Raw genomic sequence first — 50,176 nt, 5'->3', positions numbered from 1 at the left:
TGTCTCCACGGTTTTCCACCCCCTTGCACGCGTCGGCTGAGTTCCGGTATACCGTCGGCCGACGGCGGTGGACAGGGTCGTTCGGCCTGGTCAAGGCGGCCGGGCACGCGGGGAGAACAGGGTTGACGACAAACTCCTGTTCGCAGGTCAGGGCCGGTGGGTGCGTGCCAGCATCGAATCGCCATTGCGCTCGAGACCGGGGAGTGAAAATGCGAATGAAGCTGCTGGCCGCCGTCGTGGCTGCCGCGATTCTGTCCATTGCCGGAGCGACTCCCGCGGCCGCCGCGGATAAGTTCGGATGTAAGTATCCGCGGGTCTGTCTCTATCTGAAGAAAGCCGATTGGGGTGCACGCAAGCCCACCGCCGCCTACCAGATCAAGACGCAGGATTTCCAGACGCTCGGTCCGCGGGCCCGGCATGCGTACGCCGTCTACAACTCGCGGCGTGATGACGCTGTGCTGCTTCTGCTGCCGGGACGGGGACGGGACGGCGGGGACAATCAGATCTGTGTGGGGCCGCGAAAGTCGAAGGTTCTGGGAGCGACGTCGAAGATTCGGGGTGTTCTGATCGTCGACGAGGCGCGCTGCGATCGGGTGCGGTGATCAGCCGGCGACCGGGGCCACGGTGGTCGCGGCCGGAATCGGTGGTCAGACCCTTGGGGCACGGTAGCGGCCGGTGAAGGTTGAGCGGTCGACGACGCTGGTGAACGTCAAGCCTGCGGGGTGGCCGTCCTCGACCAGCCAGGTCAGGTCATAGCAGGCTCGATAGGCCGGGGGCCAGAACGAGCAGAAGTGGCCGTCGTCGAGGTACCACTCGCCGTGGGTCGGGCGGCCGCCCTCGACGTACGTGGTGGTGCCGTCGGGGTTGAAGGTCTGGGTGGCGCCGTCGGTGTAGACGAACTCGCCGGCCGTCAAGGCGGCACCTACCTGTTCGGCGCCCACCGGTTCGCCGTCCTGGGGAGCGTTCATGGTGGAAGCATCGCGTGCCCGCGGGGGCGGTCGCGCCCGCGGAAACGCGGGTCTTCCGGTCAGGCCGGGTCTATGCGCAGGGTTGCGTCGCGGGCAGCGGGGTTGCCGACCAGGGTTCCGGCGGCTCCGTATTTCGCCCGGTAGGCGTCGTCGATGGGGGCCGACGGGCCGGTGTGGGGGCGCAGCACGACCTCGGGATGCCGGCGATGCCGAGTCCGATCGTGGTTTTGATACGCATGTGCTTTCCTTCCGTCGAGGTCGGTAGGTGCGTTCAGCGCAGCGTCTCGCACCGATGGAGTGAGGGCGGCCTTATCCGGCGGGGTCGGTGGGGACGGTGCGGATTGCTTCAGCCATGACCTGGGACGTGACGGCGCGTAGGTGTTCGAGGTCCACCCCGTCCGGGGCCGCGCCCGTGGCCAGGGCCACCACGGCGTCGCCGTCGTAGCTGGTGTGGGCGGGGTGCAGGGCCCGGGCGAAGCCGGTGTGGGCGCTCTGGGCGAGCAGGTGGCAGCCGGTCTTGTCGAGTTTCGCGTCGGTGAGGACGACGGCGATGGTCGTGTTGGCCGTCGGGAAGGGGGGTGCCGCCGGAACAGCGGCCGAGGACGGGGCGAAGCGCGGCCGGCCGTCGGCGCCGATCACGTCGCCCCAGGCGTTCACCGCCGCCAGGGCGATCACCGAAGCGTCCCCGGCCCGCCCGAAGGCCACGCCGAGACCGCCGGGATCGAGCCGCCCCCGCCACTTGCCCGTCGTCGCGCCCGTCCCGGCCCCGGCCCGCCCGGTGGCGACTCCCGCCGCGACCGTGCCCCCGGCCCGGCCCCCGAGGACCTTGTCGCCCAGCGCGGCCGAGACGGCCGCCTCGCCGCCCGCGGCGAAGTCGACCGGCGGATCCGCCGCCACCGACGCGTCGAACAGGGACATCCCGACCACGATCGGCACCGGACCGAACGGCGTGGGCAGCCCGATTCCCCGGGAGCGCAGCAGCCGCATCACGCCGTCGCCGGCTGCCAGCCCGAAGGCCGAGCCGCCGGAGAGCACGACCGCGTCCACCCGCTGCACCATCCGTCCCGGCGAGAGCAGTTCGAACTCCCGCGTGGCGGGCGCTCCACCCCGCACCTCCCCGGAGCCCACGGTCCCCGGCGGCGGCAATATCACCGTCACTCCGGTCCCCGCGGTGGTCCAGTGGCCCAGGGAAGCGCCGAGCAGATTCATGCCGTCCATCAAACCCTGAACGTGGACACCAGGCTCGTCAGCTCGGCCGACATGCGGGCCAGGTCGCTGGTCGCCTGCTGGGACTGCTGCACGCCCTCGGTCGTCAGGCGGGCTGCCTCGGCCACCCCGCTGATGTTGCGGGCGATCTCGCTGCTGCCGGTGGACGCCTCGGACACGCTGCGGTTCATCTCGGCCGTCGTCGCCGTCTGCTCCTCGACGGCCGAGGCGATCGTCGTCTGGTAGTCGCTGATCCGGGCGATGACGCGGGTGATCTCCTCGATCGCGTCGACCGCGCCGCCGGTGTCGGTCTGGATCGCCTGTACGCGTTTCGAGATGTCCTCGGTGGCTCGCGCCGTCTCCTGGGCCAGGTCTTTCACCTCGGCCGCGACGACCGCGAAGCCCTTGCCCGACTCGCCGGCGCGGGCCGCCTCGATCGTCGCGTTCAGGGCCAGCAGGTTCGTCTGCTCGGCGATCGCGGTGATCGTGCGGATGACGTCGCCGATCTCGGACGACGACTCGCCGAGCTGGTTCATCGTGGTCGACGTGCGCGCGGCCAGCCCGACCGCCTCGCCCGCCACCTGCGCGGCCTCGCTCGCGTTCTGTGAGATCTCACGGATCGAGGCGCCCATCTGCTCGCTGCCGGCCGACACCGTGTCGACGCTGCGCGAGATCTCCTCGGCGGCCGACGACACCGCCTGCGCCTGCACCGACGTCTGTTCGGCCGACGCCGCGATCTGCTGGGCCACGCCGCTCATCTGTTCGGAGGCGCTGGCCAGCGAGCCCGCGGAGTTGTCGATCGTCGACACGGTCTGGCGCAGCCGGCCCATCGCCTCGTCCAGCGCGCGGCCCATCACGCCGGGCTCGTCGTGCGATTGCAGGCCGGTGCTGCGGGTGAGGTCGCCGGCCGCGAGGCTCTCGCAGACGTCGCGCACCCGGTGGAGCGAGCGCACGATGCCGCGGGCGATGATGAGGCCCAGCCCTAGCGCCCCGGCCCCGCCGACCACGAGCAGCGACAGCGTCTGTACGCGGCTGCGGGCGTAGCCGCTCTCGGCGGCGGCCGAGGAGGCGGCGGCGGAGCGCGACTCGGCGGTGGCCAGGTCCTCGATGCTCTTCGTCAGCGAGGTCAGCACGGGGTTGATCTCGTTGTCGCGTACGGCCTGCCACGCCGCGAAGTCGTGCCGCTTGCCGTTGACGAGTTGCTTGGTGGTGGCGAGCTCGACGTATTCGGCCCAGGACTTCTCGAGGGCGGCCAGTGTCGCGGGCGGCGCGGCCGGGACGCCTTCCTGGTAGGCGGCGACGGCTTCGTCGAACGCGCGGACGTCCTGCTCGAAACGGGCGGTGTACTTGGCCGACGACGCCGGGTCCTGCGAGATGAGCTGGTTGGCGAGGTCTACGCGGGCGACCCCCAGCGCGGCCTCGATCGCGCCGACCTCGGCCACGTGCTTCACGTTGTCGGTGTAGATGCTGCGGGCCGCGCCGGCCGAGTCGCTCAGCGCCATCAGGGCGAGCGTCCCCACGATCACGGCCATGACCACACCCACCGCCGATGCGATCACGATCTTGACCTGGACGCTCAGGTTGACGAACACGCCGCCTCGTCGCATGCGACCACCGTAGAGCTCGCCTCGACCGAAGTGAGGGGTTTTCGACGCAATCACCTCGCGAAAGATCGATGAGGGTTGACATGCCGGACACACCCGAGCAATGTTCGTCACATCGATTTAGCACTCCCGTCCCACCGGCCACCGCTGTCCCAAGGGGAGCCGTATGAGTGATGCCTTTGTCGCCTTGACCGCGGACGGGGTCACCGTGCTGATCGATGCCGTCGGGCCCGGTCTGCCGGTCATCGCCTACTGGGGACCGGCGCTGCCCGGCCTCGACGAGCCCGCCGCCCGCACGTTGCTGCTGCTCGGCGAGGGCGTCACCGGCTCCAACGCGCAGGACCTCCCACCCCGGGTCGCGATCGTCCCCGAGCACCGTACCGGCTGGACCGGGCGTCCCGGGCTGCGCGGCTCGGCGGCCGGCACCGGCTGGTCACCGGCCCTCCAGATCAACAGCCTTCGGGCGTACGGGGATGAGGTGCGAGGTTTTGCGTCGGGCGGCCCCGGACAGGTGGTGGTCGAGGCGGGCGACGAGTCGGGCCGGCTCGCGCTGCTCGTCGAGATCGAGCTGCTGCCCGGCGGCCTGCTGCGCGCTCGCGCCACGGTCACCAACGAGCACGATCAGCCGTACGGGGTGGAGGATCTGGTCCTGTCCTTCCCGGTGCCCGCCGAGGCCGCCGAGCTGCTCGATTTCGCCGGACGGCACAACCTGGAGCGCGTTGCGCAACGCGCGCCCCTGAACACCGGCCTGCACCTGCGCGAGAACCGTCGTGGCCGCACCGGGGCCGACAGCGCCTACGTGCTGCACGCCGGCGAGCCCGGGTTCGGGTTCGCGCGCGGCCGGGTGTGGGCCGTGCACACGGCGTTCAGCGGCAACCACACCCACTACGCCGAGCGGGTCTGGTCGGGGGAGCAGCGTCTCGGCGGCGGGGAGCTGCTGCTGGCCGGTGAGGTGCGGCTCGCGCGCGGTGAGTCGTACGCCTCGCCCTGGATCTATGGCTCGCACGGCGACGGGCTCGACGAGGTGGCCCGGCGGTTCCACCGGCACCTGCGCTCGCGGGACCGGGCCGTCGGCAGCGAACGGCCGGTGTCGCTGAACGTGTGGGAGGCCGTCTACTTCGACCACGACCTCGACCGCCTGGTCGCCCTGGCCGAGCTGGCGGCCGGGGCGGGGGCCGAGCGTTACGTGCTGGACGACGGCTGGTTCGGTTCACGCCGCGACGACACCTCAGGTCTGGGCGACTGGGTGGTCTCGCCCGACGTGTGGCCCGACGGGCTGCATCCGCTGATCGACCGGGTGAAGCAGCTTGGGATGCAGTTCGGGCTGTGGTTCGAGCCCGAGATGGTCAACCCCGACTCCGAGCTGGCCCGCGAACATCCGGAGTGGGTCATGACGGCCCGTGCGGACTGGCCGGTCGAGTCACGCCGTCAGCAGGTGCTCAACCTCGGCATCCCGGCCGCCTACGACCACGTGAAGTCGCAGATGCTGGCGATCCTCGAGGAATACGCGATCGACTACATCAAGTGGGACCACAACCGCGACCTGATCGACGCGGGCACCCAGCCGGGTGGCGAACCGGGCGTGCACGAGCAGACCCTGGCGTTCTATCGGCTGCTCGACGAGCTCCGGGCGGCCCATCCGCGGCTGGAGATCGAGTCGTGCTCGTCGGGTGGCGGGCGCGTCGACCTGGAAGTGCTGGAACGCACCGACCGGGTGTGGGTCAGCGACAACATCGACCCGCACGACCGCCAGCACATGCTGCGCTGGACCGGTCAGCTCGTGCCGCCCGAACTGCTCGGCTCGCACATCGCCTCGGGCCGCAGCCACGTCACCGGTCGCCGCCACGACCTCGATTTCCGGGCCGGGACGGCGATCTTCGGGCACCTGGGCATCGAGTGGGATCTCACGTCGGCCGCGCCGGAGGAGATCGACGCGCTGGGGGAGTGGATCGCCTTCTTCAAGCAGAACCGGGGGCTGCTGCTCGCCGGGGATCTGGTGCGCATGGACGGGTACGGCGACGACGTGCTCGTGCACGGCGTGGTGGCGCCCGACCGGTCGGCCGCCCTGATCGCGATGGTGACGATGGCCAGCCCCTACCCCGACCCGCCGGCCCGGCTGCGCTTCCGCGGACTCGACCCGGACCGCCCCTACCGGCTGCGCCCCCTGCGTCCCACCGGAATCGCCCCGCCGTGGTGGGGGAGCGAGGCCGTCCTGTCCGGGGCGGCGCTCGAACACGCGGGGGTGGCGGTTCCCCGCGTGCGCCCCGATCAAGTGGTGCTCTACCGGGCCGACGCCTGAGGAGACACGATGGCCGTTGTTTCAGTGCCGAAGAAGAAACGCAAGGACGACACCCGGCTCGCGATCCTGTTCATCGCGCCCGCGCTCGCCGGGTTCCTGGTCTTCATGATCTGGCCGACGCTGCGCGGCATCTATCTGAGCTTCACGAGCTTCAACCTGCTCACCCCGCCCGAGTTCAACGGCCTCGACAACTACATCCGCATGGTCCAGGACCCGGTCTTCTGGAACTCGATGGTGGTCACTGTCTACTACGTGATCATCAATATCGCCCTGCAGACCGCGTTCGCGCTGGCCATCGCGGTGATGATGCAGCGGCTCACCAAGCGCACCTGGCTGCGCGGCGTCGTGCTCACGCCGTACCTGGTGTCCAATGTGGTCGCGGCGCTGATCTTTCTGTGGATCCTGGACTACCAGCTCGGCCTCGGCAACAGGGTGCTCGAACTGATCGGGATGGACCGGATCGCCTTCCTGGCCGACAGCGCGTGGGTCATCCCGACCATCGCTGTCATCAATGTCTGGCGGCACGTCGGCTACACGGCCCTGCTCATCTTCGCCGGTCTCCAGACCATTCCCGAGACCATGTACGAGGCGGGGCGCATGGACGGTGCGTCGGAGCTGACGATGTTCCGGCGCATCACCCTGCCGCTGCTGCGCCCGATCCTCGCATTGGTCCTCATCATCACCGTGGTCGGATCGTTCCAGGTGTTCGACACGGTCGCCGTCACCACCCGCGGCGGGCCGGTCGACTCGTCCCGCGTGCTGCAGTACTACATCTACGACATGGCGTTCGGCCGGTTCCAGTTCGGCTACGCCTCGGCCATGTCGGTCGCGCTGCTGCTGGTCCTCATCGTGATCACGTTCCTGCAGTACCGGCTCACCCGCGCCGAACAGTCCGACCTGGCCTGAGGAGGACGATCATGGCTACCACCGCTCTCCCGGTCTCGACCCCTCCCTTGGCCGAGCCGCCACCACCGGAGAAAACGGGCTTCCCGTACGGCCGTACGCTGGCCTGGATCTTCATGGTGCTGGTGATCCTGGCGTCGCTGTTCCCGTTCTACTGGATGCTGCGCACGGCCTTGTCCAGCAACAACGCCCTGTACGCGGGCTCCGACAGCCTGCTGCCCGTGCAGCCTTCGTGGGGTGGCTTCGAGCGCGTCTTCGGCCTGCAGAGCGGGCAGGAGGCGATCGACGCGGGCGGTGCCGGACAGCCGATCAACTTCTGGCACTACCTGGCCAACTCGGTCATCGTCTCCACGCTGATCACGGCCGGGCAGGTGTTCTTCAGCGCGATGGCCGCCTATGCGTTCGCGCGTCTGCAATGGCGGCACCGCGAGAAGGTGTTCCTGTTCTTCCTGGCCGGACTGATGATTCCCGCCATCTTCACGCTGCTGCCGAACTTCGTGCTCATCAAGGAACTCGGACTGGTCGACACCCTGCTCGGCATCTCATTGCCGACGATGCTGATGACGCCGTTCGCGGTCTTCTTCCTGCGGCAGTTCTTCCTCGGCATCTCGCGCGAGGTCGAGGAGGCGGCCCACGTCGACGGGGCGTCCAAGGTACGGGTGTTCTTCCGGCTGATCATTCCGATGTCGACCGCACCGCTGGCCACGCTCGGGATCCTGACCTACATCACCTCGTGGAACGACTATTTCTGGCCGCTGATGGTCAGCTACACCGACCGGTCGCGGGTGCTGACCGTGGCGCTCGGCGTCTTCAAGTCGCAGACCCCGCAGACCGGGCCCGACTGGTCGGGACTCATGGCGGCGACGCTGGTCGCGGCGCTGCCGATGCTGCTCCTGTTCCTTTTCTTCGCCAAACGCATCGTCAACTCCATCGGCTTTAGTGGGATCAAATGAGGAAGCGTCTCGCGGCTCTGATGTCGGCCCTGCTGGTCGCCGGTTGCGGCTGGGGCGGGACCGACGCCCCCACCGAATCGGGCGGGGGAACCATCGAATACTGGCTGTGGGACTCGGCCCAGCAGCCCGGCTACCAGAAATGCGCCGACCTGTTCGCGACCGAGAATCCCGGGCTGAGGGTCGACATCTCCCAGTACGGATGGGACGTCTACTGGTCGAAGCTGACCGCCGGGTTCATCGCCGACACCGCGCCCGACGTGTTCACCGACCACCTCAACAAATTCGCCCAGTTCGTCGACCTCGAGGTGCTGCGCCCGCTCGACGACCTCGCCCCGACCGCCGACATCAACGACGGTGACTACCAGGAAGGGCTGGCCGAGCTCTGGAAGGGGCAGGACGGCAAGCGGTACGGGGCCCCGAAGGACTGGGACACCGTCGCGATGTTCTACAACCCGGCGTCCATGCAGGCGGCCGGGATCGACCCCGCGTCGCTGAACACGCTCACCTGGAACCCGGCCGACGGGGGCACGTTCGAGAAGACCATCGCGCACCTGACCATCGACGCCAACGGTGTGCGCGGCGACGAGCCCGGCTTCGACAAGACCAAAGTCAAGCAGTACGGGCTGGGCGTCGACGGCTCCGGCGGGGCCGGCTGGGGGCAGACACAGTGGTCGGCGTTCACCGGCAGCGCGGGCTGGTCGGTGACCGACCGCAACCCGTGGGGATCGCGCTTCAACCTCGACCAGCCGGCCTTCCAGTCCACGCTGAACTGGTACTTCGGGCTGGTGCGCAAGGGCTACATGCCGAGCTTCGCCGAGATCGGGGGCAACAACCCGGTCGGGCCGGACAAGCAGATCCAGTCCGGGCTGGCGGCGATCGCGCTCGACGGCTCGTGGAAGATCTCGACCTTCGCGAACCTGACCGACGCGGCCGGCCAGAAGCTCGAGATGGGCATCGCGCCGACCCCGATCGGGCCCAGCGGCAAGCGGGCGTCGATGTTCAACGGCCTCGCCGACTCGATCACGTCGCTGTCCGAGCAGCCTGACAACGCCGCGAAGTGGGTGAAGTTCATGAGCGGCGAGCAGTGCCAGAACATCATCGGCGAGAGCGGGGTGGTCTTCCCGGCGCGACCGGCCGGGACGGAGAAGGCGATCGCGTTCAACCGCGACGAACGCAAACTGGACGTGTCCGCCTTCACCGACCAGGTCAAGGACAAGACGACGTTCCTGTTCCCGGTGACCACCAACGCGGCCGACATCACCGCGCTGATGATCCCCCGGATGGACGCCGTCTACATCGGCGACGAGCCGGTCTCGTCGCTCAACGACCTGAACGACCAGCTCAACGGTTTGTTCAAGGTCGCCGGCTGACGTCTACCCACGCAGTGGCTCCAGGGCCGCGCCGACCTTGGCGAGCTCGTCGAGGACCGCGGTGGCGGCCCTGTCCATGGCCTCGGTCGCCTCGAGCCGGCCGTCCTTGACCAGGCTGTGCACGAACGGGATGTTCACCGATTCGGGCATCATCCACAGGCGCAGGGCGTACGCGGTGCCCTGCAGGCCCATCGCCGAACGCGTGCCCGCCGAGACGCCGCCGTAGCTGACCACGCTGGCCGGCTTGTAGGCCCACTCGGCGTGCAGGTAGTCGAGGGCGTTCTTGAAGGCGGCCCCGAGCCCGTAGTTGTACTCCGGGATCACGAACACGATCGCGTCGGCCGCGGCGACCTTCTCGCTCCAGCGCTTCGTGTGGTCGTTCTGGTAGTTCCCCAGGCGGGGGTGGTGCGGCTCGTCGAGCAGCGGCAGGTTCTCCTCGGCCAGGTCGGCCACGGTCACCTGGAACCCGCCGTGCGCCTTCGCGGCGTCGACGAACCAGTCGGCCACCTTGGGCCCGACACGCCCCGGCCGCGTACTTCCGACGACGACCAGCAGATTGAGCTCGCTCACAGAGCAGCCCTTCCTCCCGTACGAATTATTTGCGCTCGCAACAATACTGCCGGCAAGATTTATATTCCCCACCCAGTCGGAAGCATCACATTCCTATCTATCGTCCGCTCGGTCGAGTTGAGTGACTTGTTCTATTAGTTCGTTTAAGGTAGTGATCGTTCTCGCGTAGCAGCCCCGACCGACTCCCCTTCGCCGAGCCCGCTGTTCAACCCTCGCCGCTCGGTGCTGGCTCTGACCCGGGACGAGAGCATCGACCTGTGGGACTCGCTGACCGGGGTGCGTCTCACGACCCTCACCGGTCATGGCAGGACCGTTGAGACGGCGGCGTTCAGCCCCGACGGCGGCACTCTCGCAACCAGCAGCACCGACGGGACCGTACGGCTGTGGAAGGTGCCACTGCCGGGCGGGGGCCGGTGAATCGGAGGGCTCGGGCAGAATCGACCCATGTATGTGATCAGGGAACGGTTCTTCTCGATCGGGGACGACTTCGACGTGCTCGACGAGCACGGGAACAAGGTCTACCACGTCGACGGCAAGGTGCTCAGCGTCCGCGACAAGGTGGTCATCGAGGACCCGTCCGGCGACGAGGTGGCGACGTTGCACCGGCACCTGGTCGCGCTGCGCCCGACGTACGAGATCCGCATCGGCGGCGAGAAGGCGGCCGAGGTGCGCAAGAAGTTGTTCACGCCGTTCCGGGAGCGTTTCACGATCGACGTCCCCGGCCCCGACGACCTGGAGATGAAGGGCGACCTGCTCGACCACGAGTACGTCATCGAGCGCGACGGCGTCGAGGTGGCGTCGGTCTCGAAGCGCTGGCTGACGATCCGGGACACGTACGCCGTGCAGGTCGCTCCCGGCATCGAGCCGCTGCTCATCATCGGCAGCGTGCTCGCCCTCGACCTGGCGCTCGAGCGCTCCGCCGACCGTGACAAGGGCGACTCCGACAGTTGACCCTCGGCGAACTCTGCCTGCTGCTCGGCGGCGGGTTGACGGCCGGCGCCGTCAACGCGATCGCCGGCGGCGGCTCCCTCATCACGTTCCCGCTGCTGGTCACCCTGGGCCTGCCCGGGGTGGCGGCCAACGTCAGCAACGCGCTCTCGGTCGCCCCCGGCTACGTCGCGAGCGCCGTGGCCAGCCGCCCCGACCTGGCCGGGCAGGGCCGCCGCATCGTTTCGATCATCCCGACGATCGTGGTGGGTGCTCTGTGCGGCAGTGGCTTGCTGCTCTTCACCCCGCGCTCGGTCTTCGACTTCGTCGTCCCGTTCCTGTTGCTGCTGGCCGCGGTGATGATGGCCTTCCAGAACCGCCTGCGCGCTCTGGCCGGCCGTTCCCATCCGCGCAGGTCGAGCCGGCAGGTCCAGGTGGTCGTGTTCCTGTGCGGCCTCTACGGCGGCTACTTCAACGCCGCCATGGGTCTGCTGCTCATCGCCGCGTTGGCCCTGGTGCTGGATGAGCACCTGCGCCGCATCGCCGCCCTGAAGAATGTGTTCTCCGCGGTGGTGGGCATGACCACGGTGCTGACCTACAGCGTCTTCGGCCCGGTCAACTGGGCCGCGGTCGCCGTCCTGGCCCCGGCCACGGTGGTCGGCGGCTACGTCGGCGCCAAGACGGCCCGCCGCATCCCGCCCGAAGCTCTCCGTTGGACCATCGTGGTATTCGCCGTGACGGTAGCCATAGTCCTGCTGGTGACATGACCAATGCGGACGGGCATGACATCTGGCGGAAAGCCATCAGATACAGCCCCGACGGCCATTTACGGAGCTGCCGTCCGCAATCCGACAGCAACGGCGGCCGGACCACCCGGACGCCCGGCGGCCTGGCAACTCTGACTCCTGATCGGAGGCCAGCAATAGTGATCGTCGGAGACTAGGATGGGTTCACGAAGCTCCAGCGAGCCAGACGGTCGCCTATGCGAGTGAACTTGAATGGGCCTTTCAGGGACTTTGGGGTGGCATGCCCGCTTCACAACTAGCGCCGATGCGGGACCGGTTGGCACAGTCTCGTGTTCGTTACTTCCTTCCGCCGACCATGTTGTACAGCGTCGCGGCCGACGAGTCGATGGGTCGCATGGGGTACGGCCAACTGGTTGACCGGCTGGCCGGCTTCCAGCGCCACACGTGGTTCGTGGAGGGGGCTGCGGGAAGCGGGAAAAGCACGCTGATCAAAGAGCTCGCGCTGTCGCTTCTCGACCGCGGCGCACCCTGCGTTCTCGTCGACAACAGATCGCTGCGGTTCCACAGCATCCAAGAGATCGATGCGCGCGAGTTCGCCAAGAGGTGCCGCCCGGCCGAGGTGGACCAGCCGCTGTGGAAGTCGAGAACCAAGCACGGGCAGATAGTTTTTCTGGTGGACGCGGTCAATGAGATCGAACGCGAGTTCTCAGGAACGACGAAATGGGACTTCGTGCGATCGCTCATAGAGGGCGGCCACAAGTACCCCGTTGTCGCAACGTCGCGTTCCTGGTTGGAAGGGCTCGGCTATTCATACCTACGGAATGTCGACCGTCTGTCTCTGCTGCCGTTGACCGAAGGTGAGGTCCAGCATTATCTGGACATGCGAGGTGCCGCGTCCGGTGACGCTATGGTGGAGTTGCACGCCACGGGCATGAGCGGAGCCGCGTCCAATCCGTTTCTTCTCTCGTTACTGGCCGACTGGTTGCTCGATGGGCATCGCGACGCCGGCCGTCCGGCGCCACGATCACGCGCTGCCCTGTTGCACGCCACGGTCGCCCGCCCGAAGGATGAGGGACGCTACAGCGCGGCGGACAAGCAACTCGAGCTGTCCGGGCTGACTATGGATGCAACGCTGTGCGGTGCGGCGTTGGTGGCATTCCTCTCGAGTCAGGGCGACATGAACTTCACCGCGACCGACCTCACCGCACTTCTGCGGCGAGTCTGGCCGGACGGCGACTTGGCGAGTAGCGCGACTCAACTCTTCAATGACACGCAAATGGTTCACCGCTCCGGTGTCCCGGACGGCGGCGACGATTCCTACGCGTTGTCGCACCCGGCACTCGTGGACTTCGGTCTGGCAATCGGCTGGCAGCGCGGCAGCCTGCCGTCGATCGCGTGGGACCCCGGATTTCTGGATCAATGCATGGCCGACTGGGTGGGCTTGCAGCACGATCCCGACTCCACCGTACGCACCTTACTCGGCCTCGGAAAGGCCGCTCCCCGCTACGACCTGCTTGTTGATGTACTCGTCGCCAACCGCGGGCTGCTGTCCTCCGAAACCCAGGCACAAATGTGGCAGCACCTGGGTATGGGCTTCCTCAGCGGCCGGAATGCCCGGAACGGTTTGGTCACGGCCCTCCAGCGAATACCTTTCTGGCTGGTTCGGGAGGGCGTGCAGAGGGGGCTTCTTCGCCGGCTCAGACGAGCCTCGCCCGAACTCGCGGACGAGGTTCTGCTGGCTTTTCAGGACAGGACGCTGAATCCGGACTCTTTCCAACAACTGCGCAGGCGACGCGGGCGTCGCGAAGTCGACGCCAACAAGGTTCTTACCGTGCAGAACGTTGATGCCGCCCTCGTCGAGCAGCGGATCATGAGCTTGAGATCGGCGGGCGCCGCCAAGGTCCGCATGAACGCCGCGTCGTGGCTGGCGGCCAACGCGCCACAGGCCGCCGTGCTCGCTGTCACGGCCGCTTTGCGCGAGGACCCGGACGACCGGGTGCGGGGCTCGGCGGCCACCGCGCTCGGCCGGATCGGCAGCTCGGACGCTGTCCTCACCCTCACCGCCGTTCTGCGCGACGATGGGGGCAGCAATGTGCGGGGGTCGGCGGCGACCGCGCTCGGCCGGATCGGCAGCGCGGAGGCGGTTCCTGCGCTTACTGCCGCTTTGGGCGGGGATGCTGACAACTCGGTGCGGGGGGCGGCGGCGACGGCGCTCGGCCGGATCGGGAGCCCGGATGCGGTTTCTGCTCTTACCGCCGTTCTGCGCGACGATGGGGGCAGCAATGTGCGGGGGTCGGCGGCGACGGCGCTTGGCAGCATCGGTAGCGCGGAGGCGGTTCCTGCGCTTACTGCCGCTTTGGGCGGGGATGCTGACAACTCGGTGCGGGGGGCGGCGGCGACGGCGCTCGGCCGGATCGGGAGCCCGGATGCGGTTTCTGCTCTTACCGCCGTTCTGCGCGACGATGGGGGCAGCAATGTGCGGGGGTCGGCGGCGACGGCGCTTGGCAGCATCGGTAGCGCGGAGGCGGTTCCTGCGCTTACTGCCGCTTTGGGCGGGGATGCTGACAACTCGGTGCGGGGGGCGGCGGCGACGGCGCTCGGCCGGATCGGGAGCCCGGATGCGGTTTCTGCTCTTACCGCCGTTCTGCGCGACGACGGGGGCAGCAATGTGCGCGGGTCGGCGGCGACGGCGCTCGGCCGGATCGGCAGTGCGGACGCGGTTCCCGCTCTTACCGTCGTGCTGGGCGAGGATGCCGACGATTCGGTGCGGGGGTCGGCGGCGACGGCGCTTGGCAGCATCGGTAGCGCGGACGCGGTTCCTGCTCTCACCGCTGCTCTGCGCGAGGACGCCGACAACTCGGTGCGGGGGTCGGCGGCGACGGCGCTTGGCAGCATAGGTAGCGCGGACGCGGTTCCTGCTCTCACTGCCGCTCTGCGCGAGGATGCTGACAACTCGGTGCGGGGGGCGGCGGCGACGGCGCTCGGCCGGATCGGGAGCCCGGATGCGGTTTCTGCTCTTACCGCCGTTCTGCGCGACGACGGGGGCAGCAATGTGCGCGGGTCGGCGGCGACGGCGCTCGGCCGGATCGGCAGCGCCGACGCGGTTCCCGCTCTTACCGTCGCCCTGCGCGAGGACGCCGAGTACTCGGTGCGGGGGTCGGCGGCGACGGCGCTTGGCAGCATCGGTAGCGCGGTCGCGGTTCCTGCTCTCACCGCTGCTCTGCGCGAGGACGCCGAGAACTCGGTGCGGGGGTCGGCGGCCTCCGCACTCGGCCGGATCGGCCGGCCCGAGGTCCTGCCGGACCTGCAGAGGTCCATCACCAGTGAAACCGAGGACTACTGGGTGCGAGCGTCGGCCGTGCTTGCTCTCGGCGGGCTCGAAGTACCCATCGACTCGTGGCTGATCGGCTTGGCCGACAACCTGAGGTACACCGCGTCGGCGGCTCACCGTGAGGCCGCGAAGAGGCTTCGTGGCACGATTGTGAACCTGATCAGCCGCCGTTCGGTGACCGCGGAGGCCAACCTCTGGCTGCGGGATGTGGCCCGATCTGACTCTGATCCGATCAATCGGACTGCCGCGATCGAAGGACTTTCCCGGGCGAGGGCGCTCGACCCGGACATCGTCCGCTTTACCATCGCTCCCACGTCCGCCCGCGCCGACGGACGCTCACGCGACACCGACGATGGAGTTTGCGGGGCAGCGGCAGCAGCAGTCATCCGAATGGCCCAGTATGACGAAGAAGTCGCGTTGTCGCTGTTGCCCTCGGTCGTCGCGTTGATCACGAGCTCCGAAACCTGGTCCTCCGTGGTCAACGCGGCGCTGGCACCGATCGTGAATCTCCCGTTGGAGACGGCTGAGCGTGTGCTGATCCGGATCAAAGAACTGGCGCAGTCGCGGGCCGGCACGAACACCTGGTTCTTGAACGCAGTTGAGCGTAACGCCGTTGTCTTGGACCAGCGTAAGCAGTCCCGGGCCGACCTTCGTCTATTGGCTCAGGCGCCCGAACGCATGCTGTCCGAGTTTCGAGACCAACGAAAGTCGAGGTTCGAATTGACTGACGTCTTGCCGCAGCGGTGCGAAGTCGCTCTCCTGACGGCCATTCCAGTCGAAACGCGGGCCGTTCGTGAAGTGCTTGGCGACCTACAGCTCGTCCCGCAGCCGATTCAACGCCGCGGTCGTTACTTCGACATGGTGACACTTCCGACCGGGCCCGACACCGCGACGAACGTTGTCATCACGCAAGCAACTGACAAGGGCGGGCAATCCGCGTCGGCGGTCACCCATGACATCATCGCGGAGTTTCAACCCCAGCTGATCATACTCGTCGGAGTATGTGGCGGCTTCCCCGAACACGGCGTTTCCCTCTACGACGTGATCGTGGCGAGGAACGTTTTCAACTATGACCCGGAGCGACTGCAGGCCGACCGCGGTGGCGACCGTCCACAGTTCTACCGCACGGATGAGCAACTCTTGCGACTCGCCAGCTATCTGCACGGTCGCGGTGATCTCGACGACGCGATGGATTCGAGCAAACTGCATGTCAAAGACTACGCAAGTGGCGAAAAGGTTATCGCGTGGAAGGACGCGGATCTGCGCGCCCGGCTCCTGCAGATGTCGACGGATCTGTACGGAATCGAGACCGAGGGTCATGGTCTGATGCATGCCGTATGGGAGACGTTCAAGGCCGACCAGTTCGTTGGCGGCAGCATCATCAAGTGTGTGAGTGACCTCGGGGACGAGGAAATGGGAGTGGATAAAACGGCGAAACAGGCGGCTGCGGCCCGCAAGGCGGCGCGGCTCGCTCTGGATCTGGCCCGAGCCTTCCGCCGTACATGACCGACGGGGTCGCGTCCTGGCTAGGCGGCCGTCATCGGTGGTCGCGTCGGCGCCACGACGGCCGGCCGCATCCCACCCGAAGCTCTCCGTCGAGATCAGACCGGTACGGGACAGCGGCGATCGTCGATGTTGTGGTAGAACGCCGGGATGATGCGCAACCGCTGGGTCAGCGCCGTGGTCGTCCTACCGTTGCTGTTGGCGGCGTGCAGCGGCGGTGACGACACCGCGCAGGTGAGTCCGGCCGCGAGTGCGGCGCCTTCGGCGAGCGGGGCGGCCGCGAGTCCCGTACCTTCCGTGAAACCCACCCCCAGCGCTGTCGCGCCGCCGCCGGCCGCCCGGCTGGCCAAGTTGAAGCTCACCGCCACCAAGGTCGCCGACGGGCCCGAGTTGCTCACGTCGATCGCCTGGCGGCCGGGGGACCGGAAGCCGTACGTGGCCGATCAGGAAGGCCGCGTGTACCGGCTGGACGGCCGGAAAGCCGTGTCGGTGCTGGACTGGACGGCCGAGGTGGTCGACTGGCTGCAGGACTCCGAGCGTGGCCTGATGGGCATGACCTTCGACCCGGTCGACGGCCGGTTGGTCCTGGGCTACCGCGACAACGCCAACTTCACCCGGGTCGTGTCGTTCGCGGTCGGGGCCGACGGTGTGCCCGATCGGGGTTCGGCGCGGGAGATCCTCAAGGCCAGGCAGCCGGGGCTGGGGCACAACATCGGGCAGTTGGCCTTCGACGCCGACAACAACCTGTGGATCTCGCTGGGCGACGGCGGCGCGAGTCGTGGCGCCGACGCGCAGGACCCGGCCAAGCTGCTCGGCAAGATGCTGCGGATCACCCCGAACCGCTCCGGCACGGGTTACACGGTGCCGAAGGACAACCCGTTCGTCGGTGACGACAAGGTGCGCGACGAGATCTGGGCCGTCGGGCTGCGCAACCCGTTCCGGTTCTCCATCGACCATCCCACCGGCGACATCTGGATCGGCAGCGTCGGCCAGGACACGTACGAGACGGTCTATCGGCTCAAGCGTGGACAGGCCGGCGCCAACCTGGGATGGCCGCGCTGGGAAGGCACGAAAGAGATCAACTTCAGCCGGAAGTTCAAGGTGCCGGACGACGCCGTGATGCCCGTCCACCAATACAAGCACAAGGGCGGAGCCGCGGTGATCGGCGGCTACGTCTACCGGGGCAAGGCGATCCCGGACCTCGCCGGCGCGTACGTCTTCATGAACTTCTACCGGCCGGTGTGGGCGATGGGGAAGGGCGGCACGAAGGCCGTGGTCGAACTGGGTCTGAAGCTGCCCAGCCTGCTCACCTCGCTCGGTGAGGACCCCGACGGCGAGCTGTGGATTCTTACGTTGCGTGACGGGATCTACAAGATCGAGCCTCAACGCCGGTAGCCGAGAGCCGCCATCATGCCGGACTCGGCGTGGTAGATGTTGTGGCAGTGCAGCACCCACAGGCCCGGGTTGTCCGCGTCGAACACGATCGACACCGAGTCTTCGACGCGGACGTTGACGGTGTCCTTGCGGGGGCCCGATGACGAGCCGACCGCGAACGTGTGGCCATGCAGATGTACGGGATGCCACATGTGGGCGGAGTTGATCAGATCGAGCTGGATCCGTTGCCCGGCCTGGATCGGAACCAGATGTTCGGCCAGCTTGTCGTGGGTGAGCGGGCGGCCGTTGAAACCCCAGCTGTAGCTGGTCGTGCCACCGGTCAGCTCCATCTGGATGACCTGATCGGGTTCCCGGTCGTCGAGCCGGACCGCCTCGGCGGGCACCAGTTCGTCGTAGCCGACGATGCGACCGTTCAGCGCGGCCGGGCGTACCTTCGGTTTCGGGGCGGTGCCGGTGCCGGTGCGGACCAGCCCGAACGCCGCCCCCTTCTTGCCCTCGGCGAGTGCCACCAGCGGGAACACTCCGTCCTTCAGATCGACGAGTACGTCGTACCGCTCGCCCATGCCCAGCACCACCGCGTCGGTCTTGACCGGCTTGACCGGGAACCCGTCGGTGTGGGTGACGGTCAACTGGTGCCCACCCAGCGCCACCCGGAACGCGGTGTCGCCGCCCGCGTTGACCAGCCGCAGTCGTAACCGGCTGCCCGGCCGGGCGCGGAAGGTCTCTGGGTTGGCCGGGAGCCGTCCGTTCAGCAGGTAGTGCGGGTAGACGACGTCGCCGCCGGGGCCGCCGAGGACCTCGCTGTCGCCCTCTCCGCCCTGCTCGCCGTGGCCCGGCCCGTCCTGCAGCTTGGCCAGCATGGCGTCCGGCGTGCCGGCGACGCCGTCGAGCCAGTCGTCGAGCACCACCGTCCATTCGTCGTCGTACTGAAGGGTCTCTCGAGGATCGTCCACGATCATCACCGCGTAGAGGCCGCGGTCGAGCTGGACGCCGGCGTGCGGGTGAAACCAGTAGGTGCCCGGATGCGCGGCGGTGAACTCGTACGTGAACTCGGCGCCGGGCGCCACCGGCGGCTGCGTCAGATGCGGCACTCCGTCGGCGTTGTTGCGCAGCGCGAGGCCGTGCCAGTGGAGGGTCGTCTCGGCCGGTAGCCGGTTCGTCAGGGTCGCGCGGACGACCTCGCCGGCGCTGACCCGGATCGGCGGACCCGGGATCCGGCCGTCGAAGCTCCAGGTGTTCACGGTGCGACCACCGAGGTCGATCGGCCCGGCGGTGGCGGTCATCCGGAAGCTTCGCGCCCGGCCCGGTTTGCGGGCGGCCTCGGCGGCGCGCACCTCGGCGCCGTCCGGTGCCACGAATCCGTCCGATATGGCCGGGCCGCCGGGCGAGGCGCTGCCGTGGTGTATGGCCGGGTCGGGGCGGCTGGGGTCGCAGGCGGCCAGAAATCCGGCGCCGCCGGCGACCAATCCGGCCCGGAGCAGAGTGCGGCGGCTGGTCGACGTCACCGCGCCAGGCTACTCCGTTCACAACGACGCCGGTCAATCGAAAGCGGGCGTGAATGTCAGGTCAGATGACACGGTCGGCCGCTGCCGGGCGGATGTTCTGGTTCAGGTGGAACACGTTGCCCGGGTCGTACGCGGTCTTCAGCGCGGTCAGCCGGGCGAGCTTCGCGGCCGAGTATGCCCGCTGTACGCCTGCTCGCCCGTCGGCCAGTTCGTCGGCGGTCAGCGAATTGACGTACACCCCGTTCGCGTACGGTGCGAGCGACGCCCCGGCGGCCCGGGCCGCTCCCATCCGGGTGTCGTCCTCGGCCGGGTCGCTCCAGCGGCAACCGGCGCCGAACTCGAACATCGTGTCGCGATGGGTGAACGCGGCGTCGGCTTCCGGCACCTCGGCGATCGCGCCGCCGTGCGCCTGCAGGCCCACGCTCGGCCGGTGCCGGTCTCCGCTCAGGTCGGTGGCGCCGCGCAACAGGAACGCCTCGATCGCCGCGGTGGGGAACTGCCGCAGGTAGTGCGCCTTGGAGTAGCGGCGATAGGTGTGGCCGCCGATGGAGTCCAGGCGTTGCTGAAGTTCGAGGTACGACGGTGTGGTGACCCGCGACGCGACCGGCCGCCCGAGCGCGCGCATCGCGGGCAGCAGCCGACGGCCCTCGGCCGGGTCGCCGACCCACACGAACCCGAGCGTGACGATCGGTCCGGCCGGAGTGCTGTCGACGTCGGCGGTGAACGTCGCCGGCCGGGGTGCGACGGCGTTCAGGTCGCGCCAGGCCTCGACGGCCGGGACGGCGTCCTCGGCGCGGAAGTCGAACTCGGCGACGAGCGTACGGGTGCCGGTCTGATGCAACTCGAACTCGAACTCGGTGACTATGCCGAAATTGCCGCCGCCGCCGCGCAGGCCCCAGAACAGGTCGGGATTGTCGGTGCGGCTCGCGGTCACCACGGCCCCGTCGGCGGTAACCATCGTGTACGAGAGGACGTTGTCGCAGGCCAGGCCATGTCGGCGGGCCAGCCACCCCATGCCGCCGCCGAGCGTGAGCCCGCCGACACCGGTGTGCGAGACGTTGCCGGCGGTGGTGGCCAGGCCGTACGCCTGGGACGCCTGATCGAGCGCACCGAGCAACGCGCCGCCCTGCACCCGGGCACGGCGACGGGCCGGGTCGATCCGGACGCCGCCCATCGGCGTCAGGTCGATCATGAGGCCGCCGTCGGGCACGGCGAATCCGACGGCGTTGTGCCCACCGCACCGGACGCCGATCTCGAGCCCCTGCTCGCGAGCCATCCGTACGGCCGCGACCACGTCGGCCACGCTCGCCGCGCGGACGATGATGCGCGGACGCCGGTCGATCATGGCGTTCCAGACCGTACGGGCAGTGTCGTAACCGGCGTCGCCGGGCTTGAGGAGCCGGCCGTCCAGCAGGGTTGTCATGCTGTCGAGCCTGACAGGAATCGGTACACCGGTTAAGGTCCGATTCCATGGGCCGAATCAGGACCAATTCGGGGCCGGCCGAGGATCTGCTCATCGAGCTGGACCGCGAAGCCCGCGTGCCGCTGCACCGGCAGATCGCGGCGTCCATCCGGGGCGGCATCCGGGCCGGCCGGCTGGGCGCGGGAGCGTCGCTGCCACCCACCCGCACCCTCGCGGCCGGCCTTGGGGTCTCCCGCGGGGTGGTGGTGGAGGCGTACCAGCAGCTCGTCGCCGAGGGTTATCTGGCCAGCCGGTCGGGCGGTTACACCCAGGTCGCCGCGTCGATGCCGCAAGCCTCCGCCCGCACGACGGAAACCCCGGAACCGGCGCCCAAAATCGATTTCGGGTACGGGCGGACCGACGTATCGCAATTCCCGCGGGCGGCCTGGCTGCGCTCCGTTCGCACGGTGCTCACCACCGCGCCCAACGACCGGTTCGCCTATCTCGACGGGCGTGGCGTGCCCGAGCTGCACCAGGCCCTGTCCGATTACCTCAACCGGGTGCGCGGCACGTCCGCCGACCCCGGCAACGTGGTGATCTGCAACGGGTACGGGCAGGGCATCGCGCTGCTGATCCAGGTGCTCGTCCGGCGAGGGGCACGGCGGATCGCGTTGGAGGACCCGTCGTCCAACGACGACGCCCTCGTGGTGGCCCGCGCGGCCGGCCTCGAGGTGGTCGGCGTCCCGGTCGGTCCGGACGGGGTACGGGTCGACGCGCTCGAAACGGCCGACGCTGACGCGGTCGTGCTCACGCCGTCGCACCAGTGGCCCACCGGTGGGGTGCTGTCGGCCGCGGCGAGGGCCGAGGTGATCCGCTGGGCGAAGCGCCGCGAGGCGATCGTGATCGAGGACGACTACGACGCCGAGTACCGGTACGACCGGTCGCCGGTGGGCGCCATGCAGGGCCTCGCACCCGACCACGTCGTCTACTGCGGCACGGCCAGCAAGACCCTGGCGCCGGGGTTGCGTCTCGGCTGGCTGATCGTGCCGCCCCACCTGGTCGCCGACGTCGCCGCCGCGAAGGTGCTGGCCGACCGGGGCTCGCCGGTCCTCGACCAGCTGACCTTCGCCGACTTCCTGGTCCGCGGCGAGTTCGACCGCCACCTGCGCCGGATGCGCCCGGTCTACCGCCGCCGTCGCGACGCGCTGCTGGGTGCCCTGCGCACCCACCTGCCCGAACTGCGACCGGCCGGGATCGCCGCCGGGCAGCACGTGGTCGCCTGGCTCCCGCCGGACCTCGACGAGGCGGCGGTGGTGCCGGCCGCCGCCCGGCACGGCCTGGGCATCCACGCCGTCGGCGAATACCGCATCTCCGGCGCCGGGCCGGGCGGCCTGATCTTCGGCTACGCCATCCTCGGCGAGGCGGCCATCGCCGAGGGGATCACGCTGCTCGCGCGGGCCATCCGCGAGATCCGCGAGCAGACCGGTGGCCCGGGCCGGTTGGCGACGGTCATTCGAACAGTTTGACCGCGGTGATCAGCGTTTGGACGATGCCGTAGCCGAGCAGGACGGCTACCAGGAGCCAGGAGACGATCAGGCGGGTGCTCATGCTGCGGCCTCCTTGGCCAGGGGCTGCGCCGGCTCGTGGTAGAGGTCGGGGACCGGGCGGATCAGCAGGTTGGCGACGAAGCCGACGGCCAGGACGCCGACCATGGTGAACAGGGCCGGCTGGTAGGCCGACGAGGTCAGGGTGCCGGGTTTGCCCTGGGCGTCCAGGAAGCCGTTGATGATGAGGGGACCGGCCACGCCGGCGGCCGACCAGGCGGTCAGCAGGCGGCCGTGGATGGCGCCGACCTGGAACGTTCCGAACAGGTCGCGCAGGTAGGCGGGGACCGTGGCGAAGCCGCCGCCGTAGAAGGACAGGATCACGCCGGCCAGGATGACGAACAGCGGGGTCGCGGCGTCGCCGACCGTGGCCAGCAGGAAGTAGAGGATGACGCCCACGCCCAGGTAGACCATGTAGATGGGCTTGCGGCCGATGACGTCCGAGGTGGAGCTCCAGGCGAAGCGGCCGGCCATGTTGAACAGTGAGAGCACGCCGACGAATCCGCCGGCGGCGGCGACGCTCACGGTGGAGACGCCGTCGGAGCGGAAGAAGTCCTGGATCATCGGGCTGGCCTGTTCGAGGATGCCGATGCCGGCGGTCACGTTGCAGAACAGGACGATCCACAGGAGCCAGAACGAGCGGGTGCGGATCGCGTTGGCGGCCGACACGTTCGCGGTGGTGACCAGCGGCTTCGACTTGACGGTGGCGGGGTCCCAGCCGGCCGGCTTCCAGTCGTCGGCGGGGACGCGCATGTTGGCCACGCCGAACATCATGATGATGAAATAGGCGACGCCGAGGGTGAGGAACAGCCCTACGAGGGCGCCGCCCGACGCGACCGAGGTGGCGACGCTGGGGTCGTACCCGTCGTCGTAGAAGGACAGCAGCTGGCGGGAGGCGGGGCTGGCGATCAGCGCGCCGCCGCCGAAGCCCATGATGGCCAGGCCGGTGGCCAGGCCGGGGCGGTCGGGGAACCATTTGATCAGCGTCGAGACCGGCGAGATGTAGCCGATGCCCAGGCCGATGCCGCCGAGCACGCCGTAGCCCAGGTAGACCAGCCAGAGCTGGCTCGTGCTGATGCCCAGCGCGCTGACCAGGAAGCCGGCCGCCCAGAAGCTGGCCGACACGAACATGGCCTTACGGGGGCCGTTCTTCTCGACCCAGGTGCCGCCGACCGCGGCCGACAGGCCCAGCATCACGATGGCGATGCTGAAGATGATGCCGATCGAGGTCTGGCTCGCCTCGAAGTGCGAGACGAACGAGTTCTTGTAGACGCTGGTCGCGTAGACCTGGCCGATGCACAGGTGCACCGACAGGGCGGCGGGCGGGATCAGCCAGCGGCTGAAGCCGGGTGGCGCCACGGATCGTGAACGGTCCAGCTTGCTGAGAAGGGACAACGGACGCCTCCCGGACCCCGTGCGGGTAAAGATCGACTTCTATCGTCGACCCTGTGGGGCCGGGAGGCAACCCGAAACTATCGGGAACTATCGATATTTGTGACGATCGCTTCGATGACCTGAGGCCACAGGGCGCGGGGAAGGTCGTGGCCCATGCCGGGGATGACCAGCAGCGAGGCGCCGGGGACGGCCGCCGCGGTGGCCCGCCCGCCGCTGACACCGATCAGCGGGTCGTCCTCGCCGTGGATGACGAGCGTCGGCACGGTGACCGAGCCGAGTGCGGCCGTGCGGTCGGGGGACGCGAGGATCGCCGCGTACTGGCGCTGCGTGCCGGCCGGCCGGAAACTGCGGTCGTACTTGGCCGAGGCGCGCCGGTGCAGTTCCTGCTCGTCGGCCGGATAGCCGGGCGAGCCGATCAACCGCGACATCGCCATCCCGCCGGCGATGATGTCCTCGCGCGAGCCGACGCGCGGGGTCAGCAGGGCGGCCATCGCCTCCTTGGTCGCGCGGCCGACCGTACGGTCGCCGGTCGTCGACATGATCGAGCAGAGGCTCGCGACCAGGTCGGGGTGGTCGATGGTGAGCTGCTGCGCGATCATCCCGCCCATCGAGGCGCCGACGACGTGCGCGCGCGGGATCCCCAGGGCCTTGAGCAGCCCCGCCGCGTCGGCGGCCAGGTCGGTGAGCAGATAGGAGGCGTCCGAGTCGAACGCGGTGGACAACCCGGCGTCGCGGTTGTCGAACATCACGAGGTGGAAGCCGCGCCCCGCCAGCGCCGAGCAGAACTCCGCCGGCCAGTCGATGAGCTGCGCGCCCAGCCCCATGATGAGCAGCAGGGCCGGGTCGTCCGGGTTCCCCACCGTCTCGTACCGCAGATCGACCCCGTTGGCTCGCACGTCCGGCACAGCGCCTCCTCGTTCGCACACCTGTCGATCGACAGCATGCCCTACGCGCGGGCGCGAAGGGATCGGCGGAATCGCCAGTTTCAGCTCTGGCTTATATAAGATCTAACTGATAACGTACGGCCTGTGCACGCGTTCGATGTGCTCGGGGACCCCGTGCGACGCCGGATCCTGGAGCTGCTCGCCGAGGGGGAGCAGACCTCCGGGGCCGTCACCGCGGTGATCCAGACCGAGTTCGGCATCTCCCAGCCCGCCGTGTCGCAGCATCTGAAGGTGTTGCGCGACAACGGCTTCGCCACCGTGCGACCCGAGGGGGCCCGCCGGCTCTACGCGGTCGACGACACCGCGCTGCGCGAGGCCGACGCCTGGCTGGCCCGGTTCCGGCGGTTCTGGGCACCCCGCCTGGCCGCCATGGAGACCGAGGTGGCCCGGGGTAAAAGACAGCGACGACTTCAGCAGGAAGGCAACCATCGTGATTGACGTCAGCACCCAGATCAGCCAGGTGCGCCGCAGCCTCGGCCGGCGCACGCTCGAGGCCGGTGAGGCGCGGGTCCAGACCATCAGCCAGGTCTACGACACCGACGTCGACGACCTGTGGGACGTGGTGACCAACCCGGAGCGCATCGCCCGCTGGTTCCTGCCGGTCGAGGGCGAGCTCAAGCAGGGCGGCCATTACCAGTTCACCGGCCAGGCGGGCGGCACGATCACCAACTGCGACAAGCCCCGAGGGTACGCGGCCACGTGGGAGTACGGCGGCGAGGTGAGCTGGGTCGAGGTGCGGCTCACCCCCGAGGGCGACGGCACCCGCTTCGAACTCGAGCACGTGGCCCACGTCAAGGACGAGTGGTGGGACCAGTTCGGGCCCGGCGCGACCGGTGTCGGCTGGGACGGCGCCTTCCTCGGCCTGGCCAACTACCTCACCGATCCCGCGTCGGCGCCCGACCCGGCGACGATGGTGACCTGGCACGAGACCCCCGAGGGCCGCTCGTTCTACCGCCAGTCGAGCGACGCCTGGGTGGCCGCGTCGATCGCCGACGGCACCGATCCTGAGGCTGCGCGCGCCGCGGGGGAGCGTACGTTCGCCTTCTACACCGGCGCCGAGGCAGGCTGAACGGGTGGAGCAGCGGCTGGCCCGCGTCGTGTCGTCCGGCGGCGCCGAGGTGGCGTACGCGTCGATCGGCGCCGGCCGGCCGCTGGTCTACGTCATGGGCTGGCTCACGCATCTCGAACTGAGCTGGGCGCTGCCGGCCGAGCGGGCCCTTTACGAGGCGCTGGCCCGGGGCGGCCGGCTCGTGCGCTACGACCGCGCCGGCTGCGGCCTCTCGCCGGCCACCGGTCGTCCGGCGTCGCTGGAGTTCGAGCTCGAGCAGCTCGGTGCCGTCGTGGCGCAGCTCGGCGAGCCGTTCGACCTGATGGGCACGTCGATGGGCGCACCCGTGGCCGTGGCGTGGGCCGCCGCGCATCCGCGGACCGTACGCCGGCTTGTGCTTTATGGCGGCTGGGCGCGCGGTGATGATGTGTCCGAGCCCGGCGTACGCGACCACGTGCTCGCCCTCGTCGAGGCGCACTGGGGCCTCGGGTCCGACGTGCTCACCGACATCTTCGCGCCCGACGCCGACCGCGCCACCCGCGCCGAGCTCGCCCGCTACCAGCGTGCCTGCTCGACCGCGGCCACCGCCCGGGCGCTGCTGGCCCTGAGCTACGAGCTCGACGTCACCGGACTGCTCGGACGGGTGCGGGCGCCGACGCTGGTCGTCCACCGCGCCGGTGACCGGGCCGCGCCCGTCGCGCAGGCCCACGTGCTGGCCGGCGGCATCGACGGTGCCGAGCTCGCTGTGCTGCCCGGGCGCTCCCACCTGCCGTACGCGGGGGATCGTGACGAACTGGTGCGCGTGGTCCGCCGGTTCCTGGGGCTGCCCGTCGCGCGCCGCCGCACCGACGGTTTGACGGCCCGCCAGCGCGAGGTGGCCGACCTGGTGAGCCAAGGGTGCACGAACCGCGAGATCGCGGCGCGGCTGGGCATCGACGAGCGCTCGGCCGAGGGCCACGTCGAGCGCATCCGCGTGCGTCTGGGTTTCCGGTCCCGCGCCCAGATCGCCGCGTGGTGGACCGAACTGAGGTAGTTCCCCGCCTGACAGCGCCCCGCGGGCGGCGGACGCTGATCCGGTGACCACATATGAAGTGCATCGGGGGCGCGGGTCGTTCAACGCCGCGTTCTTCAGCGTGATGGGCCCTTACATAGAGGTGAACCTGCGGCGGCGCAAGCGTCGGGTCTTCGCCGGCCTGCCGGGCACGGTCGTCGAGCTCGGTTCCGGCGTGGGCGCGAACTTGCGCTACCTGGACGCGGGATCGACCCTCGTCGCCGTCGAACCCAACCCGCCCATGCACCGGCGGCTCCGGGCCGCGGCACAGCGTCAGGGCGTACGTCTCGACCTGCGCGACAGCGTCGCCGAGCGCACCGGCCTGCCCGGCCACAGCGCCGACACCGTGATCTCGTCGCTCGTGCTCTGCACGGTGACCGACCCGGCCGCGGTGCTGGCCGAGGTCCTGCGCGTCCTGCGTCCGGGCGGGACGTTCCGCTTCGTCGAGCATGTCGCCGCCGGGGCGGGCACTCCGACGCGGTGGCTCCAGCGGGCGTTACGTCGTCCGTGGGCCTGGACCTTCGAGGGGTGCTCGTGCGAACGGGATCTGGCCGGGCTGATCGGGGCGGCCGGTTTCGCCCGGGTCGAGCTGGAGCCGTACCGTCTGCACACGCCGTTCGTTCCTTTCAACACGCAGATCGCCGGCGTCGCCCACGCACCAGGTTAGGCATCAAACCCGGCAAATCGGATATATTGGTGTTATGCGCCGTTTTGCTCTGGTCTTCGCCCTCGTCGCCGCGACCATGCTGGGGGGTGGGGCGGCCACCGCCGCACCGCAGCGGGACGAGACGCCCGCGCCGATCGACCTGGTCGGGCTCGACTTCCAGATCATCAACGCGGGCAGCAGATGGTGCCTCACGTCCGGGCTCACCGAGCTGCCGTGCGCGCGCACCGACCCGTACCGCTGGCGTTTCCGCCCGGTCGGCGCGAGCGGCGTCTTCGAGATTCTCAGCGTCAAGACCAACCGATGCCTGAGCATGCCCGGCGGGTCGAGCGCCGACGGTGAACGCGCTGCTCTGGCCCCGTGCGAGGCACGGCCGGCCCGGCGCTGGGGGCTGCGCGACTCGCTCGGTGAGACGGCCAAGGTGGTCAACTCGCTCAGCGGCAAGTGCCTGGCGATCGAGAGCGGCGTCGCCGTGCAGGGGTCGTGCGCCGGCACGCACGGGTCGCGGCGATGGACCGTACGCGTGCTGAGTGTGCCGATCCCGGGAGTGTTCTGATCCGCGAGGCGCGCGCATTGTCGTGATGCCGATGGAGGCCGGCGCCGGGGGTTTGCTTAGATGCGTTTCCCTGCTTCGATGCCCTGCCTGCGAAACGGAACACGATGCGCCGCATCATTCGACTGCTCCTGTCCGCCCTCGTGGTGGGTGGCCTCGCCCTCACGACCGCCGTCGTGGTCAATCGCCCCGGCGAGATCGCCGACGTTGCGATCGCCGCCCGGGCGATTCCCGAGCCCAAGCCCGCCACCCCGTACGACCAGGCGGTGGCGTCCCTCGAGGAGCACTCGGCGGCACTGCTGCGCGGCGACGAGAAGGCCTGGCTGGCCGCCGTCGACGTGCCGCTGCGGCCGCGCTACCGGGCCCAGTTCCGGGCGTTGCGGGCGCTCGAGGTGTTCCGCTTCGACTACCACCCGGGCTACGGCAAACCGGTCAAGGGCAACCCGGCCGCGGTCACGTTCAGCAACGAGATCGCGTACTGCCTCAGCACCGACATGTGCCCCGGCAAGACCGGCAGCGACTGGCAGGCTCCGCCGCGCATCCACCAGCGGCTCACGATGCGCCCGGTCGGCGGCCGCTACGTCATCACCAAGCTGACCCCGGACGAGACCGACAACCCGAATCGGCCGCTGCCCTGGGAGTATGACGACCTGGTCGCCCTGCGCGGCAGCCGGGTCACCCTGCTCGCCGCGCCGGCCCAGCGTCACCTGCTGAGCAAGCTGCTGCCCTCGGCCGAGGCCGCCGCGCGCGCCAACGACCGGTTCGCCGCGCTGGCCGGCACCCCGCAGTCGCGCTACCGCATCTATCTGGCCGGCGAGAAGCAGTGGCGCACGTGGTACGGCGGCGAGGACGACAACTGGGTGCTCGGCAAGGCGATCCCGCTCAACATGTACGGCATCGACGTCACGCTGCGGGCCAAGGAGCTCGAAGGCGACCCGCTCTGGCTCCGCGTGATCCTGCGCCACGAGCTCGGCCACGTGGTCACGCTGTCCGGCGCGTTCCGCACCGACTGGGCCGAGGACACGTGGCTCAGCGAAGGCATCGCCGAATACATCGGCTGGGCCCCCACCGCCGCCGGGCGCACCATGCGCCGCTCGAGCGTGCGCTGGGCCCTCGGCGGCGCCGCTCCGAAGTCGATGGTTCCGGCGCGGCCCGGACCGAAGGCGAGCGACCGGGCCGGGGACGCCTTCTACGGCCTGAGCCACCTGGCCGTCGACTGCATGGCCAAGAAGTACGGCGACGTGAAGCTGATGACCTTCGTACGGCTCGTGCTCACCGAGGACAACTCCTACGACCAGGCGGCCCGGGATGCGTACGGCGTCCCGTTCGCGACGCTTGACCGGGCGTGCGTGAAATGGGTCCGCGGTCAGGTGCTATAGCTGACGCATGCTGGTTGATTTCGCCGCCGACGTCGCGGCCACGCCGATCGAGGTCGAGGCGGCCGCCGTGTCCGCCGAGAAAGACGGGTACGACGGGTTCGGCGCCGCCGAGACCAGGCACGACGTCTTCCCGGCGCTCGCGCTGGCCGCCCGGGCCACCTCGCGCATCACGCTGCAGTCGGCGATCGCGGTCGCCTTCGCCCGCAACCCGATGAACGTCGCCGTTCTCGCCAACGATCTGCAGCTGATCGGCGAGGGCCGGTTCCAGCTCGGCCTCGGCTCGCAGGTGAAGCCGCACATCGAGCGCCGCTTCGCGATGCCGTGGAGCCGGCCGGCCGCGCGCATGGAGGAGTTCGTGCGGGCCCTGCGCGCGATCTGGCAGGCCTGGGACACCGGCGACCGCCTGGCGTTCCGCGGCGAGTTCTACCGGCACACGCTGATGACCGACTTCTTCGACCCCGGCCCCAATCCGTACGGGAATCCGCCTGTTCTGCTGGCCGCGGTGGGCGAGCTGATGACGCGGACGGCCGGGCGCGTGGCCGACGGCCTGCTGGTGCACCCGCTGACCAGCGCCGCCTACCTCAGCGAGCGCACCCGCCCGGCGCTGCGGGAGGCCCGCGGCGGCGACCTCTCCGACTTCACGGTGTGCCTGTCGGCGATGGTGGTGCTCGGCGCCGACGAGGCCGCCCGCTCGCGGGCCGAGCAGGCGGTCAAGGGGCAGATCGCGTTCTACGCCTCGACGCCGTCCTATCGCGCGGTGCTCGAACTGCACGGCTGGGGCGAACTGGCCGATCAGCTCAACGCCCTGTCGCGGCGGCAGGCGTGGGCCGAGATGACGGCACTGATCAGCGACGAGGTCCTCGACACGTTCGCGGTGACCGGGGACGTGGCGGCGGGGTTGCGCGACCGCTTCGGCTCGCTCGTCGACCGGATCTCGCTCTACACGCCGTACGAAATTGATGCCGCTCTGATCGCCCAGGTTCGCCGGCAGCTCGCCTGACCCGCAGGCTTTGCGGCTTATGGCCGCTCGTGCGTGGTTCAGTCGGTGATCTCGATCGAGTCGACCCGGTCGGGGTAGAACGCGATGTGGTCCTTGATCTCGGCGACCGCGTCGTAGGGCTTGGTGTACTCCTCAAGTCTCACCCTTCCCGCTGTGCGTGGCGCACACCGGGCGTGGCGCGTCAGCCACGCCACAGTATTCGAGCCCAATATCCAGCCGGACCTCCACCGAACGGCCGAAAGGCCGCCAATGCCGCATGCCGGGTGACCCGACGTGATGGCCTGGCCTTGAACAAATCGGCTCCAGGAAGGGTGAACCATGAAATCGGCTAAGCGGATTCTGACCCTCGCCGGACTGAGCCTGATGACGGTTTCGACGCTAGCGGCCGCACCGGCCATGGCGTCGACATCCGCACCAGACGTGTCCGTCAAGACGGCCACGACCACGGCGGACAGCCCCCGCCGCGATCGCGAATGGGTAGAGGGCTACTACGACTCGCGTCGTGAGTGTGAGCGAGAAGGCCGTCGCGGCGAGCGCCGTGACCGGTGGGACGAATACGACTGCGACTACATGCGGTACGGCCGTCACGAAGGCGAATGGCGCCTCACTGTCGAGAAGGAGCGGGACTGGCGAGACCGCTACCGCGACCGCGACCGCGACCGCGACCGCGACTGATCTCCTCTGACAGTTGGGCCACACCCGGCAACGGGTGTGGCCCGACCGCGTTCCCGGGCGGCTACCGTGATCACATGTCGACGAATCCGGCCGAGGCCGCGGCCACGTCCCTGGGCATCACGTACTCCCTGCTGCGCCACGGCCCGGCCAGCAGCGTTCAGGAAGCCGCCCTGGCCCAGGGTGTCGAGGTCCGCGACCTCGTGAAGACCCTGGTCGTACGGCGTGCCGACGACGACTACGTGCTGGTGCTCGTGCCCGGCGACCGCTCGATCTCGTGGCCCAAGCTGCGGGCGCTGCTCGGCGTGAACCGGCTCTCGATGCCCGACGCGGCCACCGCCAAGGAGGCCACCGGCTATGAGCGCGGCACCATCACCCCGTTCGGCGCGGCCAAGCCGTGGCCGGTGATCGCCGACGAGCGTACGAAAGGCCGCACGATCAACCTCGGCGCCGGCGAACGCGGCGTGGGGCTGCGGGTCGCGGCCGACGACGCGGTCGCGGCACTCGGCGGGAGCTTCGCGGATGTGACGGACGAGGCCGCTTGATCTTCCCGGTGCTGGGGTAGGTTCGCTCTGTGACGAGCGAAAACCCGATCCAGCCCGAGATCCCTCCGTCCGGCACCGGCTGCGTCGAGTGCCTCGACGACAACGGATGGTGGTTCCATCTGCGCCGCTGCGCGCAGTGCGGCCACATCGGCTGCTGCGACTCCTCACCCTCGCAGCACGCGACCGCCCACTTCCGCGAGACCGGCCACCCGATCATCCAGTCGTTCGAGCCCGGCGAGGACTGGTACTGGGACTTCACCAGCCAGGAAGCGGGCTCCGGCCCGAAACTGGCCCCGCCGGACAGCCACCCCGCCGACCAGCCGGCCCCGTCGCCGGCCGACGTGGTGCCGGCCGACTGGCGCAGCAAGCTCAACCGGTAGCGGTTCGCGGGCGTTCCGGGGCGTTGCCGGGGGCCACCGAGTCCACGATTGGACCGTTCGCGGTGCGCTGATCCTCGCTAGCGTCCTCCTATGAGGATCTTGCACCTGTCGGACACCCATCTGACCCGCGAGCCCGGCCCGAACGCCGACGGCATCGACACCCGGCTGGTCCTGGCCGGTCTGCTCAACGACTGCTCCGGGATCGCCGGGCTCGACGCCGTGCTCGTGACCGGCGACGTCGCCGACGACGGTTCCGCGTCGGCCTACGACGACGTGCGCGCGCTGGTGGGCGAGTTCGCCGACGCGCGGGGCATTCCGGTGCTCTGGACGACCGGCAACCACGACTCGCGTACGGCGTTCGCGTCGTCGCTCGGGTTTCCGGCGGCCACTGCGGCTTTCCTCGCGGCGTCGACCATGATCAAGGACCACCGAGTGATCACGCTCGACACGCTGGTGCCCGGCAAGGCGTACGGGCTGCTCGGCTCGGCGCAGCTCGAATGGCTGCGCTCGGTGCTGGCGACCCCGGCCCCGGGCGGCACGGTGCTCGCCTTCCACCACCCGCCGATCGCCCTCGACGTCGAGGTGCAGCAGAAACTGAACCTGCTCGACGCGGCCGGGCTGGCCGACGCGATCCGGGGCAGAGATGTGCGGCTGATTCTCACCGGGCACTTCCACCTGCAGCTTTTCGGCCTGCTCGAAGCCGTGCCGGTGTGGGTCACGCCGGGCGTGGTCAACCGCATCGACCTGACCGGGCCGCCCGGCACCGAACGGGCCGTGCGCGGTGCCTCGGCGACCCTCGTCGACCTGAGCAGCCCGGGGTCGCCGCTGCTGCATGTGCTGCACGCCCGTGATCCGCGAGCCGGGCAGCTCGCCCACGAGACCGCACCCGAGGTCATGGCCCGCGTGATCGCCGAGCTGGGCCCGTAGCGCCGTCCTGCGTTCCGGGCGTCCGGCTTTCGCTTGTGCGGCTTTCGCTTGTGCGGCTTTCGCTTGTGCGGCTTCCGCTCGTCCGGCTTCCGCTCGTCCCGTTTCCCCCGTCCTGCTCTCCGCCCGCGTTTCTCGCCCCGTACTTCGCCGCTCTCCTGCCTGCTTTTCCGCCCACCCAGGGGTGGGGCGCCCGCCTGCTTGCCCACCCACCCACGGGTGGGGCGCCCGCCTGCTTGCCCGCCCACCCAGGGGTGTGGCGCCGACGCTACTTCTTCGCGTCGGCGGCGGGCGGCGTTGTCCACAGGCGTGGGCGTCGCTGTGCTGTTACAGGCGCGTGCTTGTCCACAGGACCGCGCTGCGCCCGCGCCGGGGCGTGATACAACCCAGGCCATGCGAATTCTGTTCGTCGCCGCGCCTCTTCAGGGGCATCTGCTGCCGTTGGTGCCGCTTGCCGCCGCCTGCCGCGATGCGGGGCATGATGTGGTGCTGGCCGCCGGTGGGTTCCCGCCCGACGTGCTCGGGCTGCGCACGGCGGACATCGGTGGGGCGTTCAGCCTGCCGCGCAGCGCGATCCGAACGGCGCTGCGACACCCTCGCCTGGCCCGGGCCGAGATGAAGGGCGCCACCGGGCACGGCTTCGTCGGCGAGCTCTTCGGGCGGGCGAATCTGGCGCTGCTCGATCCGCTGCGGGAGCTGGCCCGCCGGGAACGTCCCGATCTGATGGTCTTCGAGTCGCTCGGGGAAGCGGGGGCGGTCGTCGCCGGGGAGTTGTCGATCCCGTCGGTGCTTCAGGAGAACACGCTGTGGTCCGCGGTCGCGTTGTTCCGGGCGGTGACGGGGAGTTCGGCGCTGGCCGGGCGTGACATCCCGGCCCCGGCGCTGACCCTGGCCGTGACTCCGCCGAGCATGCGCGCCGCGGCAGACGGTGCGGTCCTGATGCGGCCGGTGCCGTTCTCGGGTGGAGGGGCGATCCCGCAGTGGCTGCGCGAGCCGGGTGATCGACCGAGGGTTCTGGCCAGCCGCAGCACCCTCGAGGGACCGAACGACGGCGACCCGGGGCCGGCGATCATCGCGGCGGCGGGGCAGGTGGACGCCGAGTTCGTGCTGGTTCGACCGGCGTCCGCTCGCGAATTGCCGCCGAATGTCCGGGCGGTCGACCGCATCCCGCTCAACGAGGTGTTGCCGCACGCCGCGGCGTTCATCCACCACGCGGGCGCGGGGAGCGTGCTGGGTGGCCTGGCCGCGGGGATTCCGCAGCTCGCCACCACCGGGGCCGGCGACCGCAGCCACAACGCCGAGATGCTGGCCCGCCGAGGGGCCGGTCTGGCTCTCGAGGCGAAGGCCATCACCTGGTCAGATCTGCGGCGTCTGCTCACCGACGAGTCGCTGCGGTCGGCCGCGCGGGAGGTGGCGGCCGAGATCGCGGCGATGCCGGCGCCGGCCGCGGTCGTGCCCGAGCTGGAGAAGGCTGCGGCCTCCTGAATAGGGAGGGGCGGTTATCGACGGCTGCGGGTGCGTTGGGTCAGGATGACGCAGGCCAGCACCACGGTGGCGGCGGCCAGGGCGGCGGGGGTCACGGCCTCGCCGAGCAGCAGGGCTGACCAGAGCAGCGTCAGGACGGGCTGGGCCAGCTGCACCTGGCCCACGCGGGCTACGCCGCCTCGGGCCAGGCCCGCGTACCAGGCGAAGAAGCCGAGGAACATCGAGACCGCGGTCAGGTAGGCGAACGACGACCACGACGCGGTGTCGGCCCGGGGCGGGTGGGCTGCGGCGGCGATCAGCGTGACCGGGAGCGTGACGGGCAGGGACAGCAGCAGGGCCCAGCAGATGGTTCGGGCGCCGCCGAGGTCGCGGGCCAGGGCGCCGCCTTCGGCGTAGCCGAGTCCGCAGAGGACCACGGCGGCCAGCAGGAACAGGTCGGCGATCGACAGCGCGCCGGTCGCGGCGCCGGTTACGGCCACGAAAGTCAGGACCGCGAGCAGGCCTGCGGCGCCGGCCAGCCAGAACGGCAGGGGTGGGCGTTCGCCCGCGCGTAGCACGGCGAAGACGGCCGTCAGAGCCGGCAGGACGGTGACTACTACAGCGCCGTGGGCGGCGGTCTCTGTGGTCAGGGCCAGCGAGGTGAACAGCGGGAAGCCGACGACTACGCCGGCCGCGACGATCGACAAGCGCCGCCACTGGGCGCGGGTGGGGCGGGGCGCCCGGGTGATCCGCAGGTAGGCCGCGGCCAGCAGGGCGGCGCCGACGGCGCGGCCGAAAGCCACGAACCACGGGTCGAGCTCCTGTACGGCGACTCGCGTGGCCGGCAACGACATGCTGAACGCCAGCACTCCCAAAGCGCCCAGTGCCAGACCGTAACCGCGGGGCGAGCGTTCGGCGGCGGCTGCACTGTGCTGTCGCGAGCCGATCGCTGTTATCGCCGCGGGAACAGTAGCGCTACTCTGATGCCTCATGAATGACCGTAACGCAGCCGATCGTGTTATCCAAGATCTGCGGGCGACGGCCGACGCGGCGTGGGCCGGCGCGCGGCTGCCGTCGGTGCGGGAGCTGATGACGCGCCACGGGGTCTCGCCGGTCACGGTGGCGGCGGCGGTGCGGGTGCTTGTTCAGGAAGGCCTTGTCGAGACGCGCCCCGGGCAGGGAACCTTTGTGGCATCCCGGACGAGCCAGGCACGACAGGCGGGCGACCTCTCGTGGCAGACCGTTGCGCTCGGCGCCGGCCGCGGCGGCGAAGAAGAGCTTCAGGCGTTACTCGCGTTACCGCCGGTGGGGGCGATCCCGCTTTCTGGGGGCTACCTCGATCCGGAGCTGCAACCTACGGCCGCGCTCGGGGCGGCGCTGGCGAGGGCGGCCCGGCAACCCGCCGCCTGGCAGCGAGGGCCGGCCGAGGGGCGCGCCGACCTGCGTGCTTGGTTCGCGCGCGAGATCGCCCAAAGTGCTGGAAGAGGGACCGGTAGCGCGGGCGGCGGGCGTGGGCGAAGTAGGGGGACCGGCGGGAGCGGTCCGGAGTGGGGTGCTGGCGGGAGCGGCTCGAGGGGTGGGCTTCGGGCTGATGACATGATTATCTGTCCCGGCGGGCAGGCTGCGCTGTCTGGTGCTTTCCGTGCGCTCGCCGACCCGGGCGACACCTTGCTCGTCGAGTCGCCCACCTATCTCGGAGCGCTTGCCGCGGCCCGCGCTGCCGGACTGCGCGTCGTGCCGGTGCCGGCTGACACTGACGGGGTGTTGCCCGAGCAGTTGGCCGCGGCGTTCCGGCGGACGGGGGCTCGCCTCTTCTACTGCCAGCCGTTGCATGCGAACCCGACCGGGGCCACTCTCGCCGCGCACCGGCGTGGTGAGGTCCTGGCCGCCGTACGGGAAGCTGGGGCCTTTTTGATCGAGGACGACTATGCCCGCGATCTGACGATCGACGGGGAGCCGCCGGCCCCGCTCGCGGCCGAGGACCCGGACGGGCATGTGGTCTATGTGCGGTCGCTGACGAAATCGGTGGCACCGGGGCTCAGGATCGCCGCCATCGGCGCGAAAGGGCCTGCGGGGGCGCGTTTGCGGGCCGTGCGGCTGCTGGACGAGTTGTTCGTGGCCGGCCCGTTGCAGCAGGCCGCGATCGAGTTCGTCACCTCTCCGGCCTGGGATCGGCATCGCCGCGCCTTGCGGACGGAACTGAAGGCGCGGCGCGAGGCGCTGCTGGCCGCCCTGCGACGTCGTCTGCCGCTCGACCACGAGCCGGTGCCCCGAGGCGGACTTCATCTCTGGGTACGCCTCGACGACGGCATCGACGATGTGGCACTGGCGAACGCGGCCGCTGCCAACGGCGTCGTCGTCTTCCCGGGCCGGTCCTGGTTCGCGGCCGAGGCGCCCGCGCCCCACCTGCGTCTCACCTACGCGGCTGCGCCGCCCGAGTTGATGGACGAGGCCGTACGCCGCCTCGCCGCGGCGATGTGACCAGGCGGTTCAGGACATCATCGACACCCAGTAGCCGTATTCGCGAAGAACCCGGGTCACGTTGATCGCGTGCGGGCTGTCGGGGTGCACGAGGATCCGGTCGATCCGCGGACGGGTGCCGCTGCTCGCCTCGTCGCGCAGCCACTCGACGACCGGCCGGACCGAATCGCCGGGCGTGGGCCCGATCCGTAGTTCCTCGATGTGTTCGCCGCGCAGCTTCTCGAGCAGGGCGAGCGCCTCGGCGCTGGAGCGGGCGCGGCGCACCGGAGGGCCCGCGCCGAACAGGTTCGTGCTGTTGATCAACAGGACGGACTTGCCGGCCGGTCGCCCCTGACCCGGCACAGCGGGGTTCGGCCGGGCGGCCGGGCGGCTGTCGCGGCGCAGGTTCGCGAGGTCGGCCACGCTACGGCCCACCCCGTACACGGCCAGCAGCAGACCGCCGACGCCCAGCGCGACCTGCCAGTTGCCGCGCTCGAAGCTGAGCTCGTCGAAGCTGGTCACGAAGTCGCCGGGGTCGGCCGGGTTGTACCAGATCTGCGACGTGGAACCGGGCGCGAGACACAGGGTGTTGCAGGGCACCCACCGTTCGTAGGTGTACAGCTGCCGGGCGCGGGCCGGGAACTCGGCGGCCTGGTAGCGGAAGTACATCGTGCCGCCCTGCTCGTCGGTGCGGTCGTAGACGTAGCCCTGGGCGGGCACCCCGGTGCGGCGCAGCTCGTCCTTCCAACGGTCGAGGTCGCGGAACGTGTCGACCCACACCCAGCCGAGCGCGAGCCCGACGACGATGCAGATCGTGGACGTCCAACGGGTGAGCTGCCACCACCCGGTCATCGGACCAGCTCCGTCCCCGGCCGGGTCTGGACCTCGTACGCCCAGTGTTCGAGCGCCCGCACCGTCGCCGCGGTGTCCGGGTCGCCGGGGTCGAGGATGATCCGCTCGACGTCGGGGCGCGGCCCGGCGTACGCCTGCTCCTGAAGCCATTCGACGACGGGCCAGTCGGGGTCGAGCCAGAGCTCGTGGATGCGCCGCCCGCGCAGCTCCTCGAGCAGCGCGATCGCCTCGTCGCCGGCGGGGGCCCAGCGGTGCGGCCGCCGGTCGGTGAAGCGGCCCGCGCGACCGATGACCACGACGAGGCGCCGGAAGCGGGCGGCGGTGCCGATGTCGATGAGGGCGGCCCAGACGCCGGCTAGGGCCAGGAAGAAGCCGGCCACGCCGAGGATGCCCTGGATGCGGCCGCGATCGCCGCTGAGCCGGCCGAAGCCGGTCACGAAATCACCGGGGTCGGCGGCGTTGTACCAGATCGGAGTGGTGGCCCCGTCGTTGACGCACACGGATTCGCAGTCGAACGCGTCCTCGTGGATGACCCCGTCGGTCTCAAAGCGGAGATACATGGTCGTACCGCCGTCGACCGTGATCTGGTCGAAGACGTACGCCTGGGTGGGGACGCCCGTGCGGCGCAGCTCGACGGCCCAGTCCCGAAGGTCTTGGTGGGTGTGTATCGGCAGGTACATCAGGGCTGCGCCGGCGAGCACGCAGAGGCTCCACAGTAGAAACCGCCATCTCACGACGATCATCGTGGCAGATGCCGACAAGCGCTGTGGTAGATGTCGAGCAGGTGCGAAAGGTAGAGCTTCGCCGGGTACGCCGCGGTGGCCGCGAGCCCTTCCCGGATCGCTGCGGCCCGCAGGTCGCCGTCGTCGAGCATGCGCCGCAGGGCGCCGGCGAACGCGGGCGCGGTGGGGGCGCAGGCGAACCGCGAAGTGCCGGTGCCGGGCCGGTCGGCCAGCCGCGAATCGGCCACGACCACCGGCAGTCCCGCGGCTTCGGCCTCGGCGAGGACCAGGCTCTGCGTGTCTGTTGTGGACGCGAAGGCGAGAACGTCCGCGGCGTGGTAGAACGAGCCGACCTCGGGCTGCGGGACGGGCGGGAGGACGTCGACGTGGTCGGTCAACCCCAGGGCGCGCAGCCGGCGTTGCAGATGGGCGCGTCCCTGGTGGGCGCCGAGCACGATCAGCCGGGTGCCGGGCCGGCCGTCGAGCAGCCGGCGGAACGCTTGAAGCAGCAGCTCAGGGTTCTTCTCGGCGGTCACCCGGCCCACCGACAGGATCACGTTGGCGGGACGCGTGGGTGGCCGGGGTTCGGCTGCGGCGACCGGGGTCGGGAGCACGTGAATCTGAGGGCCGGGGCCGAACTCGGCGAGGACGGCGGCGGTCTTGGCCGAAGGGGCGATCACGACGGCGGCACGGGCGAACATGGCCCGGCCCAGGGCGACCAGGCGGCGGTGTCGTACGGCTCCGGGACGGGTCAGCTCCCGGAACTCGGCCGCCGACCAGCCGAGCCGCATTTGCAGGGCGCACCAGGCCGCCCCGGCCGGGATCTCGGGGAAGACGTCCGCGTACGCGAGGAGGTCGGTGTGCCAGGTCAGGACCAGCGGCACCCGGCGGCGGGCGGCGAGCCGGAAACCGGCCATGCCCAGCGGTCCGGTCGTGTGGGCGTGGACGACGTCGGCGGGCGCGCACCGCGGCCACGGCCAACCGGCGCGCAACTGGCGACCGGGAACGGGCAGAGATCGTACGAGACCCGGGGTGGCCCGAACGGGGAGGAACGGCCCGGGATGGTAGAAGTCCACTGTGTGCCCGGCGTCGCGCAACAGCCCGACGGTCAGCGCGGCCGAACGCGACACCCCGTCCGGGCGCCCCGCGTGACTGTCACAGAAGTGGGCCACACGGAGGCTCCCCGACATGGCCGCCATCGTAGGGCGGCGAGGCGAAACGGTGGGGTCAGCGGCTAGCAGTACGAGTCGAGGGTGTTCAGGAGTGCGGTCTTCTCGGCCTGCTGCAGCGTCAGGTCCCACTGGTACTTGACGCCGATCCACATGCGGGCATAGGTGCAGCGGTACGCCGTGCGGGACGGAACCCACGTCGACGGGTCCTGGTCGCCCTTCGACTGGTTCACGTTATCGGTCACGGCGATCAGCTGCGGCCGGGTCAGATCGTTGGCGAAGCTCTGCCGCTTCGACGTGGTCCACGAGCTCGCCCCGGAACGCCAGGCCTCGGCCAGCGGCACCACGTGGTCGATGTCGACGTCCGACGCGGCCGTCCACGTCGCACCGTCGTACGGGGAATACCAGCTCCCGGACGTCGCCGCGCACGACGAGTTGGTGACGACGTTCGTGCCGTCGCGCTTGAGCACCGTCTCGCGGGTGTTGCAGGCGCCGCTGACCGTGCTCCAATGCGGGAAGAGATCGCGGGAGTAGCCGCTCATCGATCCCTGGGTGGCGACCGTGAGGCTGTTGAGCTGCGAGCGGGCGGTGGTGGCGGAGGGGATGTTCGGCGGGGTCGCCGAGGCGGGCACGGCCGCGGCCAGGCTGGTGACCAGGGCGGCGGTGACGAGGGCGACGCGCGGGAATAGACGGCGCATGACCGGCTCCTATCGACTTGCGAGGATAGATGCCGATCAGTGTGCGTTGCCGCGGTTGTCGTCAGTAGATCCCGTCAGTGTCCTACGACGGAACTGATGGCGGCGTTCAGGCGACGGGCCGCCTCGGTCAGCTCCTCGGGAGACAGGTGCGAGAAGCTGAGGCGTACGTGGTCATGGCCGTTGTCGCCGTTGACGTAGAACGCGGAACCGGGCACGAACGACACGCCGTGACGCTCGGCGACCGGCAGCAGCGTGCTCGCCTCCACACCGGACGGCAGCCGCAGCCACGTGAACCAGCCGCCGTCCGGTGCCGGCCCGATGGTCAGCGCGTCCCGTTGCTCCCGATAGCGCTCGCGCACGACGCCGAGATGCTTCGCGTACGCCCCCGAGGCACCGAAACGGGCCATCGTCATCGCGACCGAGTGGTTGACGCCGCCGCCGCTGTGCACATAGCCGAGCCTGGTCAGCCGCGTGATCAGCGACGGGGCGGCGTTGATCCAGCCGAGGCGCAGACCGGGCGCGACGGTCTTGGCGAACGACCCCAGGCGCACGACGTTGTGACCGAGCCGCCAGAGGGCCGGGGGAGGGGCGTCGCCGTAGAACAGCTCGCGGTAGGTGTCGTCCTCGACGATCGGCAGACCCAGTTCGACCAGCTCACGACGCCGGTCGAGGGGCAGGCTGCGGCCGGTCGGGTTGCCGAACGTGGGAACGAGGTAGAGGAACGCCGCCGGGATCTTGGCGACCTCGGCGGGCAGCACACCGTGCTCGTCGGCCGGGGCCGGCCCCAGGGTCACGCCCGCGTCGCGCAGGATCGGGAACGCCAGATGGTAGGTGGGGGAATCGACCAGCACGACGTCACCCGGGCGGGCCAGCAGCGGCGTGACCAGGGCGAGGCCGTGCGAGGCGCCCGCGGTCACGAACGTCTGCTCGGGGGACGCGTCACCGACGTGAGCGGCGAGCCAGTCGACCAGGGGGGCGGGTCCGGCCGAGTGGCCGTAGGTCAGGGCCTGCCAGCCGTACGCCTGAAGGGCCTCGGAGCCGGCGGCCGCCCACTCGGCCACGGGCAGCAACGACGGACGTGGATGACCCCAGCCGAGGTCGAGGATGCCCGGCCGGTGCTCGAACTGCACGATCGCCACAACAAGAGAAGATAGGGCCTATGAAGCTTCTGCTGCCGGACAGCGTCGAACTCGACCCGGATCTGCCCGAGGGCGTGACCGCCGTACGTTATGAGGTCGGTCGTCCGATCCCGGAGGAGCACACCGACGCCGTCGTGCTCGTGGTCTGGAACAACCCGGCCGATCAGCTGCACGACGCGGCGCAGCGGCTCAAGCAGCTCCGCTGGGTGCAGACCCTCGCCGCCGGGCCCGACGCCGTGATCGCGGCCGGGTTCGGGCCCGACGTCGTGATCACCTCGGGGCGCGGGCTGCACGATCAGACGGTCGCCGAGCACACGCTCGCGCTGACCCTGGCCGCCGTGCGTCACCTGCATGTTCTCGTACGGGCTCAGCTCGGTCACCGGTGGGCCGAGGACGCTCGTACCGCGCAGGTCGTGTCGGCGCGGGAGTGGACCCTGCGGGACGCGCACGTGGTGATCTGGGGTTTCGGCGGCATCGCGACGACGCTCGCGCCGCTGCTCACGGCGCTGGGCGCCCGGGTCACGGGGGTCGCGCGCAGCGCCGGTGAGCGGGACGGCTTCGACGTGGTGACCGCGGATTCCTTCCCGCGGCTGCTGCCCACCGCCGACGTGCTGATCGGGATCCTGCCCGCGTCGCCATCGACGACCCACGCGCTGAACGCGGACGTCTTCGCTTTGCTGCCCGACCACGCGTGGGTCGTCAACGTCGGGCGCGGGGTCACGCTCGACGAGGCGGCGCTGCTGACGGCGCTGCGGGCGGGGAAGCTCGGCGGCGCGGCCCTGGACGTGTTCGAGACCGAGCCGCTGCCGGTCGCGTCCGCGCTGTGGGACGAGCCGAACGTGATCGTGACGCCGCACGTCGCGGGCGGCCGGCCGGTGGGGGCGTCAAGGCTTCTCAGCGAGAACCTTCTCGCATTTCGTTCGGGCGGGCGACTGCGTAACGTCGTGGAAGGTTAGGGTCGCCTTCCTGTTGGGTCGAGCTTGTGTCGAGCGCACGGAGTGATCATGACGAGGGTCATCGCCACCGAGGCGGAGCTGCGGGAGTTCGTCGCGCCCCCGCCCCGCTTCATCGCCGAGAAGGGCATCGACCACATCGACGCCGAGTCGCGCCGGTTCATCGAGCTCAGCCCGTTCTTCCTGCTCGCCACCTCGGCCGAGGACGGGACGAGCGACGTCTCCCCGCGCGGCGACCCGCCCGGCAGCGTGCTGGTGCTCGACGACCGTACGCTCGCCTTCGCCAACCGGAAGGGCAACGGCCGGCTCGACAGCCTGACGAACATCCTGCAGCGGCCCCACGTCGGTCTGGTCTTCATGATTCCGGGTTCGGGCGACACCGTACGGGTCAACGGCCGCGCGCGGATCGTCGCCGAGGCGCCCTACCTGCCGGGCATGGCGATGAAAGGCGTGGTTCCCGACCTCGCGATCGAGGTGACGGTCGAGGAGCTCTATCTGCACTGCGCGCGGGCCTTCGTGCGGTCCTCGCTGTGGAAGACCGAGACGTGGCCGGCCAAGCGCGACGTGCCGAGCGCGGGTCAGATCGCCAAGAGCCAGTCGGGGACGCACTACTCGGCGGCTCAGATCGACGCTGACCTGGAAGTGGCGGCCCTCGACGCGTATTGAGGAGCCCCCGCGCAAGAGGGCCGGTTACGGGCCGGTCCTCGGGCTCATCGCGCTCACGTACGTGCTCGCCACGTCGGTCACCGAGCGCGTCGGCATCCCGCTGGTGCTGGTCGTCCAGGTCGGCACCGTCTGGTACGTGATGCGGGTCGCGGCGGTCAGCAAACACCTGCACCGCGCCGCCGCCGTGGTCTTCGTGGCCGCGCTGGGCGCCGCCGCGTGGGGAGTGACGACCCCGCACAACTGGCTGATCGGCGCGACGTTCCTGGCCAGCTGCATCCTCTATGTGATCGCCCCGGCCGCGATGGTCGTCGACGTGGCCCGCCGCGACGTCGACCGGCAACTGCTGCTGGGGGCGCTGGCGGCGTACGTGATGCTCGGTATGGCCTTCGGCTTCGGCTACCGCGCCATCGAGGTGATCCAGCCCGGCCCGTTCTTCGGCGCCCACGGCGAGGCGACCCTGCCCGACTTCCTGTTCTTCAGCTTCATCACCCTGACCACGACGGGCTACGGCGACCTGGTGCCGGCCGGCAACCCCGGTCGTACGCTGGCCGTGCTCGAGGCCCTGACCGGCCAGCTCTTCCTGGTGACAGCGGTCGCGAAGGTGATCGAAGCATGGCGCCCCCGACGACGTCGCCCACAACACCCGGACAGCGACGAGTGATCAGGCTCGCGGCCAGCCGTATGCCGGATCCAGGATGAAGACGGGATCGATTCCTAACGGCTGGGGCTGTCGACCGGGTCGGCGGTCAGGGTGCCCGCGTCTACGTCCAGGACGGCGGGGACGCCGAGGGGGACCGTGGCCGGGGTGTCGCCGTGGCCTAGGGGGAGGCCGCCCAGGACGGGGATGCCGAGCGAGGTCAGCTGTTCGGCGAGGACCTGCTGGACCGTCGGGGTCGGGCCGTCGTCGGTGCAGTTGGTGAACTGGCCTACGGCCACGCCCGCCAGGCCGTCGAACCAGCCGGAGCGTTTCAGCTGCACCAGGGAGCGGTCGACCCGGTAGGGCTCCTCGTCGACGGTTTCGATCAGCAGGATCGCGCCGGTGAGGTCCGGGCGGTGGCGGGTGCCCGCGGTCGCGGCCAGGACGGTCAGGTTGCCGCCGAGCAGGATGCCCTCAGCGCGGCCGGGGACCCGTACGCCCTCGGGGTCCGCGGCGACGACGATCGGGTCGGATGTCATCAGGGCGCGGCGGGTGCGCTCGTCGAAGTGCACGAGCGGGGGAGTGTGCAGGGTGGCCAGGTGGGCCTCGCACCAGAGGGCCACGTGCAGCGCGGTGATGTCGGAGAAGCCCAGCAGCGGTTTGGGGTCGGCGCGGACGGCGGCGTAGTCGAGGTCGTCGACGATCCGCTGGGCGCCGTAGCCGCCGCGCAGGCAGAAGACGGCCCGCACCTCAGGATCGCGGAAGGCGGCGTCGAGGTCGGCGCGGCGCTGCTCGTCGGTGCCGGCCAGATAGAACCACGTCTTCATGGCGTGCTCGCCGAGCCGGGCCCGCAACCCCCAGCCGGTCAGCGTCTCGATCGCCGCGGCGGCCCGCTCCGGCCCGATCCAGCCGGACGGCGCGACGAGCTGGACGAGGTCCCCGGGGTGCAGTGCCATGCGGTTCAGCGTTCCTCGAGCGTAGCCAGGAAGGCGGCGGCCGCGTCCTGCACGCGGTCGTCGTCGCCGGTGGCCAGCAGGTCGAGCAGCAGGCCACGGATGGTGGCGATGACCAGGGTGGCCGTACGCGTCGCGGTTGTCCTGTCGGTTTTCTGGGCGTCGATCAGGGCGCGCATCCAGTCGGCCACGACGCGGTCGAGGAACTCGGCGAACTGGCCGGGCGACTGCAGGGCCTGGCCGTAGACGGCGAAGAAGAGGCGGAACTCGGCGCCCTGACGCGGGTCGGAGGCGCGGGTCCAGACGGCGCGGGCGGCGGCGGCCAGGGCGGCCAGGTCGGGCTGGTCGCCGACGGCGGCGCTGGTGGCGGCGAACGCGCGCTCCCGCAGGCGCCCGAGGATGGCTTCGAGCATCTGCTCCTTGGTGCCGAAGTGATGCACCAGCGTGGTGGTCGAGACCCCGAGCGCCCGCGCCACCGGCCGCCACGACAGGTCGGCGAAGCCGTGCTCCGTCGCGTAGTCGACCGCGGCGTCGAGCAGCTCGGCCCGCCGCTGATGGTTGACCGGCCGTCCCGTCATCGAGGCCCCCTCGGGGTTGCCATTCCTAGAACGATCGTACTAGCGACAACGGCTTCACGGCCGCCGCGATCGCCTTCGCCCGGGAGAAGGGCGCCATCGGGTACGTCGGTGACGGCAGCAACCGCTGGCCCGCGGTCCACCGAGACGACGCCGCGCGGCTGTTCCGCCTCGCGGTCGCCGACGAGGGCGTGCCGATCCGTACGGTGGCCGAGACGATCGCCGCTCACCTGCGCGTGCCCGCCGTGTCCGTCAGCCCTGACGAGGCCGGGGACTACGTGGGCTGGCTGGGCGGGCTGTGGGCGGTCGACGGGCCGGCCTCGGCGCAGCTCACCCGAGAGTTCGTGGGATGGGGGCCGAACGGTCCGGGACTGATCGCGGACCGGCGGCAGGGTCATTACTCCACGTGAGCCGGTAGTTTGAACGGGTGAGCGTGGACGGTTATTCGAGCAGGGAGGACCGCATCGTCGCCGAGTTCGCCGACGGGCACGCGGTCGAGGGCATCGCCTTCCGGTACGGCCTCACGGTCGAGCAGGTGTACGCGGTGATCGAGCGCGAGGTCGGCCCCGCCGCTCAGGGGCCGCCGAGCCATTACCCGCCTCAGCCGTCTTACGGCCCGCCCCCGGTTTACGGCCCGCCGCCGTCTTACGGTCCGCCCCCGGTTTACGGTCCGCCGCCGGCTTACGGTCCGCCGCCCTATTACGGCCCGCCCGTCGTTCACCCCGCCCCCGGCGGCTGGCCGCCGCCACAGGGTCACCCCGACTACGACGCGATCGTCGCCGAGTACGGTGAGGGTCACGACGTCGACGCCATCGCCCGCAGACACGGCCTCACCGCCGAACAGATCTACCAGGTGGTCCAGCGAGCTCTCGCGAACGACGACGGCTGATCAGGCCTACTTCGGGTCTGCACCGCTCGTGGTCGGGGCGTCGATCGTTGTGGTGGCGCAGATCGTGCCGTCGAAGAAGACGTACAGCGTGCCGCCGCGGCAGAAGCGTCGCGCCTGCCGGAGTTCGCGACCGTCGGGACGGATGAGACGGCTGACCGCGTCGCTGCCGGAGGCGCCCATCCCGAGGGATGTCGCAGTGAGCACGTCGAAGTCGGGTGGGTAACCGCCGACGAGCAGAGCCCGGTCGCCGTCGACCAGCAGGCCGTGAACTCCGGGGACGGGCGACGTGCCATGGTCGGTGGCTGTGCCGTCGCGTACGGAAACGATGGGGAACTGGAGTACCTCCATGCCGAGGAAGCACACGACGGCGTCCTCGCCGTCGACGTTGAGCGCGTAGCAGTCGTAGATCAGAGGCAGTTCGCCGGTGCGCGGGTATACCCAGGTAGCCTCCGGGCGTAACGGCTTGACCGGCAACCGCAGGAGCGCGAGCCGACGTGCAATGTCGACATCCGGCGCCGTCATCGTGTCGGGCCGAAGCCCTTCCTGTTGACCATGATGATCACCTTAGCGAGCGGCGGGCGGGCCGGGGCAGCCCGGCCGCCCGGGTCACCGGCTCACGTAGTCTGCCGGACATGGCCTGCCGGGGAATGTTTTTCGCGCTGACGCAGGAGCAGGAAGCCGCATTGATGGCGACCAGCGACGACAGCGACGTACGGGAATTTGTCGAAGAGCTCGAGATGGGCGACTGGGACGGTGAACCGCTCGATTGCGAGACGGACAAGGCTTGGGACGCCATTCACCGCTGTCTGAGCGACGGGACGCTTGGGTGTGGGCGGCGGCTCTCCCCGCTCGACATGGCCGTGCTCGGCGGTGGGCACCACCACGAGGGCGACGACTACATCGTGGCGCACCTGCGCGTCGAGGAAGTGGCTCAGGTCGCCGCGGCCCTCAGCGATGTGGATCAGGTCTGGATGCGGCGGCGCTACGACCGGATCGACGCCACGGAGTACCAGGGTGTGCTCGGTGACGAGGACTTCGACTACACCTGGTACTGGTTCACTCAGGTGCGCGACTTCTACTTCGAGGCAGCGGAGGCCAAGCGCGCCGTCATCTTCACCGTCGATCAATAGGCTTCCAGCAGCGCCACGCCCTCGGGCCATTCGATCCGGTACAGCTTGGTCTGGTGGAGTCCACGGGCGGCGTCGATCGGGCGGCCCTGGGTGCCGCGGGCCGCGATGCCAGGGTCGGCCCTCCGGTCGAGCAGGTGCTGCAACACGCGGAAGCGGGCGGCCATTCGCTCGGGCGGCAGCGGGGTGGTGCCGGTGGCGGCCGCGTACCAGAGGGCCGTACGCCCGGTGCTGTCCACGGCGTCGATCGGGCAGCCGGCGGCGAGGAGATCGTCGATGATCCGCGGTGGAGCGTCGGCGTCACCGACCCGGCCGCGGGCCACCTCGTGCAGCGGCGTGATCCCGAAGACCGACAGGGCCGTGGCGTCAGCGCCGGCGGTCAGCAGCAGGGTCACGACCTCGGACGCCGCCATCCCGGCCGCGATGTGCAACGGCGTGTACCCACGGTGGTTGCCGGAATTGACGACGGCGCCCGCCGCCAGCAGCCGAGCCACCTCGCGCCCGTCGCCCGCCCGGGCGGCCAGGTGCAGCGGTCCCTCCCGCAACGCGTCCACGCCAGCAGATTACTTCGGTCGGTGCCCGTCGAACCCTGCCGTGTGAGCGGCGATCGGATGCTCGGTCGCGGGGCCCAGGCCGTACGCCCGTAGCGAGTCGGCGATGGCGTCGCGGTGACGCAGGGCGGACTGCCAGCCGATCACGCTCATCTCGGTGGTCTCGCCCGTTCCGGCGGTCGCGCGGACGATCCACGGTCGCCGCAGGAGCACCCGGGCCAGCACCGAGGCGACGAGCAGCATGGCCACGATCAGCCCGTCCAGGACGATCAGCAGCAGCGGGAGCAGCACCCACCAGAACAGCACCCCGGCCACCACCAGCCCGAACAGCGCGATGCCGACGATGACGAGCTCGTCACCGGAGCTTCCCCCGCCGCTGCCACCGACTTGGATGCTTGCGTCGGCGCCGGTGGTCAACACCTCGCCGGGCTCGACGTCGTTGCGGCGTTTGGCCCGCCACCCGCCGAACCGCCGCGCCAGCGCCCGCCACCGAGGTTCCCAGACCACCCGTACGCTCCACGGCGTCCCGTCAGGCGCGGTGATCTCCACTGTTCGCACCGCCTCAAGATAGCGCCGTGACTCCAGCGGGCAGCAGAACGGGTCGATACGCGGGAACGCGGCCGTGGCCGGAAGTGCGGTCTTCTCCGCGATGGCTCCCGGCAGTGGCGCGCGGCCGGGGTGTCGCCGTGGCCCAGGGGAGTCCACCCAAGACGGGAACGCCGAGTGGGGTGAGCTGTTCGGCGAGGACCTGCCGCACGGCCGGGTCGGGCCAGGAGGTTCAGTCCTGTGTGATCGTGTCCCGGCTCGAGGTGGCGCGCGTTGTGCGGCCAGACCTGGACGCCGCTACCGGAATGTGGGCCAGTGCTCCGGCCTTCAGGTTCACGAGCAGGTGGACGTGGTTGTTCTCGCCGTTGAACTCGATCAGCTCGGTTTCGAAGTCCGCGCACACCGCCCGCATGATCTCCTCCATCCGGGCGAGGTGCGGTCATCGAACACCCTGTGCCGAAACTTTGTCACGAAAACCAAGTGGGCGTGCAGAGCAAAAATACAGTGTCTACCGGTGCGGATACCTTCGATATCGGCCATAAACTTACACTCGGCCTCCTGCAGCTTCGTTACAACTTCCGGGTCTACCCGGACGCGGCCCAGCGCACCGCGCTGGCGCAAGCGTTCGGCTGTGCCCGCGTGGTTTTCAACGATGGGCTGCGCCTGCGTCAGCAGGCCCGCGAGGCGGGCGAGAAATACGTGTCGGACGCCGAGTTGTCCAAGCGGGTCATCACCCGGGCCAAGACCACCTCGCAACGGGCATGGCTGGGCGAGGTGTCCTCGGTCGTGCTGCAGCAGGCACTCGCCGATCTGAACGTGGCGTACCGCAACTTCTTCGCCTCGGTCACGGGCAAGCGCAAGGGCCGCAAGGTGGCCCCGCCGAGGTTCCGGTCCCGCAAGGACAACCGGCAGTCCATCCGCTTCACCAAGAACGCCCGGTTCAAGGTTCTCGACAACGGTCGACTCAGGTTGCCGAAGATCGGCGATGTGCCGGTCCGGTGGTCGCGGAGCCTGCCGTCGGAGTCCAGTTCGGTCACCGTGATCCGGGACGCGGCGGGCCGGTACTTCGCCTCGTTCGTCGTGACCACGGCCGAGGACGAGTCGTTGCCGCCGACCGACCCCGAGATCGGGATCGACCTGGGCCTGACCCACTTCGCGGTCATGTCCGACGCAACGAAAGTGACGGCACCGAAGTTTTTGCGCCGCGCGGCCCGCAAGCTCAAGAGGTTGCAGCAGGATCTGTCCCGCAAGCAGCGCGGCAGTCAGAACCGCAAGAAGGCCGTCGTCAAGGTCGCCAGGGCGCACGCCCGGGTGGCCGACACTCGGCGGGACTGGCAGCACAAGCTGTCCACGGCGATCATCCGCGACAACCAAGCGGTGTACGTCGAGGATTTGTGCGTCGTCGGTCTCGGCCGGACCCGGCTGGCGAAGTCCGTGCACGATGCGGGGTGGGCCAGTTTCACCAGCATGTTGCAGTACAAGGCGGCGCGGTACGGGCGGACGTTCGCCCGGGTGAATCGGTTCTTCCCGTCCACCCGGATGTGCTCGGCGTGTGGCCGGATCAACGAGAAGATGGCGCTGAACGTCCGGGAGTGGGACTGTCCGTGTGGCAGTCACCACGACCGGGACGTCAACGCCGCGAAGAACGTCAGGGCCGCCGGGCAGGCGGACCTCAACGCCCGTGGAGCGCACGTAAGACCGGGACTCGTCCCGGCGGCGCGCAGAGAAGCGGGAACCCACCCGGACGCCGCGTGTTCCACGCGCAGCGTGGAGGGAATCTCCGTCCTCTAAGCGCCTGATCAGAAGTTCTGTACGTAACTCACTCGGGAAGAGGGACGTAGCGACGTAAAAACCTCGTCGTGGGTTCGGATCGAGTTACCACACACGACCGAAACCCCCGACGAGGTCACCGCCAGTATGCGCCCTGCGCACGT

At 70.0% G+C, this 50,176-nt stretch carries 55 protein-coding genes; 31 read left to right on the top strand and 24 right to left on the bottom strand.

The genetic code is table 11. The features are described from left to right. Nucleotides 1-215 precede the first annotated feature (215 nt). Nucleotides 216-602 carry a hypothetical protein gene (locus EER30_RS43765; RefSeq protein ID WP_127508287.1) on the top strand — a complete coding sequence of 129 codons (387 nt, stop codon included), beginning with the start codon at nt 216-218 and terminating at the stop codon, nt 600-602. Between the two features lie 45 nt (nt 603-647). Here EER30_RS43765 and EER30_RS43760 read toward each other — a convergent pair whose 3' ends face one another. From EER30_RS43760 to EER30_RS43750, 4 genes are all read right to left on the bottom strand, one after another. After that, nucleotides 648-968 (bottom strand): hypothetical protein, encoded by a 321-nt coding sequence (locus EER30_RS43760; RefSeq protein WP_127508285.1) that lies wholly within the window; start codon nt 966-968, stop codon nt 648-650. A gap of 59 nt (nt 969-1,027) precedes the next feature. Then, nucleotides 1,028-1,156, bottom strand: coding sequence for a DUF2255 family protein (locus EER30_RS49190; protein WP_240670695.1), 129 nt, complete (start codon nt 1,154-1,156; stop codon nt 1,028-1,030). Between the two features lie 121 nt (nt 1,157-1,277). Then, complete coding sequence (locus EER30_RS43755; protein ID WP_127508283.1) at nt 1,278-2,177, bottom strand: P1 family peptidase; 900 nt, start codon at nt 2,175-2,177, stop codon at nt 1,278-1,280. 8 nt (nt 2,178-2,185) lie between these two features. Beyond that, entirely contained in the window at nt 2,186-3,781 is a 1,596-nt protein-coding gene (locus tag EER30_RS43750) for a methyl-accepting chemotaxis protein (RefSeq protein WP_127508281.1), read from the bottom strand. A gap of 163 nt (nt 3,782-3,944) precedes the next feature. On the opposite strand from EER30_RS43750, the gene EER30_RS43745 reads away from it, so the two are divergent. Genes EER30_RS43745 through EER30_RS43730 form a run of 4 tightly spaced genes read left to right on the top strand, consistent with a single transcriptional unit; the run spans nt 3,945 to nt 9,303 of the window. Then, entirely contained in the window at nt 3,945-6,077 is a 2,133-nt protein-coding gene (locus EER30_RS43745) for an alpha-galactosidase (RefSeq protein ID WP_127508279.1), read from the top strand. 9 nt (nt 6,078-6,086) lie between these two features. Continuing rightward, on the top strand, nt 6,087-6,983 hold the full coding sequence (locus EER30_RS43740; RefSeq protein WP_127508277.1) for a carbohydrate ABC transporter permease: 897 nt from the start codon (nt 6,087-6,089) through the stop codon (nt 6,981-6,983). An 11-nt stretch (nt 6,984-6,994) separates the two neighbouring features. Continuing rightward, complete coding sequence (locus EER30_RS43735) at nt 6,995-7,933, top strand: carbohydrate ABC transporter permease (RefSeq protein ID WP_240670694.1); 939 nt, start codon at nt 6,995-6,997, stop codon at nt 7,931-7,933. Then, a complete protein-coding gene (locus EER30_RS43730) occupies nt 7,930-9,303 on the top strand; it encodes an ABC transporter substrate-binding protein (RefSeq protein WP_127508275.1) in 1,374 nt (457 codons plus the stop codon). The genes EER30_RS43735 and EER30_RS43730 overlap by 4 nt, the downstream gene beginning before the upstream one ends. A 3-nt stretch (nt 9,304-9,306) precedes the next feature. Here EER30_RS43730 and EER30_RS43725 read toward each other — a convergent pair whose 3' ends face one another. Next, nucleotides 9,307-9,873: an NADPH-dependent FMN reductase gene (locus EER30_RS43725; RefSeq protein WP_127508273.1), complete on the bottom strand. Its 567-nt coding sequence runs from the start codon at nt 9,871-9,873 to the stop codon at nt 9,307-9,309. A gap of 222 nt (nt 9,874-10,095) precedes the next feature. Between EER30_RS43725 and EER30_RS43720 the strand changes: the two genes are divergently transcribed. The 4 genes from EER30_RS43720 (at nt 10,096) to EER30_RS43705 (ending at nt 16,383) form a co-directional block, all read left to right on the top strand. Continuing rightward, nucleotides 10,096-10,290 (top strand): WD40 repeat domain-containing protein, encoded by a 195-nt coding sequence (locus EER30_RS43720; RefSeq protein ID WP_164842734.1) that lies wholly within the window; start codon nt 10,096-10,098, stop codon nt 10,288-10,290. A gap of 27 nt (nt 10,291-10,317) precedes the next feature. After that, nucleotides 10,318-10,824: an LURP-one-related/scramblase family protein gene (locus EER30_RS43715; RefSeq protein ID WP_127508269.1), complete on the top strand. Its 507-nt coding sequence runs from the start codon at nt 10,318-10,320 to the stop codon at nt 10,822-10,824. Further along, nucleotides 10,821-11,567, top strand: a complete 747-nt coding sequence (locus EER30_RS43710; RefSeq protein ID WP_127508268.1) for a sulfite exporter TauE/SafE family protein — start codon at nt 10,821-10,823, stop codon at nt 11,565-11,567. The genes EER30_RS43715 and EER30_RS43710 overlap by 4 nt, the downstream gene beginning before the upstream one ends. Nucleotides 11,568-11,901: 334 nt before the next feature. Beyond that, entirely contained in the window at nt 11,902-16,383 is a 4,482-nt protein-coding gene (locus EER30_RS43705) for a HEAT repeat domain-containing protein (RefSeq protein ID WP_164842733.1), read from the top strand. A gap of 95 nt (nt 16,384-16,478) precedes the next feature. Here EER30_RS43705 and EER30_RS47745 read toward each other — a convergent pair whose 3' ends face one another. After that, complete coding sequence (locus EER30_RS47745) at nt 16,479-16,688, bottom strand: hypothetical protein (RefSeq protein ID WP_164842732.1); 210 nt, start codon at nt 16,686-16,688, stop codon at nt 16,479-16,481. On the opposite strand from EER30_RS47745, the gene EER30_RS43700 reads away from it, so the two are divergent. Next, nucleotides 16,678-17,775, top strand: a complete 1,098-nt coding sequence (locus EER30_RS43700; protein WP_164842731.1) for a PQQ-dependent sugar dehydrogenase — start codon at nt 16,678-16,680, stop codon at nt 17,773-17,775. The genes EER30_RS47745 and EER30_RS43700 overlap by 11 nt on opposite strands. On the opposite strand, the gene EER30_RS43695 is transcribed toward EER30_RS43700, so the two are convergent. Together EER30_RS43695 and EER30_RS43690 are read right to left on the bottom strand one after the other, a co-directional pair. Next, nucleotides 17,763-19,280, bottom strand: a complete 1,518-nt coding sequence (locus tag EER30_RS43695) for a multicopper oxidase family protein (protein WP_127508262.1) — start codon at nt 19,278-19,280, stop codon at nt 17,763-17,765. The two genes, EER30_RS43700 and EER30_RS43695, sit on opposite strands and share 13 nt — an antisense overlap. A 61-nt stretch (nt 19,281-19,341) precedes the next feature. Then, nucleotides 19,342-20,703: an FAD-binding oxidoreductase gene (locus EER30_RS43690; RefSeq protein WP_127508261.1), complete on the bottom strand. Its 1,362-nt coding sequence runs from the start codon at nt 20,701-20,703 to the stop codon at nt 19,342-19,344. A gap of 47 nt (nt 20,704-20,750) precedes the next feature. Between EER30_RS43690 and pdxR the strand changes: the two genes are divergently transcribed. Beyond that, nucleotides 20,751-22,208 (top strand): MocR-like pyridoxine biosynthesis transcription factor PdxR, encoded by a 1,458-nt coding sequence (gene pdxR / locus EER30_RS43685; RefSeq protein ID WP_127508259.1) that lies wholly within the window; start codon nt 20,751-20,753, stop codon nt 22,206-22,208. Here pdxR and EER30_RS50145 read toward each other — a convergent pair. The 3 genes from EER30_RS50145 to EER30_RS43675 all read right to left on the bottom strand — a co-directional run bounded on the left by EER30_RS50145 (nt 22,192) and on the right by EER30_RS43675 (nt 24,586). Further along, nucleotides 22,192-22,290: an MFS transporter small subunit gene (locus EER30_RS50145; RefSeq protein WP_432417602.1), complete on the bottom strand. Its 99-nt coding sequence runs from the start codon at nt 22,288-22,290 to the stop codon at nt 22,192-22,194. The genes pdxR and EER30_RS50145 overlap by 17 nt on opposite strands. After that, complete coding sequence (locus EER30_RS43680; protein ID WP_127508257.1) at nt 22,287-23,681, bottom strand: OFA family MFS transporter; 1,395 nt, start codon at nt 23,679-23,681, stop codon at nt 22,287-22,289. Before EER30_RS43680 ends, EER30_RS50145 begins: the two co-directional genes overlap by 4 nt. A gap of 77 nt (nt 23,682-23,758) precedes the next feature. Next, nucleotides 23,759-24,586, bottom strand: coding sequence for an alpha/beta fold hydrolase (locus EER30_RS43675; protein WP_127508255.1), 828 nt, complete (start codon nt 24,584-24,586; stop codon nt 23,759-23,761). 123 nt (nt 24,587-24,709) lie between these two features. Between EER30_RS43675 and EER30_RS43670 the strand changes: the two genes are divergently transcribed. The 7 genes from EER30_RS43670 to EER30_RS43640 all read left to right on the top strand — a co-directional run bounded on the left by EER30_RS43670 (nt 24,710) and on the right by EER30_RS43640 (nt 30,320). Further along, nucleotides 24,710-25,063 carry an ArsR/SmtB family transcription factor gene (locus tag EER30_RS43670; protein WP_127508253.1) on the top strand — a complete coding sequence of 118 codons (354 nt, stop codon included), beginning with the start codon at nt 24,710-24,712 and terminating at the stop codon, nt 25,061-25,063. Further along, entirely contained in the window at nt 25,056-25,694 is a 639-nt protein-coding gene (locus EER30_RS43665) for an SRPBCC family protein (protein WP_127508251.1), read from the top strand. Before EER30_RS43670 ends, EER30_RS43665 begins: the two co-directional genes overlap by 8 nt. Before the next feature lie 4 nt (nt 25,695-25,698). Beyond that, complete coding sequence (locus EER30_RS43660) at nt 25,699-26,706, top strand: alpha/beta fold hydrolase (RefSeq protein WP_240670693.1); 1,008 nt, start codon at nt 25,699-25,701, stop codon at nt 26,704-26,706. A 43-nt stretch (nt 26,707-26,749) separates the two neighbouring features. After that, nucleotides 26,750-27,391, top strand: coding sequence for a class I SAM-dependent methyltransferase (locus EER30_RS43655; RefSeq protein ID WP_205650676.1), 642 nt, complete (start codon nt 26,750-26,752; stop codon nt 27,389-27,391). A 34-nt stretch (nt 27,392-27,425) separates the two neighbouring features. Further along, nucleotides 27,426-27,944 carry an RICIN domain-containing protein gene (locus EER30_RS43650; protein WP_127508249.1) on the top strand — a complete coding sequence of 173 codons (519 nt, stop codon included), beginning with the start codon at nt 27,426-27,428 and terminating at the stop codon, nt 27,942-27,944. A gap of 104 nt (nt 27,945-28,048) precedes the next feature. Further along, nucleotides 28,049-29,320 (top strand): hypothetical protein, encoded by a 1,272-nt coding sequence (locus tag EER30_RS43645; protein ID WP_127508247.1) that lies wholly within the window; start codon nt 28,049-28,051, stop codon nt 29,318-29,320. Nucleotides 29,321-29,327: 7 nt separating this feature from the next. Then, entirely contained in the window at nt 29,328-30,320 is a 993-nt protein-coding gene (locus EER30_RS43640; RefSeq protein WP_127508245.1) for a TIGR03617 family F420-dependent LLM class oxidoreductase, read from the top strand. 38 nt (nt 30,321-30,358) lie between these two features. On the opposite strand, the gene EER30_RS50265 is transcribed toward EER30_RS43640, so the two are convergent. Beyond that, nucleotides 30,359-30,463, bottom strand: coding sequence for a DUF427 domain-containing protein (locus tag EER30_RS50265; protein WP_489884466.1), 105 nt, complete (start codon nt 30,461-30,463; stop codon nt 30,359-30,361). A 175-nt stretch (nt 30,464-30,638) separates the two neighbouring features. Between EER30_RS50265 and EER30_RS43635 the strand changes: the two genes are divergently transcribed. The 5 genes from EER30_RS43635 (at nt 30,639) to EER30_RS43615 (ending at nt 34,326) form a co-directional block, all read left to right on the top strand. Next, complete coding sequence (locus EER30_RS43635) at nt 30,639-30,995, top strand: hypothetical protein (RefSeq protein ID WP_127508243.1); 357 nt, start codon at nt 30,639-30,641, stop codon at nt 30,993-30,995. A 74-nt stretch (nt 30,996-31,069) separates the two neighbouring features. Next, the gene (locus EER30_RS43630) at nt 31,070-31,537 is read left to right on the top strand and encodes an aminoacyl-tRNA deacylase (RefSeq protein ID WP_127508241.1); all 468 of its coding nucleotides are present in this window, start codon (nt 31,070-31,072) and stop codon (nt 31,535-31,537) included. Nucleotides 31,538-31,566: 29 nt separating this feature from the next. Beyond that, nucleotides 31,567-31,917 carry a UBP-type zinc finger domain-containing protein gene (locus EER30_RS43625; RefSeq protein WP_127508239.1) on the top strand — a complete coding sequence of 117 codons (351 nt, stop codon included), beginning with the start codon at nt 31,567-31,569 and terminating at the stop codon, nt 31,915-31,917. Between the two features lie 90 nt (nt 31,918-32,007). Next, the gene (locus tag EER30_RS43620) at nt 32,008-32,844 is read left to right on the top strand and encodes a metallophosphoesterase family protein (RefSeq protein WP_127508237.1); all 837 of its coding nucleotides are present in this window, start codon (nt 32,008-32,010) and stop codon (nt 32,842-32,844) included. A 390-nt stretch (nt 32,845-33,234) separates the two neighbouring features. Beyond that, nucleotides 33,235-34,326 (top strand): glycosyltransferase, encoded by a 1,092-nt coding sequence (locus EER30_RS43615; RefSeq protein ID WP_127508235.1) that lies wholly within the window; start codon nt 33,235-33,237, stop codon nt 34,324-34,326. Between the two features lie 14 nt (nt 34,327-34,340). Here the strand turns inward: EER30_RS43615 and EER30_RS43610 are convergent, their stop codons facing one another. Beyond that, complete coding sequence (locus EER30_RS43610) at nt 34,341-35,297, bottom strand: DMT family transporter (RefSeq protein WP_127508233.1); 957 nt, start codon at nt 35,295-35,297, stop codon at nt 34,341-34,343. Here EER30_RS43610 and EER30_RS50140 point away from each other — a divergent pair. Then, nucleotides 35,296-36,786, top strand: a complete 1,491-nt coding sequence (locus tag EER30_RS50140) for an aminotransferase-like domain-containing protein (RefSeq protein ID WP_127508231.1) — start codon at nt 35,296-35,298, stop codon at nt 36,784-36,786. The genes EER30_RS43610 and EER30_RS50140 overlap by 2 nt on opposite strands. A gap of 9 nt (nt 36,787-36,795) precedes the next feature. Here the strand turns inward: EER30_RS50140 and EER30_RS43600 are convergent, their stop codons facing one another. The 5 genes from EER30_RS43600 to EER30_RS43580 all read right to left on the bottom strand — a co-directional run bounded on the left by EER30_RS43600 (nt 36,796) and on the right by EER30_RS43580 (nt 41,345). Next, complete coding sequence (locus EER30_RS43600) at nt 36,796-37,617, bottom strand: DUF3592 domain-containing protein (protein ID WP_127508229.1); 822 nt, start codon at nt 37,615-37,617, stop codon at nt 36,796-36,798. Then, entirely contained in the window at nt 37,614-38,351 is a 738-nt protein-coding gene (locus EER30_RS43595) for a hypothetical protein (protein WP_127508227.1), read from the bottom strand. Before EER30_RS43595 ends, EER30_RS43600 begins: the two co-directional genes overlap by 4 nt. A gap of 5 nt (nt 38,352-38,356) precedes the next feature. Then, entirely contained in the window at nt 38,357-39,529 is a 1,173-nt protein-coding gene (locus EER30_RS43590) for a glycosyltransferase (RefSeq protein ID WP_164842730.1), read from the bottom strand. 44 nt (nt 39,530-39,573) lie between these two features. Beyond that, entirely contained in the window at nt 39,574-40,206 is a 633-nt protein-coding gene (locus EER30_RS43585) for an HNH endonuclease family protein (RefSeq protein WP_127508223.1), read from the bottom strand. A 74-nt stretch (nt 40,207-40,280) separates the two neighbouring features. Next, nucleotides 40,281-41,345 (bottom strand): aminotransferase-like domain-containing protein, encoded by a 1,065-nt coding sequence (locus tag EER30_RS43580; RefSeq protein WP_127508221.1) that lies wholly within the window; start codon nt 41,343-41,345, stop codon nt 40,281-40,283. 20 nt (nt 41,346-41,365) lie between these two features. On the opposite strand from EER30_RS43580, the gene EER30_RS43575 reads away from it, so the two are divergent. The 3 genes from EER30_RS43575 to EER30_RS43565 all read left to right on the top strand — a co-directional run bounded on the left by EER30_RS43575 (nt 41,366) and on the right by EER30_RS43565 (nt 43,625). After that, a complete protein-coding gene (locus tag EER30_RS43575) occupies nt 41,366-42,301 on the top strand; it encodes a phosphoglycerate dehydrogenase (RefSeq protein ID WP_127508219.1) in 936 nt (311 codons plus the stop codon). 48 nt (nt 42,302-42,349) lie between these two features. Beyond that, nucleotides 42,350-42,964: an MSMEG_1061 family FMN-dependent PPOX-type flavoprotein gene (locus EER30_RS43570; protein ID WP_127508217.1), complete on the top strand. Its 615-nt coding sequence runs from the start codon at nt 42,350-42,352 to the stop codon at nt 42,962-42,964. A gap of 61 nt (nt 42,965-43,025) precedes the next feature. Next, nucleotides 43,026-43,625 carry a potassium channel family protein gene (locus tag EER30_RS43565; protein WP_127508215.1) on the top strand — a complete coding sequence of 200 codons (600 nt, stop codon included), beginning with the start codon at nt 43,026-43,028 and terminating at the stop codon, nt 43,623-43,625. Nucleotides 43,626-43,678: 53 nt separating this feature from the next. Here EER30_RS43565 and EER30_RS43560 read toward each other — a convergent pair whose 3' ends face one another. Further along, nucleotides 43,679-44,557 carry a S66 peptidase family protein gene (locus tag EER30_RS43560; RefSeq protein WP_127508213.1) on the bottom strand — a complete coding sequence of 293 codons (879 nt, stop codon included), beginning with the start codon at nt 44,555-44,557 and terminating at the stop codon, nt 43,679-43,681. A gap of 5 nt (nt 44,558-44,562) precedes the next feature. Continuing rightward, nucleotides 44,563-45,132, bottom strand: coding sequence for a TetR/AcrR family transcriptional regulator (locus tag EER30_RS43555; RefSeq protein ID WP_127508212.1), 570 nt, complete (start codon nt 45,130-45,132; stop codon nt 44,563-44,565). Nucleotides 45,133-45,320: 188 nt separating this feature from the next. On the opposite strand from EER30_RS43555, the gene EER30_RS48210 reads away from it, so the two are divergent. Further along, nucleotides 45,321-45,539 carry a Rossmann-fold NAD(P)-binding domain-containing protein gene (locus EER30_RS48210; RefSeq protein WP_205650675.1) on the top strand — a complete coding sequence of 73 codons (219 nt, stop codon included), beginning with the start codon at nt 45,321-45,323 and terminating at the stop codon, nt 45,537-45,539. A gap of 17 nt (nt 45,540-45,556) precedes the next feature. Continuing rightward, nucleotides 45,557-46,018, top strand: a complete 462-nt coding sequence (locus EER30_RS43545) for a hypothetical protein (RefSeq protein ID WP_127508210.1) — start codon at nt 45,557-45,559, stop codon at nt 46,016-46,018. A 6-nt stretch (nt 46,019-46,024) separates the two neighbouring features. On the opposite strand, the gene EER30_RS43540 is transcribed toward EER30_RS43545, so the two are convergent. After that, a complete protein-coding gene (locus EER30_RS43540) occupies nt 46,025-46,540 on the bottom strand; it encodes a hypothetical protein (protein WP_127508208.1) in 516 nt (171 codons plus the stop codon). 110 nt (nt 46,541-46,650) lie between these two features. Between EER30_RS43540 and EER30_RS43535 the strand changes: the two genes are divergently transcribed. Further along, complete coding sequence (locus EER30_RS43535; protein WP_127508206.1) at nt 46,651-47,148, top strand: YfbM family protein; 498 nt, start codon at nt 46,651-46,653, stop codon at nt 47,146-47,148. On the opposite strand, the gene EER30_RS43530 is transcribed toward EER30_RS43535, so the two are convergent. The 3 genes from EER30_RS43530 to EER30_RS48205 form a co-directional block, all read right to left on the bottom strand. Beyond that, nucleotides 47,142-47,699, bottom strand: coding sequence for an ankyrin repeat domain-containing protein (locus tag EER30_RS43530; RefSeq protein ID WP_127508204.1), 558 nt, complete (start codon nt 47,697-47,699; stop codon nt 47,142-47,144). The two genes, EER30_RS43535 and EER30_RS43530, sit on opposite strands and share 7 nt — an antisense overlap. Before the next feature lie 9 nt (nt 47,700-47,708). Next, nucleotides 47,709-48,254 (bottom strand): hypothetical protein, encoded by a 546-nt coding sequence (locus EER30_RS43525; RefSeq protein ID WP_127508202.1) that lies wholly within the window; start codon nt 48,252-48,254, stop codon nt 47,709-47,711. A 220-nt stretch (nt 48,255-48,474) separates the two neighbouring features. Continuing rightward, the gene (locus EER30_RS48205) at nt 48,475-48,666 is read right to left on the bottom strand and encodes a transposase (RefSeq protein ID WP_205650674.1); all 192 of its coding nucleotides are present in this window, start codon (nt 48,664-48,666) and stop codon (nt 48,475-48,477) included. Between the two features lie 29 nt (nt 48,667-48,695). Between EER30_RS48205 and EER30_RS43515 the strand changes: the two genes are divergently transcribed. Beyond that, nucleotides 48,696-50,033 (top strand): RNA-guided endonuclease InsQ/TnpB family protein, encoded by a 1,338-nt coding sequence (locus EER30_RS43515; RefSeq protein WP_349290921.1) that lies wholly within the window; start codon nt 48,696-48,698, stop codon nt 50,031-50,033. Nucleotides 50,034-50,176 lie beyond the last annotated feature (143 nt).

Source organism: Actinoplanes solisilvae (genome assembly GCF_003999975.1).
Taxonomy (GTDB): domain Bacteria; phylum Actinomycetota; class Actinomycetes; order Mycobacteriales; family Micromonosporaceae; genus Actinoplanes; species Actinoplanes solisilvae.
Note: the sequence above shows the minus strand (reverse complement) of the source record. Positions and strands in the feature narration are given on the sequence as shown.

What these genes read in the sequence shown, in the direction of transcription:
- EER30_RS43705 (WP_164842733.1), top strand. Translation starts at nt 11,902, where the DNA reads ATGTTGTACAGCGTCGCGGCCGACGAGTCGATGGGTCGCATGGGGTAC.
- EER30_RS43600 (WP_127508229.1), bottom strand. Translation starts at nt 37,617, where the DNA reads ATGACCGGGTGGTGGCAGCTCACCCGTTGGACGTCCACGATCTGCATC.
- EER30_RS43575 (WP_127508219.1), top strand. Translation starts at nt 41,366, where the DNA reads ATGAAGCTTCTGCTGCCGGACAGCGTCGAACTCGACCCGGATCTGCCC.
- EER30_RS43630 (WP_127508241.1), top strand. Translation starts at nt 31,070, where the DNA reads ATGTCGACGAATCCGGCCGAGGCCGCGGCCACGTCCCTGGGCATCACG.
- EER30_RS43745 (WP_127508279.1), top strand. Translation starts at nt 3,945, where the DNA reads ATGAGTGATGCCTTTGTCGCCTTGACCGCGGACGGGGTCACCGTGCTG.
- EER30_RS48205 (WP_205650674.1), bottom strand. Translation starts at nt 48,666, where the DNA reads ATGGAGGAGATCATGCGGGCGGTGTGCGCGGACTTCGAAACCGAGCTG.
- EER30_RS43540 (WP_127508208.1), bottom strand. Translation starts at nt 46,540, where the DNA reads ATGACGGCGCCGGATGTCGACATTGCACGTCGGCTCGCGCTCCTGCGG.
- EER30_RS43610 (WP_127508233.1), bottom strand. Translation starts at nt 35,297, where the DNA reads ATGAGGCATCAGAGTAGCGCTACTGTTCCCGCGGCGATAACAGCGATC.
- EER30_RS43740 (WP_127508277.1), top strand. Translation starts at nt 6,087, where the DNA reads ATGGCCGTTGTTTCAGTGCCGAAGAAGAAACGCAAGGACGACACCCGG.
- EER30_RS43645 (WP_127508247.1), top strand. Translation starts at nt 28,049, where the DNA reads ATGCGCCGCATCATTCGACTGCTCCTGTCCGCCCTCGTGGTGGGTGGC.
- EER30_RS43760 (WP_127508285.1), bottom strand. Translation starts at nt 968, where the DNA reads ATGAACGCTCCCCAGGACGGCGAACCGGTGGGCGCCGAACAGGTAGGT.
- EER30_RS43555 (WP_127508212.1), bottom strand. Translation starts at nt 45,132, where the DNA reads ATGACGGGACGGCCGGTCAACCATCAGCGGCGGGCCGAGCTGCTCGAC.
- EER30_RS43535 (WP_127508206.1), top strand. Translation starts at nt 46,651, where the DNA reads ATGGCCTGCCGGGGAATGTTTTTCGCGCTGACGCAGGAGCAGGAAGCC.
- EER30_RS43750 (WP_127508281.1), bottom strand. Translation starts at nt 3,781, where the DNA reads ATGCGACGAGGCGGCGTGTTCGTCAACCTGAGCGTCCAGGTCAAGATC.
- EER30_RS43635 (WP_127508243.1), top strand. Translation starts at nt 30,639, where the DNA reads ATGAAATCGGCTAAGCGGATTCTGACCCTCGCCGGACTGAGCCTGATG.
- EER30_RS43755 (WP_127508283.1), bottom strand. Translation starts at nt 2,177, where the DNA reads ATGAATCTGCTCGGCGCTTCCCTGGGCCACTGGACCACCGCGGGGACC.
- EER30_RS43690 (WP_127508261.1), bottom strand. Translation starts at nt 20,703, where the DNA reads ATGACAACCCTGCTGGACGGCCGGCTCCTCAAGCCCGGCGACGCCGGT.
- EER30_RS43615 (WP_127508235.1), top strand. Translation starts at nt 33,235, where the DNA reads ATGCGAATTCTGTTCGTCGCCGCGCCTCTTCAGGGGCATCTGCTGCCG.
- EER30_RS43715 (WP_127508269.1), top strand. Translation starts at nt 10,318, where the DNA reads ATGTATGTGATCAGGGAACGGTTCTTCTCGATCGGGGACGACTTCGAC.
- EER30_RS43730 (WP_127508275.1), top strand. Translation starts at nt 7,930, where the DNA reads ATGAGGAAGCGTCTCGCGGCTCTGATGTCGGCCCTGCTGGTCGCCGGT.
- EER30_RS43560 (WP_127508213.1), bottom strand. Translation starts at nt 44,557, where the DNA reads ATGGCACTGCACCCCGGGGACCTCGTCCAGCTCGTCGCGCCGTCCGGC.
- EER30_RS50140 (WP_127508231.1), top strand. Translation starts at nt 35,296, where the DNA reads ATGAATGACCGTAACGCAGCCGATCGTGTTATCCAAGATCTGCGGGCG.
- EER30_RS43590 (WP_164842730.1), bottom strand. Translation starts at nt 39,529, where the DNA reads ATGTCGGGGAGCCTCCGTGTGGCCCACTTCTGTGACAGTCACGCGGGG.
- EER30_RS43765 (WP_127508287.1), top strand. Translation starts at nt 216, where the DNA reads ATGAAGCTGCTGGCCGCCGTCGTGGCTGCCGCGATTCTGTCCATTGCC.
- EER30_RS43620 (WP_127508237.1), top strand. Translation starts at nt 32,008, where the DNA reads ATGAGGATCTTGCACCTGTCGGACACCCATCTGACCCGCGAGCCCGGC.
- EER30_RS43640 (WP_127508245.1), top strand. Translation starts at nt 29,328, where the DNA reads ATGCTGGTTGATTTCGCCGCCGACGTCGCGGCCACGCCGATCGAGGTC.
- pdxR (WP_127508259.1), top strand. Translation starts at nt 20,751, where the DNA reads ATGGGCCGAATCAGGACCAATTCGGGGCCGGCCGAGGATCTGCTCATC.
- EER30_RS43650 (WP_127508249.1), top strand. Translation starts at nt 27,426, where the DNA reads ATGCGCCGTTTTGCTCTGGTCTTCGCCCTCGTCGCCGCGACCATGCTG.
- EER30_RS50145 (WP_432417602.1), bottom strand. Translation starts at nt 22,290, where the DNA reads ATGAGCACCCGCCTGATCGTCTCCTGGCTCCTGGTAGCCGTCCTGCTC.
- EER30_RS43735 (WP_240670694.1), top strand. Translation starts at nt 6,995, where the DNA reads ATGGCTACCACCGCTCTCCCGGTCTCGACCCCTCCCTTGGCCGAGCCG.
- EER30_RS43585 (WP_127508223.1), bottom strand. Translation starts at nt 40,206, where the DNA reads ATGCGCCGTCTATTCCCGCGCGTCGCCCTCGTCACCGCCGCCCTGGTC.
- EER30_RS43570 (WP_127508217.1), top strand. Translation starts at nt 42,350, where the DNA reads ATGACGAGGGTCATCGCCACCGAGGCGGAGCTGCGGGAGTTCGTCGCG.